Source organism: Actinosynnema sp. NPDC050801, from assembly GCF_040673975.1.
Lineage (GTDB): Bacteria > Actinomycetota > Actinomycetes > Mycobacteriales > Pseudonocardiaceae > Actinosynnema.
The window spans coordinates 1-57671 of the sequence record NZ_JBFAQZ010000004.1; the positions used below are offsets into that span (position 1 = coordinate 1).

Genomic DNA, 57671 nt, shown 5'->3' on the forward strand with positions numbered 1-57671 from the left:
CGCCGGGGAATGAGGCGCGAACGACCGACTTCCCGGCGATCACGCTTTTCGATCGTCGGGGAATGAGGCGCGAACGACCGACTTCCCGGCGACCTCGCCCGCGACGCCGGAGGCGGCGCAATCCAACGCGGAGCCCGCGGCGTGGGCGGGTGCGCAGGTGGTGCTGCTCGGCGTGCTGGAGGCCACGGTCGGGTTGGGTGCGCTCGGGTGGCTCGTGGGCATCGCCCACGCGGCGGTCGCGCAGGCGCTGCTCGGCGGCGCGGTGCGGCGGTCGGCGCGCGGTGTGCTCGGGCCGGCCGACCGGGTCACGTCGGCCAGGGGCCTGCTGGTCGGCGGCGTCACGGCGCTGGTGGCCGCCGGTGGCCACGAGACGGCGCTGCTCGTCGTGCTCGCCGCGGTCGCGCTGGCGCTGGACTTCGTGGACGGGCAGGTGGCCCGCCGCACGGGCACCACGTCGGCGATGGGCGCGCGGTTCGACATGGAGGTCGACGCGTTCCTGATCCTGGTGCTGAGCGTGCACGTCGCGTTCGCGCTGGGACCGTGGGTGTTGGTCGTGGGCGCGCTGCGGTACGCGTTCGTCGCGGCCTCCTGGGGTCTGGCCTGGCTGAGGGGCGCGTTGCCGCCCAGCCACGCCCGCAAGGTGGTGGCCGCCGTGCAGGGGATCGCACTGGTCGTCGCCGCGTCCGGCCTGCTGCCGCACCCCGGTGTCCTGGTAGGACTGGCGCTCGCCTCGCTCGGGTGGTCGTTCGGGCGTGACATCGCCTGGTTGTGGCGCAATGCTCCCGCATCGGTGGAAGGAGTCAGCCATGTCTGACGCAGCTCGAACGGACGTCGGTCGCGGTGTCGGGAACATCGCCCTGTGGGTGGTGCAGGTGCTGCTGGCCGCGTACTTCGTCTACAGCGGGGTGTCGCTGCTCGGCGACGACTTCGTCGGCAAGTTCGACAAGATCGGTTCCGGGCAGTGGCTGCGGTACGTCACCGGTGTGCTGGAGATCGCGGGAGCGCTCGGCCTGCTCGTGCCGCGGCTGTGCGGGCTCGCCGCGCTGGGCCTGGTGGGCGTGATGGCCGGCGCGGTCGCCACGGAGCTGGTCGTCCTGAACGACCCGGACGGCGCCGTGCTGCCCGCGGTGCTGCTCGCGCTGGCCGCCGTGGTGGCGTGGTTTCGGCGCGACACCGTCCGCACCCTGCTTCAGAGCTTCGGGAAGTAGCGCAGCACGGCCACGTCGCCGAGCTTGGTCACGTCCTCCAGGTGGAACCGCCGGGCGGGCCCTCCGGGGAACTCGGCCGGGTTGACGAACCGCGGCGCGTCGGCCTGGCCGATCAGCATCGGCGCCACGGCCATCCGGATCTCGTCGGCCAGCCCGGCGGACAGGAACGCGGTGTGGATCGTGCCGCCGCCCTCCACCATGAGCCGGTCCACGCCGCGTGCGCCGAGGTCGTCCAGCAGCGCGCCGAAGTCGACGGCCGGACCGAGGGACACCACCTCCGCGAGCCGGCCGACGACCGGCTCGGCGCGCCGCCGGCCGGAGTCCGTGGTGTAGACGAGCTTCCCGCCGCCGTGGTGCCAGAACGCCAGCGCCGGGTCGAGGTCGCCGCTGCCCGTCACGGCCACCTTCACCGGGTGCTCGGGACGGCCTTCGGCGACGCGGGCGGCACGGCGGTCCGCGCGGTTCACCAGCAGGCGCGGGTTGTCGCGGCGGATCGTCACCGCGCCGACCAGGATCGCGTCGGACTCCGCGCGCACCCGGTCGACGTGGTCGAAGTCCTCGGCGTTGGACAGCGGGAACCGTTGCGCGCCGCGGTCGTCGATGTGGCCGTCCACGCTGACGGCGACGCTGAGCAGGACGTACGGGCGAGTCACGAGCCCACCGTACCTACGGCTGAACCGCCGGTGGGCGTGCGTGCGTTCTACCCGACAGGGCGATCGGAAGGGACCGCATGACCGAGGACGTCGTGGACCGTCGCGGCAGCCAGGGCAGCCAGGGCAGCCAGGGCAGCCAGGGCAGCCGGGGCCGTCGGGGCACGGCTACCGCGCTGGCCGCCCTACTGGTGTTGTCGGCCTTGGCGATGCCCAGCGACTTCGACTCGTTGACGCCGGCCACGTTCCTGCGGCTGCCGGTGGAGGGGTTGCTCGGCGTGGTGCTGGTGCTCGTGCTGCCCGAACGCGCGGGGCGGGTGCTGGCGCCGCTCGGTGGCGCGGTGCTCGGCGTGCTGCTCGTGGTGAAGCTGCTGGACATCGGCTTCGACGCGGTGCTGCACCGGCCGTTCGACCTGGTGCTGGACTGGCCGTTGCTGGTGCCCGCGGTGGACTACGTGGACGTGACGGCGGGGCGGTTCGCGGCGGTGGCGGCGGTGGCGGCGGCCGTGCTGCTGGCCGGCGCGGTGGTGGTGCTGACGGCGCGCTCCGCGTTGCGGCTGAGCTGGGTGGTGGGTCGGCACCGGCAGTCCGTCACGCGCGCGGTGGCCGTCCTCGCGGTCGTGTGGATCACGTTGGCCGCGCCCGGCCTGCGGGTCGCGCCGAGCGGTCCGATCGCGTCGCACAGCACGGCGGAGTTCGTCTACGACCAGGCACGCCGGGTGCAGGCCGGGTTGCGCGACCGGGAGGACTTCCTGGCGGAGTCCGCCGTGGACGCGTTCGGTGGCGCGGCGGGCGAGCAGCTGCTGACCTCGTTGCGCGGCAAGGACGTGGTGGTGGCGTTCGTCGAGAGCTACGGGCGTTCGGCGGTGCAGCACCCCGACCTGGCGCCGCACGTCGGCGCGGTGCTCGACGTGGGCACGCGGCGGCTGGCCGACGCCGGGTACGGCGCCCGCAGCGCGTTCCTCACCTCGCCGACGGCGGGCGGGGGGAGCTGGCTGGCCCAGGCCACCCTGCTGTCCGGGCTGTGGATCGACAACCAGCAGCGCTACCGCACGTTGCTGGGCAGCGACCGGCTGACCCTGGGCGGTGCGTTCGGGCGCGCGGGCTGGCGTTCGGTCGGCGTGATGCCGGGCATCACCCAGACCTGGCCGGAGGGCGGGTTCTTCGGCTACGACCGGATCTACTCGTTCGACGACCTCGGCTACCGTGGGCCGCGCTTCGGCTACGCGACCACGCCCGACGAGTTCACCATGTCGAGGTTCCAGCAGTTCGAGCGCGACGCGGAGCACCCGCCCGTGATGGCGGTGATCCCGCTGCTGTCCAGCCACGCGCCGTGGTCGCCCGCGCCGACGACCATCGGCTGGGACCGCCTCGGTGACGGCTCCGTGTTCGGGTCGATGGCCTCGGGCGAGGCACCCGCGGAGGACATGTTCGGCCGCGACCCGGCGCTGGTGCGCGGCGACTACGCGCGGACCCTTGAGTACTCGCTGAACACCCTCGTGTCCTACGTGGAGACCTACGGCGACGACGACCTGGTGCTCGTGTTCCTCGGCGACCACCAGCCCGCGCCGTTCGTCACCGGACCCGACGCGGGCCGGGACGTGCCGATCACCGTCGTGGCCCGCGACCCGGCCGTGCTGGACCGGACCGCGGGCTGGGGCTGGACCGACGGCCTCAAGCCCGGGCCGCAGGCGCCGGTGCGGCCCATGGACACCTTCCGCGACCAGTTCCTGACCACGTTCAGGTGACCGCCGGTCGTCCGGACCGGTCATCGGGGCCCGTCACGCGAATGCGACGAATGCTCTACGGTCGGTGGCGCAGACGGATCACCTCATGGGGGAGTGCAATGAGATCCTTCCGACGCAGGCTGCTCACCGCCACCGCGTTGACGGCGGCGACGGCGCTGGTCGGCGCCGTGACAACGGTGTCGGCCGCGGGCGCGCAGACCGACGTGAGCGCTCGGCTGGCCGAATCGCTGCGGCAGGCCGTGGTGGCGCAGGACTTCAAGGACGTGCTCGACCTGACGCCACCGGAACTGGTCGCGGCGTCGAAGGCGGGCGCGCCGGAGAAGTACGACCCGCTGCCGCCCGGGGAGGCCGCCACCGCCGGGTTGGGCGCCGCCGCGGCCCGGCCGCTGCACCAGATGCCGAACATGGACCTCGCGGTGATCGAGCTCGACCGCTTCGGCCGACCGGTCGCGATGGCCGACGTGCTGCTCAGCCCGCAGTACCCGAACGGGGTCGTGGTGCCGCTGGACAAGCGGAAGCTGTCCACCGACCAGGTGCGCTACCGCTGGTGGGACGACACGGAGTGGGACGTCAACGGCGGCCGGGGCACGCGTGACGTGCTCGCCGGCCGGGAGGGCGCGCCCATCGACTTCTCCTCGCCGTACCCGGCGTCGGTGCTCAAGCTGATGGTGGGCTTCGGCGTGCTGCGGCTGGCCGACCAGGGCCGGGTGAACCTCGACGCGGTCTACGACTACCGGCCGGTGACCCAGCACCCGGTGTGCGGCGCCGCGTCCAGCCGGGTGATCCGGCTGCACTTCGACGACATGATCACCAAGTCGCAGAACGAGTCGACCTGCGCGTTGATCAAGATGATCCACGACCTCGGCGCGTGGGACGAGGTCAACCGCACGTTCGTCGAGCTCGGCATGCCGACGCTGATGGTCACCGGCACCAACCCGGAGAACGGCGGCCGGTGGATCGGGTCGAACATGAGCAGCATCGACACCGCGAAGCTGCTCCTGCTGGTCAACGGCGGCTCCGGCACGCTGTGGACGACCGACGCGGGCCGTGCGGTCACCCGCGACGTGCTCAGCCCGGCGGCCCGCCTCCAGTTCCTCAAGTCGCTGGGCGACCAGGGGCACAACGAGATGCTGTCGACCACGAACCACTGCGGGCGCGCGTACCCGGTGCAGGGCATCCCGCAGAAGACGCCGTCGCGGTGGATCAAGGCCGACGGCACGATGACGGTCGGCGCCGCCGTGTACGACAGCGACGTGCGGCCGTGCGACGCCGCCGCCGAGGTGGCGTTCGGCCACAAGACCGGCTGGGTCGACACGACCGGCAGCGACGCGGGCATCGTGAAATCCCTGCCGGGCAAGGAGAGGCGCAACTACATCGTGGTCGCGTTCTGCAACCTGGGCACCGACTACGTCGACACCTACCGGCCCGCCAACCGCCCCGGCGTCTTCCCGGTGCTCTACACCGAGAAGTACGCCAAGCTCGGCGCGGCCGTGGACCGGATCATGACCGACCTGGCGGTGGTCCCGCACGTGACCGCTCGACGCGGGTAGTCGTCGGATGTGCGACCACTCCGCAACGCCGCGGAGTGGTCGCACACCGACCGCGTCCGTGCGCGGCGGGTCAGCGCCGGGCCAGCCGGCTCGGGATCGGGGCCAACGGGTAGGTCTGCCAGAAGAACCGGTCGGCCGCGTGCTGGTCGGCGGCGAAGTTGATCGCCTCCACGATCCGCCGGCCGCGGATGCGGAACGCCAGGGCCCAGGTGATGTCCAGGCCCGCCGGCTTGGTGCTCCAGCCGCGGTGCAGGTCGACGACCCAGTCGCCGTCCGCGGCCAGGAACATCGGCTCGGCGCGGAAACCCGCCTTGCCCAGTTCGGTGAAGAACGCCAGCACCTCCTCGACACCGACCTTGGTGCCCGACAGCGGGTGGTGGCCGGGGATCGTCCAGCGGATGTCGTCGGCGAAGAACCGGCGCAGCTTGCCCAGGTCGCCCGACCCGTAGGCCGCGTAGTAGTCCTTGATCAGCTTGACGTTCGGGTGGTCCCGGTCGTCCGGGGCGGCGGTCGCGGTGCCGGCGCCGAGCAGCGAGCCCGCCGCCACCCCCACCGCGGTCATCCCGAAACCGCGCAGCAGCTCGGCCCGGGACACGCCTACAGGGTCTTCCGTCGTCATGCTCACTCCTGGTTGAGGGGTCACGAACTCCGTCGGCGTACGGGAATTCGTCGCCCCTCGACCGTATGGTCGCGCAGCGTGACAGGTCCAATACCTGCCGCGATTACCGATCCGCATAGGTATCGGGCATCAGCCACAAAACGCCCATCGGGGGCAGCGTGAGCACCGCCGACGCCGGTTGACCGTGGTACGGCACGTCCTCCGCGAGCACCTCGCCGAGGTTGCCCACGCCGGAGCCCCCGTAGTCGGTGCCGTCGGTGTTGAGGATCTCGCACCACCGGCCCGACGTCGGTAGTCCGATGCGGTACTCCGGCCGCGGGACGTCGGCGAAGTTCGCCACGCACGCCACCACGTCACCGCCGTCACCGCCGTCACCGCCGTCACCGTGCCGCAGGAACGCGAACACCAGGTCCGACAGGTGCACCCACGAGAACCCGTCCGGGTCGGTGTCCCGGCGGTGCAGGGCGGGCGTCGCCCGGTAGACCCGGTTCAGGTCCGCGACCAGCCGCCGCACGCCCGAGTGCACGGGCGAGTCCAGCAGGTGCCAGTCCAGCCCGAACTCCGACCACTCGTCCCGCTGCCCGAACTCGCCGCCCATGAACAGCAGCTGCTTGCCCGGGTGCGCCCACATGAACGCGAACAGCGACCGCAGCCCCGCCGCCTTGCCCCGGTCGTCGCCGGGCATCCGGCGCCACAGCGACCCCTTGCCGTGCACGACCTCGTCGTGCGACAGCGGCAGCACGAAGTTCTCGCTCCAGGCGTACGACAGCGAGAACGCGACCTCGTCCGACCGGCTGTCGCGATCCGCCGGGTCCTGCCCGAAGAACCGCAGGTCGTCGTGCATCCAACCCATGTTCCACTTGAACCCGAACCCCAACCCGCCGTGGTCGGTCGGCCGGGTCACGCCGGGCCAGGTGGTGGACTCCTCGGCGATCATCACGACGCCCGGGTGGTGCTTGTAGACGGTCGCGTTCAGCTCCTGGAGGAACCGCACCGCCTCCAGGTTCTCGCGTCCTCCGTGGACGTTGGGCTCCCACGTGCCCTCGGGCCGCGAGTAGTCCAGGTACAGCATGGACGCCACCGCGTCGACCCGCAGCCCGTCCACGTGGAACTCCTCCACCCAGTACAGGGCGTTGGCCACCAGGAAGTTCCGCACCTCGGGCCGGCCGAAGTCGAACACGTACGTGCCCCAGTCCGGGTGCTCGCCGCGGCGCGGGTCGGGGTGCTCGTACAGCGCGGTCCCGTCGAACCGCGCCAACGCCCACTCGTCCCGCGGGAAGTGCGCGGGCACCCAGTCCACGATCACGCCGATACCGCGCTGGTGGAGGACGTCCACGAAGTGCCGGAAGTCGTCGGGCGTGCCGAACCGGGAGGTGGGCGCGTAGTACGACGTCACCTGGTAGCCCCACGAGCCGCCGAACGGGTGCTCGGCCACCGGCATCAGCTCCACGTGCGTGAACCCCAGGCCGGTCACGTAGTCGGCCAGCTCCTCGGCCAGCTCGCGGTACCCGAGACCGGGCCTCCACGAGCCCAGGTGCACCTCGTACACGGAGACCGGTGCCCGCGACCAGTCCGTCGCCCCCCGTGCGGCCAGCCACGAGCCGTCACCCCACTCGTGGGCGGACGCGTGGACCACCGACTCCGGCAGCCGGGCCGCGAACGCCATCGGGTCGGCCTTCTCCCGCCACACCCCGTCCGCGCCCAGCACCCGGAACCGGTACCGCGCACCCGCCTCGACACCCGGCACGAACAGCTCCCAGACACCGGCGCCCAGCCGCCGCATCGGCAGCCCGAACACCTGCACGCCCGCGGCGTTCGGCGCCCACACCGCGAAGGCGGTGCCGGACACGCCGCCCAACGAACGGGGGTGCGCGCCCAGCACCTCCCACAGCCGTTCGTGCCGACCCTCGGCGATCAGGTGGAGGTCCAGCTCGCCGACGGTGGGCAGCCACCGGTACGGGTCGTCCACCAGCTCGATCCGGTCGGCGGACACCACCTCGAACCGGTAGTCCGCCAACCGCACCGGCACCACGCCGGAGAACAGGCCGTCGCGCAACCGCCCCAGCCCGAACCGCTCGCCGGCCGACGTCACCACCGTGACCGCGACCGCGTCGGGCCGCAGGGCGCGCACCACCGCACCGGCCGGCCGCGGGTGCGCGCCCAGCACCTGGTGCGGGTTCGGGTGCGTCCCGGCGAGCAACCGGTCCGCGGCCTCCGGGTCCGGTGCTCCGAGGTCCACGATGGACAGCTCCACGGTCATCGTCCGCCTCCGGGCGCTCCGGCCGCCTGCCCGAGGGATCGCTCCACCGCGCGCAGCGGGATGTCGACCCAGTCGGGCCGGTTGCGGGTCTCGTACACCGTCTCGTAGACGGCCTTCTCCAGCTCGAACGCGGTCAGCAGCGGCCCGACCGGGTCGAACCCGGCCACCTCCGCGTACCCGGAGGTGAACGCCTCGCGGTTGTGCGCGGTCCACAGCCGTGCCCGGCGGCGCAACTCCGGCGTGGGGTTGAACAGCCGCAGCTGGTGTTGGGCCGCGTAGTCCAGCGACCGGGACATGCCCGCGATGTCGCGCAACGGGGACTGCAACGCGACCCGCTCCGCGATCGGCGCGGCCGGCTCACCCTCGAAGTCGATGAGCAGCCAGGTCGACGGCGTGCGCAGCGCCTGCCCGAGGTGCAGGTCGCCGTGCACCCGCTGCACCGGCACCCCGCCGGGGATGTCGGCGACCGCGGTGAACGCGGCCCGGAGCCGGTCGGCGTGCGGCGCGAGCTGTGGCACCACGCCCAGCGCCGACTCCAGGTGCGCGAGCATCCCGTCGCTCAACGACCGGGCGCCCACCACGTCCGTGCCCAGCTCGCGCGCCAGGTCCGCGTGCACCGTCGCCACGGCGCCACCCAGCCGCCGCGCCTCGGCCGCGAAATCGGCGCCCGCGGACGCGGGTGGTGCGGTGGCGTCGGCGAACAGGTCCCGGACGCTGGTCATGGCCATCGCCCAGCCCTCGGCCGCGTTCGCCGCGAACGCCTGCAACATGCCGAACGTGGCCGGCGCGCCGTCCACCGCGCCCTCGACCGCGCCGAGCAGCGTGGCGATGTGCCGTGACCGGGCCCGGCGCAGGGCGCGGTGCGCCTCCAGGTCCGGGTTCAACCCCGCCGCGAGCCGCCGGTACAGCTTGAGGATGTACCGGTCGCCGTACACGATCGAGGTGTTCGACTGCTCGGCCCCGATCGGCCGGCCGACCAGCCCGCGCCGGCTCGACCCGGTGAACGACGGCTCCGGCGTGAACGTGACGTCGTCGCGTCGCGCCCGCTGCCCGATCAGGCGCAGCAGCAGGGAGTTCAGCTCGGCGTCACCGGTCGCGTCGTACACCACGCACCCGTCGAACCCGGCGAGCACGGCGGGCGCGAGCCGGTCCGGCAACGTCGTGCGCACGCCGATCGGCACCTGGTACCGCTCGGCCGGACCGCCGTCGGCGAACCGCACCGACGCCACGACCAGCAGCCCCAGCGGCCCGCCGGACGCGCGTTGGTCGACCAGTTCGGTGGCCTGCTCGACGTCGACGCGGTCGACCGGCCGGCCCTTGCCGCCGAACCAGCGCTGCCACGGCAGCCAGGCGGCCAGGGCGCGCTCCAGGCGGGGCCGCAGGTCTTCGGTCGGCGTTGCCGACGATCGGACTCCGGTCGGCGTTGCCGACGATCGGACTCCGGTCGGCGTGGCCGGTGGTCCGGCGGGTGGGGGTGGCGGTGCCGGCGGGCCGGCGGGAACCGGGACCGGGGTCATCGGGCTTCTCCCATGCGGTGGATGGCGAACCAGTAGAAACCGTGACCGGGCAGCGTGAGCCGGTACGGGTCGGACTCGATCGGCGCGAACACCACGCCGCCGGTGAGCTCCACCGGCAGGCTGCCCGCGAAGTCGGACAGGTCGAACTCGGCCTGCTGCGGGAACCGCGACAGGTTGTTCACGCACAGGACGGTGTCGTCACCGTGCACCCGCAGGTAGGCCAGCACGCTCGGGTTCGCGCAGGTCAGCTCGGTGAACGTGCCCAACCCGAACGACGGGTGCGCGCGCCGCACGGCCAGCATCCGCCGGGTCCAGTGCAGCAGCGACGACGTGGTGCCGAGCTGCGCCTCGACGTTGACGCCCTGGTAGCCGTACACCGGGTCGGCGATCGCCGGCAGGTAGAGCCGGCCCGGGTCGGACGACGAGAACCCGGCGTTGCGGTCCGGCGTCCACTGCATCGGCGTGCGCACGCCGTCGCGGTCGCCGAGCCAGATGTTGTCGCCCATGCCGATCTCGTCGCCGTAGTACAGCACCGGCGAGCCGGGCAGCGAGAGCAACAGCGCGGTGAACAGCTCCTGCTGGTTGCGGTCGTTCTCCAGCAGCGGTGCCAGCCGTCGCCGGATGCCGATGTTGGCCTTCATGCGCGGGTCTTTGGCGTACTCCGCGTACATGTAGTCGCGCTCTTCGTCGGTGACCATCTCCAGCGTCAACTCGTCGTGGTTGCGCAGGAAGATGCCCCACTGCGCACGCGAGGGGATGTCCGGGGTCTGCGCGAGGATCTCGGAGATCGGGATCCGCGACTCGCGTCGCACGGCCATGAAGATGCGGGGCATGAGCGGGAAGTGGAAGGCCATGTGGCACTCGTCGCCGCCGACGGCGGGGTCGCCGAAGTACTCGACCACGTCGGACGGCCACTGGTTGGCCTCGGCGAGCAGCACCCGGCCGGGGTACTCGTCGTCCACCACCTTGCGGCACAACTTCAGGAAGTCGTGCGTGCGCGGCAGGTTCTCGCCGTTCGTGCCCTCCTCCTCGAACAGGTACGGCACCGCGTCCAGCCGGAACCCGTCGATGCCCAGGTCCAGCCAGAACCGCAGGACGTCGAGCATCGCCTCCTGCACGGCGGGGTTCTCGTAGTTGAGGTCCGGCTGGTGGGAGAAGAACCGGTGCCAGTAGAACTGGCCGCGCACCGGGTCGTAGGTCCAGTTCGAGGACTCGGTGTCGACGAAGATGATCCGCGCGTCCGCGTAGCGCTGGTCGTCGTCGCTCCACACGTAGTAGTCGCCGTACGGGCCGTCCGGGTCCTCCCGTGAGGCCCTGAACCAGGGGTGGGCGTCGCTGGTGTGGTTCATCACCAGGTCGGTGATGATCCGGATGCCGCGGCGGTGCGCCTCGTCCAGCAGGTGCACGAAGTCCTCGACCGTGCCGAACTCCGGCAGCACCGCGCGGAAGTCGGAGATGTCGTAGCCGCCGTCGCGCAGAGGTGAGGCGTAGAACGGTGGCAGCCAGAGGCAGTCGACGCCGAGCCACTCCAGGTAGTCGAGCTTGGCCGCGAGACCTCGCAGGTCACCGGTGCCGTCGTCGTTGTCGTCGTTGAACGCGCGGACGAGGACTTCGTAGAAGACCGCCCGCTTGTACCACTCGTGGTCGACGGGCAGCGCGTGCGCCCGCTCGTGCCGCACCGTTCCCGGTCGGCCCAGGGGCTGGATCCCGGTCATACCCCACCCACCGACACGATGTGCGCGACCGCCCGCCGCGGGTCGAGCTGGACGTAGTTGGACCGGCCCCAGTCGAAGACCTCGCCGGTGACCTCGTCCCGGGCGGTGAACCGGGCGCCCTCGGGCAGGCCGAGCGCGGCCGGGTCGAGCGTGACCGTGCCGTCCTGCGGCCGGTCGGGGTCGAGGGTGACCACGCAGACGACCGCGCGCCCGCTGTCCGGGTCGGTCTTCGAGTACGCGATCAGGTTGTCGTTGTCGACCTCGTGGAACCGCAGCGTGCGCAGCTGCCGCAACGCCGGGTGCGCGCGCCGGATCCGGTTGAGCGTGGCCAGCCACGGCTGCAACGTGTCCCCGGAGTAGTCCCTGGGGCGCAGCTCGTACTTCTCCGAGTCCAGGTACTCCTCGCTGCCCTCGCGCACCGCCTGGTGCTCGAACAGCTCGTACCCCGAGTACACGCCCCACGACGGCGACAGCGTCGCGGCCAGCGCCGCCCGCAGCGCGAACATCGCCGGGCCGCCGTGCTGCAACGACTCGTGCAGGATGTCCGGGGTGTTCACGAACAGGTTCGGCGTGCCCTCGTCGGCGTGCTCGACCAGGTCGCGGCCGAACTCCTCCAGCTCCTCCTTGGCGGTGCGCCAGGTGAAGTAGGTGTAGTGCTGGGTGAAGCCGAGGCGGGACAGGCCGTGCAGGCGGGCCGGCCGGGTGAACGACTCGGACAGGAACAGCACGTCCGGATCGGTCTGCTTGACCTGCCGGATCAGCCAGTGCCAGAAGTCCGGCGGCTTGGTGTGCGGGTTGTCCACCCGGAAGATCCGCACCCCCTGCGCGATCCAGTGCCGCACCACCCGCAGCACCTCGGCGTACAGGCCCTGCGGCTCGTTGTCGAAGTTGAGCGGGTAGATGTCCTCGTAGCGCTTGGGCGGGTTCTCCGCGAACGCGATCGAGCCGTCCGGGCGGCTGGTGAACCACTCGGGGTGCTCGGTCACCCACGGGTGGTCCGGCGCGCACTGCAACGCCAGGTCCAGCGCCACCTCCAGGCCGTGGTCGTTCGCGCGGGAGACGAAGTGCCGGAAGTCCTCCAGCGTGCCCAGGTCCGGGTGCACGGCGTCGTGGCCGCCCGCGCGTGAGCCGATGGCCCAGGGGGAGCCCACGTCATCGGGCCCCGCGGTGGTGCTGTTGTTGCGGCCCTTGCGGTTGACCTCGCCGATCGGGTGGATCGGTGGCAGGTACAGCACGTCGAAGCCCATGTCGGCGATGCGCGGCAACTCGTGCTCCGCCGTGGCGAACGTGCCGTGCCGCGGGTTGCCGTCCGCGTCCACGCCACCGGTGGAGCGCGGGAACAGCTCGTACCAGGCCGAGAACCGGCCCTTCACCCGGTCCACCCAGATGTGATGGGTGTGGCCGCGGGTGACCAGTTCGCGCACCGGGTGGGCGTGCATGGTGCGCCGCACGGCGTCCGACAGCGCGAGCTCGACCCGTTGAGCCAGGCCGTGCTCCCGTTCCCGCAGGGCTTGCGCGGCGGCGCGCAGCACCGGCCGCTCGGCCCGGCGGCGCAACCGGCGGGCGGCCCGGTCCAGCAGCCGGGCACCCGCCTCCAGGTCGTTGGCCAGCTGCCCGGCGTCCTGCCCCGCGGCCAGCTTCGCCGTCACGGCGTGCCGCCACGTGGTCCACGGGTCGCTCCACGCGTCCACCCGGAACGTCCACATGCCCTCGCGGTCCGGGACGACCGCGGCGTGCCACCGGTCCAACCCCGCGTCGGCGGGCGCCATCCGGATCCCGGTGCCCTTCGGGTCGCCCGGACCGCGCCACACCACCGTCGCGGCGACCGCGTCGTGGCCCTCCCGCCACACCGTGGCGGAGATCGGCACGTGCTCGCCGACGACGGCCTTCGCCGGGTGGCGGCCCGAGCTGACCTCGGGGGTGACGTCGTCGACCACCAACCGCCCGTTCACTGCAGCCCTCCCTCCAGTCGTGGTGCTCACGCGAACAGCGCGTTCACGACTTCCGGCGCGAGCAGGTCGCGCGCCAGGTCGAGCGGGGTGCGGCCGAGGTGGTCGGCCAGGTCCGCGCGGGCCCCGGCGGCCAGCAGCACGCGGGCGGCGTCGGCGTTGCCGTGCCGGACCGCGATGTGCAGCGGCGTCTGGCCCGTGGTCGCGACCGGGGCGTCCACGATGGACCCGGCGCGCAGCAGGGCGGTCACCACCTCGGCGGAGCCGTGCTCGGCGGCCTTGTGCAGCGCGGTCTGCCCGGAGCGCTCGGTGACCAGCACGTCCGCGCCGCCGCCGAGCAGCGTGCGGACCATCGCGTCGTCACCGCGCACCGCGGCTGCCTGCAACGCGGTCAGCCCGGTCCGCTCGTCGTGCCGGTTGGGGTCGCCGCCGAAGGACAGCAGGTCGCGCACCCCGTCCACGTCGCCCGCGACGGCCGCCGCGTGCAGGCGCTGCTCCCGGTCCGCGTTGAACGCGTTGACCTCGGTGTTCGGGTCGAAGTAGACCTTCCAGTGGGTGATCTTCCCCTGGTCGGACAGCACCACCTTGTGCATGTCCTCGATCTCGAACAGCACCTTGGTGCGGGTGTGCCTGCCCTTGGTGTAGACGACGGCGCAGGCCGTGTCGCCGTCCACGAACAGGCCGCGCAGACCGTAGTCCAGCACCTCGGTCGTCTCGGCGCGGATGCGGAACGCCTCGGCGACCTCGTTGAGGCCGACGTGCGTGCCGAGGTATGGGATGACCGCGTTCCACTGGTCCTGCGGCAGTTCCAGCACCACGGACGGGGACAGGCCGGCCATGATCGCGGTCATGTCGCCGCGCCCGATGGCGCCGTACCACTCGTCGACGATCTTGCGGGTGTCGATCCGGCTGTTGTTCACGTGTGGATTTCCTTTCAGCGGTGGGAAATCTCCCTGCTTCCAGGCTGACAGCGATCCACAGCGGACACGAGGAACGGGCGGCGACTGCGGCAACATGCCGAAGAAGCGCGGAACCCCGCCGCACGCCCTCGTGGGGCGTGCGGCGGGGTTCGGTGTGGTTGCCGGCCTAGCTGTAGCGGCCGATGACGTCCTGGATGAGCCCGTCGCGCACCAGGAACTCGTAGTAGAAGACCTCCGAGCCGCCGCGGCCGGTGTCGAAGTCGTAGTCGACCCGGTAGCGGTCGCCGTTCCACCGCTCACCGGTGACCTCGTACCTGCCGCCCGGCTCGATGACCTCCGGGGTGAGGAAGCGGTCCATGATCTCCTGGCGGGACGGGTAGATCCGGCCCACGCTGTCGAACCGCGCGTCCTCCGCGAACGTGGCCGCGACACCCTCCGCGTCGCCCGCGTTCGCCGCCTCCGCGAACCGCTTCGCCACGTCCGGCGCGGCGGCGCGGTCGGCGTCCGAGAGCGGCACGGACTCCGTGCTCGTCACCGTGCCGGCGCCCGTCGCGGTGGTCGTCTGCCCGGCCTCGGCGGCGGGCTCCTCACTGCTGCACGCGGCCGCGGCGACGAGCGCCAACGCGGCCAGACCGATCCGTCGGTACATGTCGGTTCCTCACTTGGTTGGGCGTGGTCGGTAGGTCGGGGAGCCCTCCGGCCCGGAGGTGTGGGGAACCTCCGGGCCGGAAGGTCGGGTTGGGCGCACGTGGGCGGGGACCTCCGTGCGCCGCGCCCCGCGCCGCATCCACCGGGGGTGGGGGGAGGAGGCGCGGGACTCCCTCGCCGGATGGTCAGGTGCGTCGGTCACCCCGCATGAGCACGACGATGAACGCGATGCCGACGAGGATCACCGCGATCGCGGCGAGGTAGGCGGCGTGGTAGCCCGCCAGCACGTCCCGCGGCTCGCCGGTGGGGCTGACCGTGGCGGCGAGCGTGACCAGGGCGGCGACGCCGACGCTGCCGCCCAGCTGCTGCGCGGTGACGTTCAGGCCTCCCGCCACCCCGTGCTCGTGCTGCGGCACGCCGGTCAGCGACGCGGCGGTCAGGCCCGCGAACGCGACACCCTGGCCGACGCTCATGACGAGGACCGCGGGGAAGATGTGCAGCCAGTAGTTCCCGTCGAGCGGGGTCACCGCCCACAGCCCGACACCCGCCGCGATCAGCAGCAGACCGGTGATCAGCAGCGGGCGTTGGCCCACCTTCGCCATCACGCGGCCCGCGACGTTCGCGCTGAGGACCACCGTGATGCCCATGGGCAGGATGGCCAGGCCGGACTGGAGCGGCGTGTAGCCGAGCAGCCCCTGCAGGTAGAGCGGTGCGAAGAACAGCACGGCCAACACGGCGGTGAAGAAGACGACGGCCGCGACCGTGGCCGCCGAGACGGCCGGCAGCCGGAAGATGCCCAGCTGGAGCAGGGGGTTGTCCACCCGCTGCTCCCACCACACGAAGCCGGCCAGGAGCACGACGGACAGGGCGAGCGGGCCGATGGTCAGCGGGTCGGTCCAGCTGCTGTGGCTGGCCTGGCTCAGGCCGAGGACCGCGAGCAGCAGACCGCCGGTGACCGAGGTGGCGCCGACGACGTCGAGCTTCTCCGGCTTGCGCGTGCCCACCGGCAGCACGGACCTGACCGCGAGGAGCACGGCCAGCCCGATGATGACGTTGAACACGAAGACGGCCCGCCAGCTGAAGAAGTCGGTGAGCACGCCGCCGATCACGACGCCGGCGCTGAAGCTGGACGCGCCGACGCTGGTGTAGACGGCCAGCGCCTTGTTGCGGCGCGGGCCTTCCGGGAACAGCTCGGTGAGCAGGGCCAGGGACGCCGGGCCGGACAGCGCCGCGCCGACGCCCTGCAGCGCACGGGCGATCATGAGGATCTCGGCGGACGGCGCGATCGCGGCCACCACGGTCGCGACGGTGAAGAGGCCGACGCCGAGGGTGAACACGCGGCGTCGGCCGAGCACGTCGGCCGCGCGACCGCCGAACAGCAGGAATCCCGCGAACGTGACCGCGTAGGAGGTCATCGTCCACTGCAGACCGGTGCTCCCGATGCCGAGGTCGTGACCGATGACGGGTAGCGCGGCGTTGACCACGGCCACGCTGCTGGTGTCGAGCGCGAGTGCGGCGGCCAGGACGACGACCGCGAGCCAACCGGCCTGGGGCGCCGGTTGGGGTATGCCGGTGTCGACGGGGTCGACGTGGGTAGACATGCGTGTGCTCCAAAGTTCGTGTGCACGGTCGTGCCGTGCGTGATGTGAGGTCTGCTCGCTCAGCCGGCGCAGGAGCGCGGGGCGGGCAGCGGTGGTACCCGGTGCGGCGGTTCGATCGCCATGTCGCGGTTGTCCCACGGGCACCGGCACCCGCTCGGGGCCATGTCCCGGTTGTCCCGGGAGCCCTCGCCGTCGACGGCGATCACCGTGCCGCGCACGCCTGCCGGCGCGAACCGATGGGCTCTCGCTGCCGCGGTCCCGGCGGGGCGGCCGCCGTCGCGCAGGGAGAACGGGTGGGTTCGGCTGGGTGCGGGGCTGGTGCCCCGCGGCGGGCGTGCCGGCATGTCGGTGGTTCTCTCAGTTCCCGGTCGTTTCTTCGATGTCGGTCGCACGGCCGACCGCGCGCCACTGGTCGAGCTCGGCCCGAACGGTGGCGAGCCGGTCGCCGATGGCGTCCACGGCGTCGTTGCCGAGCACCAGCCGCAGCGGCGTCCGCTCGGCGTCCAGCGCTTCGCGGATCGCCTGCGCCGCCTTGGCCGGGTCACCCGGCTGGGTGCCGTCCATCTCGCGCACGAGCTTGCGGATCGGGTCCATCACGTCCGCGTACTCGGGGATCGGCGTGCCGATCCGCAGGGCGTTCCCCGCGAACGCCGTGCGGAAGGCGCCGGGCTCCGGGATCAGCACCTTGATCCCGAACGCGGCCACCTCGCCCGCCAACCCCTCGGACCAGCCCTCCAGCGCGTACTTCGCCGCGCAGTAGGCGGAGAACCCGGGCCACACGACCTGGCCGCCCATGCTGGACATCTGCACGATCGCCCCGGTCCGCCGGGCCCGCATGTGCGGCAGCACCGCCTTGGTCAACGCCACCGGCCCGTGCACGTGCACGTCCATCAACGCCCGCAGCTCGGCGTCGGGCGTCTCCTCCGCCGCGCCGATGAAGCCGTGCCCGGCGTTGTTCACCAGCACGTCGATGTGCCCGTGCCAGGTGATGGCGTCCTGGACCGCGTGCGCGATTTCCGCACGATCCGTGACGTCGAGCCGGAGCGGTGTCACCCGATCCGGTGCCAGCGCGGTGAGTGAAGCGAGTGATTCGACGTTGCGCGCCGTGGCGACGACGGTGTCGCCGTGCGCCAACGCGTTCTCCGCCAGCGCCCGGCCCAGACCCGAAGAGGTGCCGGTGATGAACCACACTCGCGCCGGCGCGGAGCCGGTGGCGGCGGGTACTCGGTTGTCGCTCATGGGTCCTCCTCTTCAGTGGTCCGGTGTTCGCCCTGCCCGTACAGAAGACACCGGGACTTCACGTCGAGTCCAAGACCCTTGCCCATACGCTCACGGCATAGATCGCTATCCGAGGGGGCTCCACCATGGACGTAGACACCCGCGTCCTGCGCTATTTCGTCGCGGTCGCCGAGCACCTGAGCTTCACCAGGGCGGCGGAACGGCTGTTCGTGTCCCAGCCCGCGCTGAGCAGGCAGATCCGCCAGCTCGAAGCCGACCTGAAGGTGCCGCTGTTCGAACGCACCAGCCGCGAGGTGCGCCTCACCAACGCCGGTGAGGCGCTGTTACCGGTGGCACGCGACCTGATCGCCGACTGGCAGACCGCCCAGCGCACCGCGCGCGGCATCGCGGCGGCGGAGTCGAGGGTGCTGCGCATCGGCTTCGAGGCCACCGGCGCCGGTCCGCTGACCACCAGGGCCCGCACCACGTTCGCCGCACGTCACCCGGACGTGACGATCGAGCCCAAGCGGTTCGACTGGGGTGGTGAGGCGGCGGCGCTGCGGGACGGCCTGGTCGACATCGCGTTCCTCTGGCTGCCCGCGGACACCACGGGTTTCCACACCGAGATCGTCGCCGTCGAGGAGCGCATGGTCGGGCTCGCGCGCAAGCACCGGCTCGCCGAGCGCGAGAGCGTCGGCATCATGGACCTGGCCGACGAGCCGGTGATGTGGACGCGCAAGGCGCCCAAGTACTGGGTGGACTGGTGGGCGGTCAACCCGCGCCCCGACGGCTCGGAACCGGTGTGGGGACCGGAGAACGACAACGTCGAGGAGATGCTGGAGCACGTCGCCGCCGGCGCGGCCATCTGCATCGGCCCGAGCTCGATGGCCGCCTACTACGCCCGCCCCGACCTGGTGTGGCGTCCGATCACCGACGTCGCCCCGCTGCGCATCGCGTTCGCCTGGCCGGCCACCAGCACCCACCCACTTGTCGCCGACTTCGCCGCCGTCGTCCGCGAGGTCTCCGACCTACCCCAACCACAACCCCAAACCCCGACCTCCACCGCCGACTGACCCAACCACCCACCCCAATACCGCTCCGACCTCCCACTACCCGACCACCTCCGCGAGGTCCCACCAACCGCTCTCAAACCCGCCACCAGCCACCTCCGCGAGGTCACGCCACCGCTCCCACTCCACACCCCACACCCCACACCCAGCCACTCTCCGCGAGGTCGCGTCGACCGTTCGCGACTCATTTCCCGGCGATCACGCTTTTCGATCGCCGGGAAATCAGGCGCGAACGGTCGACTTCCAGGCGACCTCGCCCGCCATCTGCGGAGCAGGGGCAATCCAACACAGCAATCAAATTCAGCTACTCCACCGCGTGCTCGCGCCCGCCGTCACGTCGAGCACGGTGCCGGAGACGTACTTGGCCCGCGGTGAGGCGAGGAACGCGATCGAGTCGGCCACGTCCTCCGGTTCGATCAGCCCCACCGGCTGCGTGTTGTACCCGCGCAGGGCCTTCTCCAGGTCTTCGACGGTGGTGCCGCCCGCCCACTTGTAGGTGGCCTCGTTGAGCACCATCGGCGTGCGCACACCGGTCGGCGCGACGCCGCTGACCCGCACACCCGCCGGCCCGACCTCCGTCGCGACACCCTTGACCAGGCCGATCACGCCCCACTTCGCGGCCTGGTAGTGGGCGAGCTGCGGCGCGCCGTGGCGGCCCTCGCTGGAGGACACCACGATGATCGACCCGCTCTTGCGCGCCACCAGGTGCGGGATGACCGCGCGCATGGTGTTCGCCACGCCGATGAGGTTGACGTCGATGACGTCGGCGAACTGCTGCGGTGACATGTCGGCCATCGGCGCGTAGGTGGTGATGCCCGCGTTGGCGACCGCGATGTCGAGCCGGCCGAACTCGCGCACCGCCTGCCTGGCCACGTCCTGCATGCGTGCGGCGTCCCGCACGTCCGCCTTCACCGCCACCGCGCGCCGCCCGACCGACCGCACCGCGCGCACGGTCTCGTTGAGCTCGTCCTCGCTGCCCAGCGGGTAGTCGAGCCGCATCGCGCGTGGTGCGGCGATGTCGAGCGCCACCACGTCCGCGCCCGCGCGGGCCAGCGCCAGGCACGTGGCCCGGCCGATGCCCCGCGCCGCGCCGGTGACCAGGGCGACCTGCCCGCGCAGTTCACCCGCGCGCTCGGCGCCCGGCTGCGCCTGCGCCACGTCCGCGCCGACCACGCCCGCGCCGGCCACCACCCCGGCCGCCGCGCCCGCGCCCGCCAACAGCGTCCGCCTGCTCACCGCGCCCCTGCCGTCGCCGTGCCCCCGGCCGGTACCCGGCCTGTCGATTCCCTGCCTGTCGATCCCGGGCTGCTCATCGGTCATGGGCTCGATCGTGGTGAGCCGGCCGGTGCGGTGTCCAAGACCCGCGACGATGCCGTTTGGTAATAGCCCTCGTGCACCCGGTCAAGTACGCACAATCGTCCGGCCCACCTTGTCGATCATGGACGCAGCCGGGTTGACTGGAAGTCGTTCCCGGGCACGTCGCCACCGAATCCCTTGTCCACCAAGGAGATCGGCCGTGCCCAGACAACCGGCAAGGAGAGAATCCATGAGTGACGCGGTGCGCACGCTGCTGCTCAACGCGGTCCGCCGCGACGACGTGCACGAGGTCCGGGGCCTGCTGCGCAACGGGGTCGACCTCAACTCGCGCGGCGCGGACGGCCTCACGCCGCTGATGATCGCCGCGGGCAAGGGGAACGCCGACCTGGTGCGGCTGCTCATCGACGCGGGCGCCGACGTCTACACCACCGACAGCGCCGCCGGCGGCACCGCGCTGCACAAGGCGGTGCAGGGCGGCGACCTGGAGACCGTGCGGGTGCTGGTGGAGGCGGGCGCGTTCGTGGACGCGGTCGCGACGTCCACCGGCCACACCCCGCTGCTGGACGCGTTCTGGTACAAGCGGCCGGACATCGTCGGCTACCTGCTCGACCGCAACGCGGGCCTGAACCTGTCCACGCACTACGGGTTCTCGATGCGCGACCACTTCGAGTACGCGATCAACGTCAACACGCTGGGCCGGGAGAAGCTGCTGGCCGCGGAGGCGTTGCTGAAGCGGCGCATCGAGGCCGACGAGCGCGCGGTCGAGCGGCAGAAGCTGATGGCGGCCACCGCCGCCGGGGACCTGATCGCGGTGCAGGTGCTGCTGGCCAACGGCGCCGAGGTCGACGCGCGCTTCCCGGTGCTCAACGGCTTCAACGACCTGCACACCCCGCTGCTGGTCGCGGCCCGCGACGGGCACACCGAGATCGTCCGCGCGCTCATCGCGGCGGGCGCCGACGTCAACGCCACCGAGCCGACGTTCGGCGCGGTGCCGCTGCACAAGGCCGTCTACAACGGACACGCCGACATCACGCAGATCCTGGTGGACAACCCCGTCGTGGACATCGACTTCCAGGGCTCCACCAACGGTTACACGCCGTTGCACGACGCGCTCTGGCACGGCTTCGAGGAGTGCTCGCGCATCCTCGTCCGCGCCGGCGCGCGGCTGGACCTGGTCGGGCACGACGGCAAGACGCCGTTGGAGATGGCGGTGGACGTCTTCGGCCCCGACCACGACCTCACCGACACCATCCGCAACGCATAGGGGGAACCATGCTGTTCTACTGCCAGATGAAGTGGAACCACGAGGGGCGCATCAGCCTCGACGAGCTGTGGGAGATCGAGGAGGAGGAGACCCGCCACGCCGAGGAGACGCTGAACTCAGGCTACTGCATCGGCCTGTGGAAGGTGGCGGGCCAGAAGCGGGTCATCGCCGTGGTGGACGCCGAGTCCGCCGAGGAGCTGGACCGCTCGGTGTTCCGCCTCCCGATGCGCGAGTACATCGAGTTCGAGGAGATCTGGCCGCTGCGCGACTACCTCGGCTTCGCGGAGGACGTGGCCAACCGCTTCCGCCCCACCGAGGCGGAGACCGGCCGATGATCCACCAGCTGATCTTCGCGTACCCCCGGCCCGGCATGGACGAGCAGGAGTTCCACCGCTACTGGGTGGAGGAGCACGCGGTCCGGTACGCGAGCCGCATCCCGCAGATCCGCCAGTACGCCGTGGACACCAGGGTGGAGCTCGCGCTGGACGAGCCCGAGCCGCTGTGGTCGGGCGTGGCCGAGATCTGGCTGGCCAACGAGGAGGAGCAGCTGGCGTCGTTGCAGACGCCGGAGTTCCTGGAGGGTGCCCGCCTGGACGAGCCCCGTTGGGCCGCGTTCTGGCGCACGCTCGTGCTCGACACCGACGCGCACGTGGTGGTCCCCGGGCCGCCGCAGCGCGCCGACGCGCCGGGTACCAAGCTCTTCGTGCTGGTCAAGCGCAGGGAGGGCATGCCCCTCACCGAGTTCCGCCAGTACAGCAGGGACGCGCACGCGCCGCTGATGGCCAAGGTGCCCGGCCTGCGCCGCTACTACCAGAACCACACCCGTGACGGCGCCTACGGCATCGGCGAGGCCACCTTGGACTGCGCCTACCAGCTGTGGTTCGACGACGCGCCGGCCCTGCGCAACGCCCTGCGCACGCCCGAGTTCCAGCGCGCCATGGCCGACCTCGCCACGTTCACCGAACCCCGGTACGTGCACACCCTGGCGGTCCGCGAGAACTGGATCCTCGGGCCGTCGGAAAACATCACCTAGGCAAGTCCCGGATATCGTCGGGCATTTCTTGTCCAACCACCGCAATCCCGGGTTGGATGAATATCGCAAGACCTCGCAAATACCTTCCTAAGGAGAACCATGACCAAGCGCGTGCTGGTCGTCCTTTCCGAGTACGGTTACTGGGGAGAGGAACTGGTCGGCCCGGTCGAGGCGTTCGACGCCGCCGGCTACCGCACCACCTTCCTCACCGCGAACGGCAAGCGGCCGCAGGCCCTGCCGCCGAGCCTGGACCCCGAGTACCTCGACCCGCCGCTGGGTCGCTCGGTCACCACGCCCGACATGGCGCGTCGTGCCCGTGAGCTGGACGCTTCGCCGCGGCTGGACAACCCGCTGAGCCTGGCCGACCTCATCCCCGAGCGGCCCTACTACAGCGCGGTGAACCACCTCCGCGAGGTGGAGGAGTACCACCGCAGGCTCGACGGCGCGGTCGCCGACCTGGTCGGCAGCTTCGACGCCCTGGTCCTCGTCGGCGGCTCCGGCCCGATCGTCGACATGGCGAACAACGAGCGCCTGCACGAATTGGTGCTCGGTTTCGTGAACGCCGACAAGCCCATTCTCGCGGAGTGCTACGGCGTCGCGGTGCTGGCTTTCGCGCGTGACCTGGAGACGCGCGAGAGCATCATCCAGAACAAGCACGTGACCGGTCACCCGAAGGAGTACGACTACAAGGACGGCACCGGTTTCATCGGCGTCGAGTTCAACATGGGCCCGCCGCCGTACCCGCTGGAGTACATCCTCCGGGACGCCACCGGCCCGGTCGGCCGCTTCCACGGCAACGTCGGCAAGGAGACCTCGGTCATCGTCGACTACCCGTTCATCACGGCCCGCTCCACGCCCGACTCGATCCTGGCGGGCGAGCTGCTGGTGCAGGCGCTGGAAAACGGTCTGCGCCGGTACGGCTGGTAGGGCACGGCCCGGACAGGAGAGGACACGGCATGAACGGCAGGCCAGGAAAGGTCGCCATCTTCGAGCAGTTCGCGGCCGACGGCATCGAGTACATGTTCGGCAACCCGGGGACCGTCGAGCAGGGGTTCCTGGACGCGGGTGGCGAGTTCGACGTCGAGTACCTGCTGGCGCTGCACGAGGGCGTCGCGGTGGGCATGGCGGACGGTTACGCGCGGGCCGCCCAGCGACCGGCCCTGGTCCAGCTGCACAGCGGGGTCGGGCTCGGCAACGGGATCGGGATGCTCTACCAGGCCAAGCGGGGCGGTTCGCCGCTCGTCGTGGTCGTCGGCGAGGCGGGCATCCGCTACGACGCGATGGACGGGCAGATGGCGGCCGACCTGGTCGCCATGGCGGAGCCGGTGACGAAGTACGCGACGCGGGTCGTCGACCCGTCGTCCACGCTGCGGGTGCTGCGCCGGGCGGTCAAGATCGCGATGACGCCGCCGCGCGGTCCCGTGCTGGTGGTGGTGCCGGCCGACGTGCTGGACGAGATCACCACCGAACCGGCGTTCCCGACCCCGATCCCGAGCACCCGGGTGCTCCCGGAGACCTCGCTGGTGGCGGAGGCCGCCACCACGCTGCTGGCCGGTGAACGCCGGTTGGTGCTGATGGGCGACGGCGTCGCCACCAGCGGGGCGCAGCGCGAGCTGACCGCGGTCGCCGAGGCGCTGGACGCGCAGGTGTGGGGGGTGAACTCCTCGGAGTTCAACTTCGACGCCACGCACCGGCTCTACGGCGGTCAGCTCGGCCACATGTTCGGCGCGGACAGCGCACGCGTGGTCGCCGAGGCCGATTCGGTGCTGATCGTCGGCACCTACGTGTTCCCCGAGGTCTTCCCGTCCTTGGAGAACCCGTTCAAGCCCGACGCGAAGATCGTCCACGTCGACCTCGACAGCTACGAGATCGCGAAGAACCACCCGGTGACGGTGGGCGTCGTGGCCGACCCGAAGCTCACCCTCGCCGCGCTGGGCAAGGAGCTCAACCGCCAGCGGCCGGTCACCGGCACGCCGCCGGAGGCGCCGCGCGGTCGTCCGGTCCACCCGGAGCCGTCGTTGCAGGAGGACACGGTGCTGGACCGGTTCGTGCGGCGGCTGGCCGGTCGCGCGCCGGAGGACCTGGTGGTGTTCGACGAGGCGCTGACCGCGTCGGGCCCGTTGGCCAAGCACCTGCCGCCGCGTCAGCCCGGCCGGTTCTTCCAGACCCGCGGCGGTTCGCTCGGCGTCGGCATCCCCGGCGCGCTGGGCATCAAGCTGGCCAGGCCGGAGCTGCCGGTGGTGGCGTTCACCGGCGACGGCGGCTCGATGTACACGTTCCAGGCGCTGTGGACGGCGGCCAAGTACGGCATCGGCGCGAAGTTCGTCATCTGCAACAACCGCCGCTACCACCTGCTCGACCTGAACATCGAGCAGTACTGGCGGGAGCAGGGGATCTCGCCGCACACCTACCCGGCGGCGTTCGACCTGTCCAAGCCGGACATCGGGTTCGTGCAGCTGGCCGAGGGCCTGGGCGTCCCGGCCCGCCGGGTGGAGAAGTTGTACGAGGTGGACACCGCCGTGGAGGCCATGTTGGCGCACGACGGCCCCTACCTCATCGACCTGGTCATCGACTGAAGCGGGAGGTGCGAGCAATGACAGGGGGAGCCGGTGACCAGATCACCGAGGCGGCCGTCCTCGACCTGGTGCGCGACTGGTTCGCCGCGCTCGACCGGCACGACGACGTCGAGGTGCTGCTGGACCTGTTGGCGCAGGCCGGTCTGGTGATGCACCTGCCGGAGGGCACGGTGCGCGGCCACGACGACTTCAGGTCCTGGTACGGCGAGAACACCAACACCTACTTCGACGAGGTGCGCGAGGTGCTCGACATGACGGTGACGGCCACGTCGCCGCTGCACGCCGAGGTCTCGCTCCGGGTGAACTGGCAGTCCCGGATGTGGGCGCCACCCGCGCCGAACAGCGCGTGGATCGGCCTCACCACCACGCAGACGTGGTCGGTCGTGCTGTGCGACGGCCGCCCGAAGATCCGCACCTGCACCGTCGGGGGCTCGACCCCCATGCCGGGATCCGCCGCACCGCGCGCGACCGAGTCCGCTCACGAGAGCGCCGCGGCGTAGCAGGCGTCGATCCCCGCCACCGGATCGCCGCGGGGACGAACCGGTGGCAGGTCGCCCGGCCCGGCGGGTCCGCGGACCCGCCGGGCCGGGCCGCCACCAACCCACACTTCTGGAGAGAAGGCAAGGACATGACCCAGACCACCACCGATGTCCCGGACACCACCGGCAGGCTCCAGGGCAGGCGCATCGGCATCCTGATGGAGAGCGACTACGTCGAGGCGGAGATCGCCTACTACCGGATGCGGTTCGCCGAGGAGGGCGCCGAGGTCGAGCTGCTGACCCGGTTGTGGGGCAACGACTCGCTCACCTTCACCGGGCACGAGCAGCGTGCGCCGATCGAGGTGACCGGCGACCTGGAGGCGCTGGACTACGACGAGCTGTCCCGGTTCTCCGCGCTCATCGTGCCCTCGGGCATGGTCGCGGACCGGTTGCGCTACACCGACAACGTGCAGCGGCCCGCGCCCGCGGTCGAGGTGATGCGGCGCGCGTTCCGGCTGCCGAACCTGATCAAGGCGTTCTCCTGCCACGGCCTGCTGCTGCTGTCGGCCGTGCCCGAGCTGGTCGCCGGCCGGCCGGTGACGTGCCACAACAACCTGGTCGGCGACGTGCGCAACATGGGCGCGGTCTACACCGGGCGCGACGTCGTGGTCGACGGCGACCTGGTCACGTCGCGCACCGTGGAGCAGTGCAACCTGCTGGCCCGCACCGTGATCGAGATGCTGGTCGCGAGGGGTAACGGTGGGCGCTGAGCAGGCGGCCGCGCTCCCGTACTCGTTCTCCGACACGACCGCGGGCCGGGTCGAGTCCTACCAGGCGGGCACGCTCCGGCTGCGCACGCTGGACGGCCGCCGGGTCGTGCTGCACCTGACCGACACCACGTCCGCCCAGGTCGTGCGCAACCTCGGCGAGCCGTACCGGGACGTCACCGGCTCGCTCGGCGCGCTGCTGGTGCCGGGCAGGCTCGTGTTCGCGCACGGCCCGGTCTACCCGGGAGGCCCGGACGGCCCGCGCTACCAGGCGACCCAGCTGTTCCTGGTCGGCGACGACACCGAGGACCACGTGTTCGAGCGGCCCGGCTGGTGGGTCGACCAGCTCCGCGAGCTGGCCCGGTTCTACCGGCGGGCGCAGTTCGGCGCGGGCGAGGTCGACTACGCCGACTACCGCACCGAGATCCGGCTGGGCGGCGACAAGGGCGGGCGGCACGTCCAGGAGACCGACACCGTCTCGCGCCTGGTCTACGGCATGGCGTCGGCGTACATGCTGACCGGCGACGAGGACTTCCTCACCGTCGCCGACCGCGGCTCGCGGTACCTGCGCGACCACATGCGGTTCGTGGACACCGACCAGGACGTCACCTACTGGTACCACGGCATCGACGTGGACGGCGGGCGCGAGCGCAAGCTGTTCACCTCGGAGTTCGACGACGACTACCACGCGATCCCCGCCTACGAGCAGATCTACGCCCTGGCGGGCCTGGTGCAGAACTACCGGCTCACCGGCGACCCGGCGCTCAAGGCCGACATCGACGGCACCATGCGGCTGTTCGAGCGGTTCTTCGCCGACCCGGCGCGCGGCGGCTACTACTCGCACATCGACCCGGTCGACCTGAGCCCGCACCACCCGTCGCTCGGCCCGAACCGGTCGCGGAAGAACTGGAACTCGGTGGGCGACCACGCGCCCGCGTACCTGTTCAACCTGTACCTGGCCACCGGCGACCAGCGGCACCTGGACATGTTGGAGCACACCTTCGACATGATCGTGTCGCACTTCCCCGACCGCGGCACCCCGTTCGTGCAGGAGCGCTTCCACGCCGACTGGACGCCGGACCGCTCGTGGGGCTGGCAGCAGGACCGGGCGGTGGTCGGGCACAACCTGAAGATCGCCTGGAACCTGACCCGGATGAACGCCGCCCGCGCCAAGTACGACTACGTGCGGATGGCCGACGCGCTGGCCCGCGCGATGCCCGCCGTCGGCCGCGACCCGCAGCGCGGCGGCTGGTACGACCTGGTGCAGCGGCAGCCGCCGCACGACTTCGTCTGGCACGACCGCAAGGCGTGGTGGCAGCAGGAGCAGGCGATCCTGGCCTACCTGGTGCTGGCCGGCCACCGCGGCGACCCGGAGTTCCTGGCCCACGGCCGGGAGGCGGCCGCGTTCTACAACGCGTTCTTCCTCGACCACGACGAGGGCGGCGTCTACTTCAACGTGCTCAACAACGGCATCCCGTACCTGATGGGCACCGAACGGCTCAAGGGCAGCCACTCCATGTCGATGTACCACTCGGCGGAGCTGTGCTACCTCGCGACCGTCTACAGCGGACTCCTGGTTCGCCGCGAGCCGCTCGACCTGTGGTTCAAGCCCCGGCCGGACGCCGACTTCCCGGACCGCCTGCTCCGCGTCGCACCGGACGTCCTGCCGGCCGGCCGCGTGCGGCTGGACCAGGTGTTCGTCGACGACCGGCCGTACGCCGACTTCGACGCCTCGGCGATGACGGTCCGCCTGCCGGACAGCACGTCGGCGCTGACCGTGCGTGCGCGCCTGGTACCGGTGGAGGACGCATGACGGCCGTCACCGCCGAACGCTGGGTGGACGGGTTCCGCGTCGCGCCCGCCCGGCCGTTGCCGCTCGGCTCGACCGTGACGCCGGAGGGCATCGCGTTCGCGGTCGGGTCCAGCACGGCGCGCCGGATGTCGTTGGTGCTGCTGGATCCGGAACGCGGTGACGTGCTGGCCGAGCTGCCGTTCCCGGAGGAGTACCGGGTCGGCGACGTGTGGACGATGACCGTCCTCGGCCTGGACCCGGAGCTGGTGCACTACGCGTACCGGACGGACGGCTCGGACGCGTTGCTGCTCGACCCGCACGCCCGGCAGCTGGCCGGGGGAGAGGTGTGGGGGCAGCGGCCCCGGTACCGGTCGCGGGCCGTGCCACCGGCCGGGTTCGACTGGGGCGACACCCGCCCGCCGCGCGTGCCGGTCGAGGACCTGGTGGTCTACGAGCTGCACGTGCGCGGCTACACCCGGCACGACTCGTCCGGGGTGACCGCGCCCGGCACGTTCGCCGGGCTGCGGGAGAAGATCCCGCACCTGCGCTCGCTCGGCGTGAACTGCGTGGAGCTGATGCCGGTCTTCGAGTTCGACGAGACCGACGTCGAGGGCGCGCCGGAGCGGCTGAACACGTGGGGCTACCACCCGGTGGGGTTCTTCGCGCCCAAGGCGTCCTACGGCACGCCGCACGAGTTCAAGGAGCTGGTGCGCGACCTGCACGCGGCGGGCATCGAGGTGGTGCTCGACGTGGTGTTCAACCACACCGGCGAGGGCGACCACCGCGGGCCGACGCAGTCGTTCCGCGGCCTGGACAACGCCACGTACTACCTGCTCACCCCGGACGGCGACTACTACAACTTCAGCGGCACCGGGAACACGCTGAACTGCAACCACCCCGTGGTGCGCGAGTTCATCCTGGAGAGCCTGCGGCACTGGGCCGTGGAGTACCGGGTGGACGGGTTCCGGTTCGACCTGGCGTCGATCCTGTCCCGCGGCACGGACGGCGCGCCGCTGCCGAACCCGCCGCTGCTGGAGGCGTTGGCGCACGACCCGGTGCTGGCCGACCGGAAGCTGATCGCCGAGGCGTGGGACGCGGGCGGCCTGTACCAGGTCGGCTCGTTCCCGTCCTACGGCCGGTGGATGGAGTGGAACGGGCGGTACCGCGACGCGCTGCGCCGGTTCCTCGTGGCCCGGCCCGGCAGCGCGGGCGAGTTGGCGGGCACGCTCATCGGCTCGCCCGACCTCTACGGAGGGCGCGGCACCCGCGCGTCGGTCAACTTCGTGACCTGCCACGACGGGTTCACGCTCGCCGACCTCGTGTCGTACGACCACAAGCACAACGAGGCCAACGGCGAGGACAACCGGGACGGCCACGACGCCAACGAGAGCTGGAACTGCGGTTGGGAGGGTCCCACCTCGGACCCGGACGTGCTGGCGCTGCGGGACCGGCAGACGCGCAACGCGCTCACGTTGCTGATGGTGAGCAACGGCGTGCCGATGCTGCTGGCGGGCGACGAGTTCGGGCGCACCCAGCGCGGCAACAACAACGCCTACTGCCAGGACAACGACATCACGTGGGTCGACTGGGAGCTGGCGGAGCGCAACCGGGACCTGGTGGCGTTCGTGCGGGAGCTGACCGCGTTCCGCGCCCGGCACCCCGTGCTGCGGCGTGCCGCGCACCCCGGCGGTGACCGGCCGGACGGGTGGCAGTACCCGCCGGTGAGCTGGCACGGCGCGCGGCCGTGGGAGCCGGACTGGTCGGCCGAGTCCCGGCTGGTGGCGATGTTGCTGCACGAGGAGGGCGTGGACACGGTGTTCGTGGCGGCGAACACCGACCTGGCCGCGGCGCCGGTCGTGCCGCCTCCCGCACCCGAGGGCACGGCGTGGCACGTGTTCACGGACACCGGCGGTGGCGCGGAGCGCGTCGGCGCCGAAGGCGGTGATCCCGTCCCGGCCGTGCCCGACCGGGACGTGCCCGACCGGGACGTGCCCGACCGGGACGTGCCCGACCGGGACGTGCCCGACCGGGACGGGACCGACCGGCCTGTGACCGGTGGGCTCGTGACCGACCGGCTCGTGGTCGGCGGCAAGTCCGTGGTCGTGCTGGAGGCGCGACCCGTGAGTGAGGGAGGACAGCGGTGAGCTTCGAGGCGTACCTGGGGTTCAACGGCCGCACCGGCACCGTCTACCTGACCGGTGAGCTGGACGCGGACACCGCGCCGGTGTTCCGGTCGCTGGTGGAGCAGGCGGCCGGGCGGCCGTTGGACCGGCTGGTGCTCGACCTGACCGGGTTGGCGGCCATGTCCTCGGCGGGGGTGCGCTGCCTGGCGTTCGCCCAGCAGCAGTTGCCGCCGTCGGCGGCGATCATCGTCGTGGGCGCGCGGCCGGAGGTGGTCGAGATCATCCGGTTGGCGGGGTTCGACCAGGCGGTCACCATCGCGGAACGAGCGGCTTGACCGAATTGGCCTGAGGGCCGCTTGGGAAATTGTTCACAAAGGCCTCCGGGCGCGCCGGCGGAACCCCACCCCCGCATGCCGGCGGTACCCCGACCGTTTACCGGGATCGGTAATACCGGCGCGTCCGGTGGTCTGAATCAATCCTGAAGTGAACCGACGAGGTCGATTCCTGGCGACGTGTCCTATTCAACGGACGTTGAGCTTGCCATGTCAACAAGGTTACGCTCCGTGTAGCGGCCGGTGACCGATTTGCACCCGGATGTACGAAGATGTGGTCCCCTGAGTGGGCGTACAGACTGATCACGCAGTGTGATCGGCGGGCCTCGGCGGGACAGTCGCCGATCCTGTCTTTTTCCTGTTGACGCGGGCGCCGATGTCGGATCCGCACGACCCTCACAATACCGCCCTATACGGAGGGTGATCATGGTCGAAGCGGTGCATAACTATTTGAGGATAGCGCTTGCGTTCGACCTCACGAGATCGTGCCGACTTGGGCGAGCAGTGCTTGCCGGGCGCGTTGGCCATATGGAGTATCGAATGAGTACGGTATGTGACAGTTTCGGGGGTCTACGGTGGTCGAAGACAGTCTTCGCACTGCTCTTTCGCTGGCCAAGAATGATGAGGTGACACACTTCGCGCAGGACAAGTTCAGCTCGCTACCCCGCTCTGACCAGCGGCGATGGGCTGAGGTTTATCTGCGCGGGCTGTTGCTTGGACACGGTCGCAAGTCGGTCCGCAGAATTGCCGAGGAGGTGCTTGAGTTACCGGTTTCGCAATCTTTGCAACAATTCATCAATCAGAGCCCGTGGGACTGGCGTGGGGTGCGGTCCCGGATTGCCGAGGAAGTCGACGAATTACTCCGGCCGAGGGCCTGGGTAATTGCCGACACGACTATTCCGAAACGTGGTGACCACTCGGTCGGCGTAGAACGCAGGTTCGTGCCGAGCGAAGGGCGGGCGATCAACTGCCAGATCGGCACCGGACTTTTCCTGGCTGGGGAGTTGGCGAGCATTCCGGTGGACTGGCGGATCCAGTTGACGCGGCGCTGGACGGACGACGAACGCCGGCGGGAGCGGGCCTACATCCCGCCCTCGGTGCGGGCGCAGGCGGAGTGGCAGTACGCGCTCGACATGGTCGAGGAGGTCGGCGAGTGGGGCATCTCCAGCGCACCGGTCGTGGGTGACCTGCGGCACACCGCGGGGGCGTGCCAGCTGATGACGCGGCTCGCCGAGATGGGGGCGGACTTCGTCTTCGAGGTGCCGGACGGGCTCGAAGTGGTTCCCGGGCCGCACCTCGCGGCCGTCCGCACGGGCTACGGCCCGCAACGCGGACCGAACCTGGTGCGGGCGCGGGACCTGTTGCGCGGTGCGGACATCACGCACCGGCAGGTCGTCACCTGGGCGGCGGGCGTCGACGGCAGGCACCGGGCCACGCAGGCCGTGTCGATGCCGGTGCGGCTGCCGTCCGCGCCGGGCCGCCGCGGTGGCCCGCCGCTGCAGCTCGTCGGCACGTCGCGGCAGGGTGGCCGGACGAGGCTCTGGCTGACCAACCGCACCGACGTCCGCGCGGCGGAGGTCATCTCGCAGGGAGCGATGGTCGAGCGCACCGCGGCCGACCTGCAGGAGTTGAGGGCCCACTTCGGGCTGCTCGACTTCGAGGGCCGGTCGTACCGCGGTTGGCACCACCACATGACGCTCGTGTCGGCGGCGTACACGTTCGCCAAGCGCAGCACCATGTCGGCCCAGCGGGTGCGCCAGCCGTCCTGAGCCACACCGACGCGCACGCCTCAACGGCGAGGCGTGCGCGTCGGCTCGGGTCCGGGCGCGGTCAGGTGCGCACCTCGCGCGTCCGCCACAGCACCAGCACGAAGTACGGCGTGCCGATCAACGCGATCACCAACCCGGCCGGGACCTGCGCGGGCGAGATCACCGTCCGGCCCACCGTGTCCGCCGCGCTCACCAGCACCGCGCCCACCGCCGCCGCGACCGGCAGCACGCGCGCGTGCCGCCCGCCGACCAGCGACCGGGCCAGGTGCGGCGCGACCAGCCCGACGAACGCCACGACGCCGATCGCCGACACGGCCGTGGCCGCCAGCACGCCCGCCGCCAGCAGGATCACCAGCCGCGACCGCTCCACCCGCATCCCCAGCACGCGCGGCGTGTCCTCGTCCAGGCTGTGCAGGTCGAGTTCGCGGTGCCGGGCCCACAGCAACGGCGTCAGCAGCACCAGCGCGAGCGCCGTCGGCGCCACCTGCTCCAGCGTCCGCCCGTAGGTCGAGCCGGACATCCAGGTCAACGCCTTCGCCGTGTTCCACGGGTCCGACGTCACGATCAGCAGCGTGATCAGCGCCATCCCGGCCGACCACATCGCGATGCCGATGACCACCAGCCGGTCCGAGTCCAACCCCGACCGCCACGCCAGCCCGTAGACCAGCGCGAACGCCACCACCGCACCCGCACCGGCGGCGCCGGCGATGTGCCACGCGCCGGCCAGCGGCACGGCCGTGATCAACGTGATCGCGCCCAGCCCCGCACCCGCCGTGATGCCCAGCAGGCCGGGCTCAGCCAACGGGTTGCGGCTCACCGACTGGATGCCGCACCCGGCCACCGCCAGCGCCGCACCCGCGGCCAGCGCCGCCAGCACCCGGGGCACCCGCTGGTCCACCACGAACGTCAACGCGGTGCCCGTGCGCCCCGCGAACCAGTTCGCCAGGTCGCCCAGCAGCACCAGCCGGTCACCGAGCATCAGCCCCGCGGTCGGCGCGGCGACCAGCAGCACGCCCAGCACCACGGACGTCACCACGAGCCGACGCGCCGACCCGGCCACGCCGACCCGCCCGGCCGGCGCCTGCCGCGGCGTCCCGCCGGACCGCCCCCGCCGTGCCAGCCAGATCAGCACGACCGCGCCCAGGATCGTCGTCATCACACCGGTCGGCACCCGCACCGCCGCGGCCGACCCCATGACGGCCCGCAGCAGCACGTCCGCACCGAGCACGATCACCACGCCGACCAGCCCGGAGACCGGCAGCAACGCGCGGTGCCGGCCCAGGCCGGGCACCAGCGGCGTCAGCAGCCGGGTGATCACCGGCGCGCTGAGCCCGACGAACCCGACCGGACCGGCGACCGTCACCGCGGCCGCCGTCAGCGCCACGGTCAGCAGCACCGCGCCCACGCGCGTCCGCCGCACCTTCAACCCCAGCACCGTCGCGTTGTCGTCGCCCAGCGCCAGGACGTCCAGCGACCGCCCCATGAAGAGCAGCGCCGCCACCGCGACCGCCACGACCGGCGCCATCCGCGCGGTCGCGTCCAGGTCGCTCACCGTCAGCGACCCGGAACCCCACGCGAACAGCCCCGTCGTCTCCTGCTCGTACATCAGGAGCAGCAGGATGGTCGCCGACTGGAGCGTCAACATGACCGCCGAGCCCACGAGCACCAGCCGAGGGCCGGCCGAACCACCGCCTGCCAGCCCCAGCACGACGACCGCCGCGGCGAGACCGCCGACGAACGCCACCGCGCCACCGGCCAGCGTGGGCACGCTCAGCCCGAACGCCGCGATCGCGACGACGGCCAGGTGCGAGCCCGCGTTGACGGCGAGCGTGTCCGGTGACGCCAACGGGTTGCGCGCCACCGACTGCATGCCCGCGCCGGCCACGCCGAGCGCGACACCGAGCAGCAACGCGGCCAGCAGGCGCGGCACGCGCGAACCCTCCAGCACGGCGAGGGTCTGCGCGTCCCCGTTGCCCACCAGGGCGTCGAGCACGTCGAGCACACCGGTCGACGCCGTGCCCTGGGTGAGGTGGACGGCGGAGAGCACGGCGATGAGCGCCACGATCCCCGCCGTCACGACGGCGGTGCGCATCAGGCGGTGATGGCCTTCACGAACTGCTCGGCGACCCGGATGACCGACTTCGGCCCGCCGAACGTCCAGGTGCCCGGCTCCAGCTTGAAGACCTTCTTCGAGGTCACGAACGGCAGCCGCTGCCACACCGGGTTCTGCGCGAGACCGGTGGTGAACACGTCGTCCTCGGACGCGCTGTAGAACAGCACGGTCTTCGGGTCGGTGAGCGCGGTCAGGCCCTCGACGTCGGTGGCGCCCAGGCCCCACTGCGCGTCGACCTCACCGGTCCAGGCGTTCTTCAGGCCGACCGCCTCGGCGGTGTCGGAGACCAGCGAGCCCTTGCCGAACGGGCGGATGTTGACCGTGCTGCCCTCCAGCCAGCCGTCGGCCATGATGAACGGCGTGCCGGCCGCACCCTTGGCCTCGACCGCCTTCTTGCCGTCGGCCAGCGCGGTGTCCATCCCGGACAGCAGCTCGTCGCCCTCGGCGGACTTGCCGACCGCCTTGGCGATGATCTTCACGTCCTCGCGCAGCCGGTCGAAGTTCCGGGAGGCGTCGCTGGACTTGGTGACGACCACCGGCACGTACTTCTCCAGCTGGCCGGCGAGCGTGGTGTCGCGGCCCTCGGCCATGATCACCAGGTCGGGGTCGAGCGCGACGATCGAGTCGACGCTGGGCTCGTTGCGCTTGCCGACGTCCTTCACGTCCGCGCCGAGCGGCGCGACCGAGTCCCAGGTCTTGTAGCCCGCGGCGTCCGCGACACCCACCGGCATGACGCCCAGCGAGGCGAGGATCTCGGTCTCGCCCCACTCCAGCGCGACGACCTTCTCGGCGGGCGAGTCGAGCTTGACCTCCTTGCCGCGGGCGTCGGTCAGGGTGACCGGACCTCCGGCGGACTCGGTCGGCGCGGACGTGGGCGTCTCGGTCGTGCCGCACGCCGACAGCAGCACGGCCGCCGTGACGAGGGCAGGGGCGAGCAAGCGCATCGCTGGTACCTCTCAGGGTGAAGGGGGAAGGACTCAGACCGGTCGGGGCGTGTGCCTGCCGAGGGGGCGGCAGTGGATCGCGCCGGTCACGGGGTCGTCGGCGACGTGCACCGTGACGCCGTAGGCGTGGGTGAGGTGCTCGCCGGTCAGGACGTCGCGGACCCCGCCGGCCGCGACGACACGACCCTCGGACAGCAGCACGACCTCGTCCGCGACGATCGCCGCGTGGTCGAGGTCGTGGAGCACGACGCCGACCGCCACGTCGTGGTCGTCGGCCAGGTCGCGCACCACGTCGAGGACCTCGACCTGGTAGCGCAGGTCGAGGTGGTTGGTGGGCTCGTCCAGCAGCAGCACGGAGGTCTGCTGCGCCAGGCACGACGCGAGCCAGACGCGCTGCAACTCGCCACCGGACAACTCGTCCACGCCCCGGCCGGCCATCGGTGTGACACCCGTCAGCGCCATGGCGCGCTCGACGGCCGCGCTCCCCTCCAGGTCCACGCCGCGCCACCCGGTCCGGTACGGGTACCGGCCGTAGGAGACCACGTCGCGCACCGACACCCCCGACGGCGTGGGCCGCTGCTGGGTGAGCAGGGTGACGTTGCGGGCGAACTCCTTGCCGGACAGCGGGGAGTGCCCCCAGACCGACCGCTCGCCCATCCGCACCTGCCCCTCGCGCGGCCGGTGCAGCCGCGCCAGGGACCTGAGGACGGTCGACTTGCCGGACCCGTTGGGCCCGACGAGCGCCGTCACGGTGCCCGCGCGCAGTCCCAGCGAGACACCGTGCACCACCGCGCGGTCGTGGTGCGCGAGGACCAGTTCCTCCCCGGCGAGCAGCGCGTCTCCCTTAGACATGAGGGGAGCCTAACCTAATCCCCTGACTCACCCATATGGGCGTGATCTACTGCACTTATCGGACGATTCGGTAACGCGGAGCAAGCAGGTTCAGCCCTCGAAGTGCCGCTTCGTGTCGGCGACCAACGAGTTGAACACCACCGCGTTGACCCGGCTGTGCGCCTTGACCGCGGGCTCGTAGGCGAACGTCCAAGTGAGCCGGCAGCCGTCGTCCGTCCGCTCCACCAGGTAGTCCTCCCCGAACCGGCGGAACACCGGCAGGTTCGCCCGGTCCACCAGGAACGACTGCCGCCGCCCCTCCTCCCAGCGGATGAAGTGCTCGCGCAGCCGCAGCACGCCCAGCACGGCCGCGGTCCTCGTGGTGCCGACCCCGAACGGGCGCGGGGACGTGTACTCCACGGACGACAGCAGGCGGCACCACCACAGCGGGTTCGAGGCGGTCAGGCCGCGCCACACACGTTCGGGTGACACCGGTAGCTCCAGCACGTGGCGGTGGAGCTGCGGTGCCGAGTCGAAGAAGTCCAGGTCGAACGGCTCCAGGCTGGGCACGTGGTCCAGTGTGCAGCCTCCGCGCCGGTTCCACCGCTCGCCGGGACCGGTCGCGGCGGACCCCCGCACCGGCGCAGCCGCCATCCGGACAACCACCCAAAGCAGCACACCGTTGAGCCGGTCGGTTGGACCTGGCGCTCGAACGTGTGGATCACCCGCGGCAGGTCTTGGCCGTCGCACCCCCGCACTGGTTGCGTACACCAGGTCCGTGTCATGACGAGAGGTACGAGCCGATGGCGCAGCCGTTCCAGTTGCCGGACTTCTACATGCCCTACCCGGCACGGCTGAACCCCAACCTGGAACGCGCGCGGACGCACACCAAGGCCTGGGCGTACGGGATGGACATGATCGACGTGCCGCAGCACGGCACCGTCATCTGGACCGAGCACGACCTCGACTCGCACGACTACGCCCTGCTCTGCGCCTACACCCACCCGGACGCCTCGCCCGACGACCTGGACCTCGTCACCGACTGGTACGTGTGGGTCTTCTACTTCGACGACCACTTCGTCGAGCTGTACAAGCGCAACCCGGACGTGGCGGGCGCGAAGGCCTACCTGGACCGGCTGCCGCTGTTCATGCCGGTCGAGGGCCCGATCACGGACGAGCCGACGAACCCGGTCGAGAAGGGCCTGGCCGACCTGTGGACGCGCACCGTCGGGTCGCACTCGCCCGACTGGCGCCGCCGGTTCGCCGACAACACCAAGCACCTGCTGGACGAGTCCATGTGGGAGCTGCTCAACATCTCCGAGGGCAGGCTGTCCAACCCGATCGAGTACATCGAGATGCGCCGCAAGGTGGGCGGCGCGCCGTGGTCGGCGAACCTGGTCGAGCACGTCACCGGCCTGGAGGTGCCCGCCCGGATCGCCCTCACCCGCCCGATGAGCGTCCTGCGCGACACGTTCGCCGACGCCGTGCACCTGCGCAACGACCTGTTCTCCTACGAGCGCGAGGTGCTCGACGAGGGCGAGCTGAGCAACGGCGTGCTGGTGCTGGAGAAGTTCCTCGACATCGGCACCCAGGAGGCCGCCGAGGCGGTCAACGACCTGCTCACCTCCCGCCTGCACCAGTTCGAGCACACCGCCGTCACCGAGGTGCCGCCGCTGCTGGACGAGCACCTCGTGGACCCGGCGGGCCGGCTGGCCGTGCTGGCGTACGTGAAGGGCCTCCAGGACTGGCAGTCCGGCGGCCACGAGTGGCACGCCCGCTCCAGCCGCTACATGAACGAGGGCGCGGTCACCGCGAGCCCGGTGCTGGGCGGCCCGACGGGCATGGGCACCAGCGCCGCCCGCGCGTTCATCGCCACCGCGCCGCAACGCCTGCGCAGCTACAGCCACGTGCCGTTCGAGGAGGTGCCGTCGCGGCCGGAGCCGGCCCTCGACATGCCGTTCGAGCTGCGCCTGAGCCCGCACTGGGCCGACGCGCGGGAGAAGAGCGTCGCCTGGGCGCGCGACGTGGGCATCTTCGACGACGTGCCGAACGTGTGGACCGAGAGCAGGCTGCGCGACATCGACCTCGCGCTGTGCTCGGCGGGCATCGCGCCGGACGCCACGGCGGAGGAGCTGGAGATCAACGCCCTGTGGCTGACCTGGGGCACCTACGGCGACGACTACTACCCGGTCGTGTTCGGTCGGACGTCGGACCTGACCGCCGCGAAGGCCGCCACCGACCGGCTCAAGCAGATGATGCCCCTCGAAGGGGCGTCACCCACACCGGTGACACCGCTGGAACGTGGCCTCGCCGACGTCTGGCAGCGCACCGCCGCCCCGATGCCGCACGACAACCGGGCGCAGCTGCGGCGCGCGGTGGAGCTGATGCTCGACAGCTGGGTGTGGGAGCTGAAGAACCAGCACGAGAACCGCGTCCCCGACCCGGTCGACTACGTGGAGATGCGGCGCCGCACGTTCGGCTCGGACCTGACCATGAGCCTGACCCGGTTGGGCCACGGCCGGATGGTGCCCGACGAGATCTACCGGACCCGCACCATCCGCAACATCGAGAACTCGGCGTCGGACTACGCCACCATCCTCAACGACCTCTTCTCGTACCGGAAGGAGATCCAGTTCGAGGGCGAGGTGCACAACATGGTGCTCGTGGTGCGCAACTTCCTCGACGTCGACCTGGAACGGGCGTGGGACGTCGCGACCGACCTGGCGAACGCGCGGTTGAAGCAGTTCCAGCACTCGGTGGCGGTCGAGCTGCCGTCGTTGTACGAGGAGTTCCGGCTCGGCCGGGAGGCGCGCAAGGCGCTCGACGCCTACGTCGGCGAGTTGCGCGACTGGCTGTCCGGCATCCTCAACTGGCACCAGAAGGTGGTCCGCTACCACGACGCCGACCTGGCCAAGCACTTCGGCGGGCGCGAGGTCGCCGTCACGCCGCACGTGCTGCGCGGGCCGACGGGGCTGGGCACGGCGTCGACCCGCCTCCTGGTGAACAAAGGGTGACGCTCGACTGAGGTGAACCCGGCGACACCCCTCGCCGCCCGCACCCCACACGCCCGCCGACCGCACCTTGCACACCCGCCGACCGCACGCCCGCACCTTGCACACCCGCACCCCGCACGCCTGCGGCCGCACGGCGACGCGGAGGACGGCCGACCCCCAGCCGGCCGTCCTCGTGATCAGGGGACAGCGGAGTTCGGAGGAGGCGGCGGACACCGCGGCGTCCCAACCGGCAGGGGAGCACCGGTCGGGACGTCGACCCCTCGTACCGGTGGAGGTGTGGGGCAGCTCCACCGGGTCTTTCACCTGTCCGCGGTCATGGGGACACCCTGCTGGGGCGACCGTGAGCGAACCTAGGATGAACCTTGAACCGGCTGTTCGAGGGGGCTCCAGCGTGTACTTCGAACTGCTCGGCGGTGTCCGGGCGCGCGTCGGCGGTGCCGACCTCGACATCGGGCACACCCGTCGGCGCAGCGTGCTGGCGGCGTTGCTGCTGGAAGCCGGGCGGCCGGTGCCCGCGCAACGGCTGGTCGACCGCGTCTGGGGTGGTCAGCCGCCGTTGCGCGCGAAGGAGACGCTGTACGGGTACGTCTCCAAGCTGCGTTCCGCCGGGATCGACATCCAGCGCCGGCCGGGCGGCTACCTGCTGGACGCCGACCGGGTCGACCTGGTCGAGTTCCGGGCCCTGGTCAAGCGGGCCCGCGCCGAACCGGACGAGCGTGCCGCCGAGCTGTACGACCAGGCCCTGCGGCGGTGGCGCGGCGAGGCGTTGGACGGGCTCGACTCGCCATGGTTCACGCAGGTCAGGGACGCGTTGCACGCCGAACGCGCGGCCGTCGAGCTGGACCGCAACGACGTGGCCATCCGGCTCGGCGACCACGCCGCCCTGCTGCCCGCCCTGCGCGACGCCACCCGCACCGACCCGCTGGACGAACGCCTCGCCGGCCAGCTCATGCTCGCCCTGCACCACAGCGGCCGGTCGTCGGAGGCGTTGCAGCACTACGACGCGGTGCGCCGCACGCTCGCCGACGAGCTGGGCACCGACCCCGGCAAGCCGCTGCAAGAGCTCTACCTGCGCATCCTCGGTCAGCAGGAGGACAAGCCCCGCGCGTCCGCGACCGTCCCGCGCCAGCTGCCCGCGCCCCAGCGGTGGTTCACCGGCCGGGAGAAGGAGATCGCCGACCTGGCCGAACCGTCGTCCACCGTCGTCATCACGGCGATCGGCGGTGCCGGCGGCATCGGGAAGACGGCCCTGGCCCTGCACTGGGCCCACCAGCACGCGGACGACTTCCCGGACGGCCAGCTCTACGTCAACCTGCGCGGTTTCGACCCCGTCGGCGACCCCGTCACGCCCCAGCACGCCCTGCGCGGCTTCCTCGAAGCCCTCGGCGTCGACGACCCGCCCGCCGGCCTCGACGCCCAGGCCGCCCTCTACCGCAGCCTGGTCGCCGGCAAGCGGGTGCTCGTCGTGCTGGACAACGCCCGCGACACCGCCCAGGTCACCCCGCTGCTGCCCGGCGGTGCGCACTGCACCGTCCTGATCACCAGCCGGCTCCAGCTGCTCGGCCTGCTCACGGCCCACGGCGCGCGCTCGGTGACGTTGGACGTCCTGGACGAGCACGAGTCCCACGCGTTCCTCACCTCCCGCCTGGGCGCGGAACGGGTCGAGGCCGAGCCGGACGTCACCCGCGAGCTGCTGGCGCTGTGCGGCGGCCTGCCGCTGGCGCTGAGCATCATCGCCGCCCGTGCCGTGACCCAGCCGGACCTGCCGCTGTCGGCGTTGACCGAGGAGCTGAAGGACCAGCGCCTCGACGCGCTGGACGACCTCAGCGCCGACCTGCGCACGGTGTTCGCCTGCTCGTTAGGAGTGCTCAGCCCGGAGGCGAGGGAGCTGTTCGGCCTCCTCGGCCTGACCTCCGCCCCCGACCTCGGGCTGAAGGCCGTCACCGCCCTCACCGGCCGTGCCGACACCCGCAGACTGCTGCGCGAGCTCGAAGCCGCCCACCTCGTCCAGCAACACCGGGTGGGCCGCTACCGCATGCACGACCTCGTCCGCCTCTACGCCGCCGAGGTCGCGCCCGCGCACGCCGACGCGCACCTCAAGGCCTTCATCGGCTACTTCGCCGCCACCGCGCACCGCGGCGACATGCTGATCGAACCGCACCGCCCGCCGATCCCGGCCCCGGACGGCGACCCGGCGCCGCTGGCCGACGTCACCGCCGCGATGGACTGGTTCGACGCCGAGTACGAGTCGCTGTTGGCCGCCCAACGGCTGGCCGCCGAGCACGGCCGGCACGCGGTCGCCTGGCACCTGGCGTGGGCGCTGACGAACTACCACCTGCGCCGGGGGCACGCGGCCGAGGACATCGTGGTCTGGGGGGCCGCGCTGGACGCCGCCGACGCCCTCCAGGACCGGTTCAAGCAGGTGACCGCGCACAGGTTCCTCGGCATGGCGTTGACCGACGTGGGCCGCTACGACGAGGGCGACCACCACCTGCGGCGGGCGTTGGAGCTGGTGGAGGACGACTACGGCAAGGCCGCCGCGCACCGCGCCATGGCGTGGGCGATGGAACGCCGAGGCGACGTCGCCGGCGCCCTGGAACACGCCCGGGCCCAGCTGGAGCGGTTCCGCGCGCTCGACATCCCGGTCCGCATCGCCGAGGCGCTCAACGACGTCGGCTACCGGATGGCGCGGCTCGGCGACTACGCCGACGCGGAGGCGCACTGCCGGGAAGCGTTGGCGCTCAACGAGGAGCTCGGCCACGTCGAGGGCGAAGCGGCCACTTCGGACAGCCTCGGCTACATCGCCCACCACCACGGCCGCGACGCCGACGCGGTGGAGCACTACCGGCACGCCCTCAAGCTCTACCGGCAACTGGACAACTCCTACGAGGAGGCCAGCGTCCTGCGCCACTTCGGCGACGTCCTCGCCGCCGTCGGCCGCCACGACGAAGCCCGCGACGCCCGCCAACGAGCCCTCACCCTGTTCCGCGCCCAGGGCCGCGTCGAGGACGCCGACGACGTCCTCTCACTGCTCGCCTGACCCCGCAAGGTCGCCGCCGAGGCCCTGGCCTGCTCGCCTGACCCCGCGAGGTCGCGTCGGTCGTTCGCGTCCTCACTTCCCGGCGATCACGCTCTTCGATCGTCGGGAAATCAGGGCGCGAACGACCGACTTCCCGGCGACCTCGCCCGCCGTCTGCGGAGCAGCGGCAATCCAACACAGTCATGTGACGGATTCCGGCCGGCCCTCTCGCTCCTAGCGTCGACACCGACACAACCGAGGGGGAGGAACACCCGTGATCAAGGTAGCGATCATCGTCGGCAGTACCCGGAAGGGCCGGTTCGCGCCGGTCGTGGCGAACTGGTTCGCCGACCGCGCCAAGCAGCGCGACGACCTGAGCGTGGACGTGCTCGACCTCGACGACCTGGACCTGCCCGACCGGCTGCACGCCTTCGGCGAGGAGCCGGCCCCGGAGGTCGCGCTCGTCTCACCGCGCCTCCGCGACGCCGACGCGTTCGTCGTCATCACGCCCGAGTACAACCACAGCTTCCCGGCCCCGTTGAAGAGCGCCATCGACTGGCACTTCACCGAGTGGCAGGCCAAGCCGGTCGGGTTCGTCTCCTACGGCGGCGTCGGCGGCGGGTTGCGGGCGGTCGAGCAGTTGCGGCAGGTCTTCGCCGAGTTGCACGCGGTCACCGTGCGGGACACGGTCAGCTTCCACGGCGCGTGGTCGCGGTTCGACGAGGAGGGCGACCCGGTCGAGGTCGACGAGGTGGACAAGGCCGCGACGACCCTGCTCGACCAACTGGTCTGGTGGGGCATGGCGCTCAAGGAGGCCCGCGCCAAGCGGCCTTACGGGGCCTGACGTGCGCGCCGTCCGCCTGCACGCGTTCGGCTCCGCAGACCGGTTGCGCGATGCCGAGGTCGAGGACCCGGAGCCGGGGCCCGGCCAGGTGCGGATCGCGGTGCGCGCGGCGGGCGTGCACCTGGTGGACGCGGTGATCCGGCGCGGCCGCGCGGGGTGGGTGCCGTTGCCGGACCTGCCGATCACGCCGGGCAGCGAGGTCGCGGGCGTGGTCGACGCGGTCGGCGCCGAGGTGGACCCGCGGTGGCTGGGGGAGCGGGTGGTCACGCAGCTGGGCCTGGCCCGCGGGGGGTACGCCGAGCTGGCGGTGCGGGAGGTCGGCGCGCTGCACGTCGTCCCGGACGGGCTCGGCTTCCCGGCCGCGGTGGCGATGATCTGCACCGGCAGCACCGCGTTGGGCGTGCTGGACGCGGCGGCGCCGGCGCCGGACGACGTGGTGGTCGTGACGGCGGCGGCCGGTGGTGTCGGCACGATGCTGGTGCAGGGGGCGTCGCGGGCGGGGGCGTTGGTGGTGGGGTTGGCCGGGTGCGAGGCGAAGCGGCGGGCGGTGTCGCGGGCGGGTGCGGCGATCGCCGTCGACTACCGGCGGGACGGGTGGCAGGAGGACGTGGTGGCCCGGCTCGGTGGACGGGAGGTGACGGTGGTGCTGGACGGCGTCGGCGGCGTGCTGGGACGGGGTGCGGTGGACCTGCTCGCGCCGGGCGGTCGGCTGGTGATGTTCGGGACGTCGTCCGGTGAGCTGGTGAGCCTGTCCTCGGCTGACCTGTTCGAGCGCTGCCTGACCGCGACGGTCGCCGTCGGGCCGCACGTGGCGAAGCGCTCGGGCGGGCTGCGGGCGTTGGAGGCGCGGGCGCTGGCGGAGGCGGCCGCGCGCCGGCTGACGCCGTTCGTGCAGGAGTTCCCGCTGTCCGAGGCGGCGCGGGCGCACGAGGCGATGGAGAGCAGGCACACGATCGGCAAGGTCGTCCTGGTCCCGGACGCCGGCTAGGGTCGTGACCATGCTGCACGGGCGGTCCGCCGAACTCACCGTGGTCGACCGGCTCCTGACCGACGCCCGCGCCGGGCGCAGCGGCGTGCTCGTGGTGCGCGGCGAGGCGGGCATCGGCAAGTCGGCACTACTGGCCCACGCCGCCCACACGGCCGCCCACACCGCCACCAGCGACACCGCCGCCGCCCATACCGCCACCAACGGCACCGCCACCGGCGACAGCGCCGCCCGAACCGCCACCGGCCGGGACGACGGCGGGTTCCTCGTCCTGCGCGGCACGGCGGTCGAGTCCGAGTCCGTGGTGCCGTTCGCCGGGCTGAACCTGCTCCTGGGCCCCGTCGTGGACCGCGTCGACGCCCTGCCGCCCAACCAGGCCGGCGCCCTGCCGCCCAACCAGGCCGGCGCCCTGCGCGCCGCCCTCGGCCTCGCCCCGCCCGACGGCGGCGACCACTACCTGGTCGGCCTGGCCGTGCTCACCCTCCTGGCCGACCTCGCCGAGCACGGTCCGGTCCTCTGCCTGGTGGACGACGCGCACTGGCTGGACCAAGCCTCCGCGCACGCCCTCGTCTTCGCCGCACGCCGCCTGCAGGCCGAGGGCATCGCGATGATCTTCGCCGCCCGCGACCTGCACGCGCCGCCGTTCCCCGCGCCCGGCCTGTCCGAGCTGCGGCTGACCGGCCTCGCCCCCGAGCACGCGGCCGCGCTCCTGGACGAGCACGCCGCCGACCTGCCGCGCTACGTCCGCGACCAGATCGCCCACGAGGCCCGCGGCAACCCGTTGGCGCTGCTCGAACTGCCCGCCGCGCAACGCGAGGGCCACCTGCCCGCCGCCCACGCCTACCGCGTCGCCGCCCTGCCCACCCACAGCCGCATCCAGCAGACGTTCGCCGACCGCATCGGCACCCTGCCCGAGCGCACCCGCACCCTCCTGCTGGTCGCCGCCGCCGACGACACCGGCGACCCGGGCGTCGTGTTCAAGGCCGCCGGCCTGCTCGGCGCGTCCCTGGACGACCTCGAAGTCGCCGAGCAACGCCAACTCCTGCGCTCGGACGAGGGCAGGCTGACGTTCCGCCACCCCCTCATCCGCGCCGCCGCCTACCAGAGCGCACCGCTCAAGCACCGCATCACCGTCCACGCGGCGCTCGCCGAAGTGGTGGACGACGCCCACCGCAGCGCGTGGCACCTGGCCGCCGCCACCACCGCGCCCGACGAGGACGTCGCACAAGCCCTGGCCCGCACCGCCGAGGACGCCCGCGGCCGGGGCGGTTACATCGCCGTCGCGTCGGCCTACCACCGCGCCGCCGAGCTGACCCCGGACCCCGTCGCGCGCGGCCACCGGCTGGCGGCGGCGGCCGGCGCGGCCGGTGCGGCGGGCCAGTTCGACCGCGCGGTAGTGCTCGCCGACCAGGCGTGGGACCTGGTGACCGACGAGGTCGACGGCGCCAGGGTGGCGCGCATCCAGGCCAGGCTGGCCAGCGAGCAGGGACACCCGGCGCAGGCCGCGACGCAACTGGCCCGCGCCGCCACGTGCGCCGCGCACACCGATCCCGAGCTGGCGGGGGAGTTGCTGTTCAACGCCGCCAACAACGCGTGGGCGGGCCGCGACCTCGACGCGCTCGCGGAGATCGCGGCACGCGTGCAGGACCTGCCCGGCGCCGAGGACACGCGAGCCGTCGCCACGGCCGCCTTCGGCCTGGACGGCGCGGACGTGCCCGGCGGGATGGCGGCGCTGCGCCGGCTGCTCGACTCGCCGTACGTGGGCGGACCCGGCAACGCCGTCAGCGCGTGGTGGCACCTGGTCCTCGGTGACGACCGGGCCGCGTACGAGTGGGCGTCCGGACTCGAACACGAGTCCCGCGCCCAGGGCGCCCTCGGCGTGCTGCCGCGGGCGCTGGCCTACCGGGCACGCGGGCTCCTGCACCTCGGGCGGCACCGCGACGCGCGCGCCACCGCCGAGGAGGGGTTGCGGATCGCGGCGGACATCGGCCAGGCGTTCAGCGTCGGTTTCCTGTCGAGCGTGCTCGCCGAGCTGGCCGCCATCACCGGTGACGCGGACCGGTGCGAGGAGCTGGTGGCGACGTTGACCGACGACCAGCCGAAGTCCGTGCGCGCCGCGTGCGCGTTGGCGTTGCTGGACCTCGGCCAGGGCAGGCACGAGGCCGTGCTGGACCGGCTGGCGGACGTCGCCGCCGGCGCGCACCGGCTCTACGCCATCGCGAGCCTGCCCGACCTGGTGGAGGCCGCCGTCCGGCTGGGCAGGCACGCCTTCGCCGAGGACGCCGCCACCTGGTACGACGAGTGGGCGTCGAGCACCGGCCAGCCGTGGGCGCGAGCGGTCGCCGCACGCTGCCGGGCCCTGCTCACCGACGACGAGCAGTGGTTCACCACCGCCGTCGAACTGCACCGCGCGAACGAGACCCGGGCGAACGAGACCCGCCCGTTCGAACGCGCCCGCACCGAGCTGCTGTACGGGGAGTGGTTGCGCCGGGCCCGCCGCAAGGCCGACGCCCGCACGCACCTGCGGTCGGCGTTGGAGAGCTTCGAACGGCTCGACGCGACGCCGTGGGCCGCCCGTGCCCGCACCGAACTGCGTGCCACCGGCGAGAGCCGGGCCGTGCCGGGACCGGACCCGCTCAGCGCCCTCACGCCGCAGGAACTGCAGGTCGTGCGCCTGGCCGCGACCGGGCTGAGCAACCGGGACATCGGCGCGCAGCTGTTCCTGAGCCCGCGCACGGTCGGCTACCACCTCTACAAGGCCTACCCGAAGCTCGGCGTCGCGTCGCGGGTGGAACTCGGCAAGCTCGACCTCGCGTAGCCGGCGCCACCCCCTTCGTCCTACCCGGGCCTCTTCGCCAACTGGTCTAGACCCATTGACATCTCCTCTCGGGCGTACGCACGCTTGACGGCAGCCGGCCGCCGCCCGCCTTGAGGAGGACCCACGGTGAAACTCCAAGCGAGGACGGCGCGAGCGCTCGCCGTCCTGGTGACGGTGCTCGGCGCGACCGTCGTCTGGAACGTCGGCACGGACACCACCACGGCCTCGGCCGCCGAACCCCTGCAGAGCCTCGTCCCCGTACCGGTCTCGGTGCAGCCCGCCGCCGGCGTCACGCACCCGATCACCGCCGCCACGAAGATCTACACCACGGCCGCCGCGCACGCCGTCGGCGAGCACCTCGCCGGTCTGCTCCGCCCGTCGACCGGGTTCGCCCTGCCCGTCACCGACACCACCGGCACGCCGACCGACGGCATCTCGCTGCTCATCGGCGGCGCGCCCGCGTCCGTCGGTGACCAGGGCTACCACCTGGTGGTCACGGCGGCGTCCGTGCAGCTGCGCGCCAACACCCCGGCGGGCCTGTTCGCGGGCGTGCAGACGGTGCGGCAGCTCCTGCCCGCCAAGGTCGAGAGCAGGACCGCGCAACCCGGCCCGTGGACCTTGCCCGGGGCGACCATCACCGACCACCCGCGGTTCGCGTACCGCGGCGCGATGCTCGACGTGGCCCGCCACTTCCACCCGGTCGCGACGGTCAAGCGGTACCTCGACCAGCTCGCCCTCTACAAAGTCAACTACTTCCACCTGCACCTGACCGACGACCAGGGCTGGCGCATCGTCGTCGACAGCTGGCCGCGGCTGGCCACGCACGGCGGCAGCACGCAGGTCGGCGGCGGACCCGGCGGGTACTACACCAAGGCGCAGTACCAGGAGATCGTCGCCTACGCGGCGGCCCGGCACATCACCGTCGTGCCCGAGGTCGACCTGCCCGGCCACACCAACGCGGCGCTGTCCTCGTACGCCGAGCTGAACTGCAACGGCGTCGCGCCCGCGTTGCGCACGGACATCGCGGTCGGCTACTCGTCGTTGTGCGTGTCCAAGGACATCACTTACACGTTCGTGGAGGACGTGATCCGGGAGATCGCCGCGTTGACGCCCGGGCCGTACTTCCACATCGGCGGCGACGAGGCGAACGCGACCACCGACCAGGAGTACCAGACGTTCATGAACCGCGTGCTGCCGCTGGTCGGCAAGTACGGCAAGAAGGCCATGGGCTGGCACGAGTTCGTCAAGACCACCGCGGACACCTCGGCGGTCGCCCAGTACTGGGGCACGACCACGTCCAACGCCGTCGTCCAGAACGCCGCCGCGCGCGGCCAGAAGATCGTGATGTCGCCCGCGAACAAGGCGTACCTGGACATGAAGTACAACTCCAGCACGCCGCTCGGCCTGAGCTGGGCCGGTTTCATCGAGGCCCAGGACGCCTACAACTGGAACCCCGGCACGCACGTGAGCGGTGTGCCGGAGTCGGCGGTCAGCGGCGTCGAAGCTCCACTGTGGACGGAAACGGTCGTGACCCCCGCACACGTCGACTACCTGGCGTTCCCCCGCCTGCCCACGATCGCCGAACTGGCCTGGTCACCCTGGTCGACCCACAACTGGGACGCGTTCCGCCTCCGCCTCGGCGCCCAGGCCCCGCGCTGGACCGCCATGGGCCTCGACTTCTACCGCTCACCCCAGGTCCCCTGGGGCAACGGGACCACCACCACCACGACCCAACCATCCGGCACGTGGGCCCCGAACCGCGCCTACACGGCAGGCGCCCAGGTCACCTACAACGGCGTCACCTACCAGTGCCGCCAGTCCCACACCTCCCAGCCCGGCTGGGAACCCCCGAACGTCCCGGCCCTCTGGCAACGCCTCTAGCCCTGCACCTCGGTCCCGAACGTTCACCTCACGCGTCCTGAACGTAGGACACGCCTGTCCCGAACGTAGGACACGCGCGACGCCAACGTACGACTCTCGTGCGTGTCCTACCTCCAGAACGCGCGTGTCCTACGTTCAGAACGCGCGTGTCCTACGTTCGGAACGCGCGTGTCCTACGTTCAGGTACCCCGAGTTCAACGCTCAGGACACGACGCGGGCGGCTGAGACCGGGCGTTGCGCCATCGTGTAGGTCCCCGCGGACGACGTGTTCACGCTCCACCGGTACCGGCTGAACTCGCCGGTCGCGTCGGACGCGTAGAACATCATGTGCCCGTACCCGGCGCCGTCGGTCTCGGCGGTGGCGTTGAAGATCCGGTTGTCCGGGAACCGGAAGTAGTTGCCCACTCCGTACACGCCGTGCGGCACGGCGGTGCAGTCCACGACCTCCACCGCGTACTGCGTCTCGCCGGCGAAGTTCAGGGTGGGGTGCGGCGCGGTGTAGACGCCCTTCACCGAACGCACCATCACCACGTGACCGGTGTTGGTGTCCTGCTCGTTGCGGTAGTCGATGGCGATCAGGTCGCCCGGCCGGAGGTCGGTCACCCGGCTGACGCGCTCGAAGTGCGGTACCACCCGCTCCGCGAACGCCGCCCGGTAGTCCCGCGCGAACGGGCTGGCCACCCCGAAGTGGGCGCTGAAGAAACCCGAAGTCGCCCACCGGTACGTGCGCTTCAGCACGGCGGTCAGGAACGACGCGCACTGGCTCCGGTTGACCCACCCCGACGCGTCACCGGGTGAGCCCCACCGGACCACGTTCGGCTGGTCCGGTTCCTTGTAGGTGTTGTTCACCAGCGGGCACGTGGGCAACGACAGGTAGCCGACCAGCTGCTCGGCCTCCAGCAGGTGCGGTGTGGACGTCTGGTGTGGACGCGGCAGCGCGCGGGCCGACGCGGCGGTCGCCCCGAAGGTCGCGGTCGCACCCGCGGCGACGGCGGTTCCCCCGGAGAACGATCTGCGCGACAGGTCCATCGGGCGAATCCCCCTTCGATACGGGCCCGCACACCGTAGTCGAAGGGGGTGGTCCGCACGCGGTGGTTCGGCAGGCCGTGCTTCAGCGCGCGTAGAACAGCAGCACGGTGGTCAGCACGGTGCAGAGGGCGAGCATCGCGGCGATCCCGGTCATGGCCGCGCCCGCCGACAACATGATCCGGGTGAGCATGCCGAGAACCCGGCGCAGGAGCTTCGCCAGGGCTAGGACCAGCGCCATCGCGCCGACCATGAGCAGCACCACGAGCGGCGTCCACTCGGCGGTCTCGGAAGATTGAGCGAGTGCGGTGAGCATGTTCATGATGACCCCCGGATGGCTTCCTGGGTGAACTTCACCTAGTCTCACTGAAGTTGACTGAACCTCAGTAACTTGAGCGTAAGTCCAGCTGTACTTGAGTGACAAGGCCCTTATGGGGGTATCGAGGCGTGACTTTTCTCCGCAATCGTGTATGTTTCGCTCTTCAGCTGATACGCTGAAGTTCACTGAAGGGCGCGCGGAACGTGGTCGTTGCGGAGGACTCCCACTCGCTGGCACACCGCCTTCGGGCGTTGCGCGAAGAGCAGTGGCCTGACGTGACGATCACGCAGAGTGATCTTGCCTACGCGTTCAGTGCCGAGAAGCCGGCCAGCGTGCCGCTGCTGTCCTCCTGGGAGAGCCGCGGGAACCCGAAGACGCCGCCGGTGCCCCGCCTCGCCGCCTACGCCACGTTCTTCGCCACCCGGCGCTCCGTCGCGGCCCGCCCCTACCGCCTGATCCCGGTGGACGAGCTGACCCCCGACGAGCTGCGCCGCCGCGACGAGCTGCTGCGCGAGCTGACCGACCTGCGCGCCGCCATGCGGCGCGAGAACGCCACGACCGCGATCGAGGACGTCGCCGACCGAGGTTTCTGGTACTTCGACGACCGGCACGTCATCACCATCGTGGTCGCCCAGCTCCCGGCCGACATGCGGGCGAAGATGCCCTACTGCGACCCCACGCAACCGGACTACGTCGAGCTCTACACCTACGCCGACCTCGACGCCCTGATCGAGCTGCACGGCCACATCCGCGCGCTCAACCCCCGCAGCCAGGTCAACTTCCGGATAGCGTCCGACCTGGTGCCCGACGACTACACCACGCACCTCGTGCTGCTCGGCGGCGTCGACTGGAACCTCGTCACCCGCGAGCTGCTCGACCGGGTCGACCTCCCCGTCACGCAGGTCGCCCGCCACGACGAGTCCGAAGCGGGCGGTTTCGTGGTCCGCTCGACCACGGGCGAGGAACGCCTCTACGCGCCCAAGCTGGGCAAGCAGGACGGCCACGAGGTCCTCCTGGAGGACGTCGCGCACTTCTTCCGCGGCACGAACCCGTTCAACCACAAGCGAACGGTGACGATCTGCAACGGCCAGTACGGCAGGGGAACCCTCGGTGTCGTGCGCGCCCTCACCGACGGCAGGTTCCGCGACCGCAACGCGGCCTACCTCGACCAGCGGTTCCCCGGCCTGACCTCCTACAGCGTCCTCACCAGGGTGATGGTCGTGAACGGCCAGGTGGTCACACCGGACTGGAACCTGCCGGAATACCGACTCTTCGAATGGCCGGAGGGCCAGAGTTGAACGCCGCAGCCACCGCGCTCGCCGCACCCGGGCGCACCGGTGCGCACCGCCCCCGGTCGGCGAACCACCACGGTTCCCACCGGCACCTGCTCACCAGGGACGCCGTCGCCGATCCGGCGCGGGTTGACGCGATCATCGTGCCGACCGCGCGGCCGACCGCCTACCTGGAGAACGTCGTCGCGCTCGCCAAGCACCACCGGTGCACCTTGGTGACGTTGTGCAGCCGCCGTTCCTCCGCGGACGCCGCCACCGCGCTCGCCGAACGCGCCGGCGTGGAGATCGTCGCCACCGACATCGCCGAAGCGCCCCTGGACCTCCTGCCCCCGTTCCGGACCACGGCGATGCTGCGCGGCGGCCGGTTCGACCGCCGCACCGACACCAGCCTGAAGCGCAACCTGGGCCTGCTGCTGGCCGCCGTGGCCGGGTGGGAGCGGGTCGTCTACGTCGACGACGACGTCGTGATCCCGCGGCCCGACGACCTCGGTGACGCGGTGGGCCTGCTCGACCGGTTCACCGGCGTCGGCCTGACCGTGGGCGGCTACCCGGACAACTCGGTGGTGTGCCACGCCTACCGCGAGGCGGGCGGCGACCAGGACACGTTCATCGGCACGGGGGCGCTCGCGATCGGCCGGGAGTCGTTCACGTCGTTCTTCCCCAACATCTACAACGAGGACTGGTTCTTCCTGCTGGACGACACCGGGCTGTCGCCGTCGGCGGTGACGGGGCTGGCCGTGCAGCAGCCGTACGACCCGTACCGGGACACCATGCGCGCCCGCACCGAGGAACTCGGCGACTGCCTCGCCGAAGGGCTGTTCGGCCTGCTCGACACCGGGCACGGCCTGACCGACGCCACGGCGGGGTACTGGCGGTGGTTCCTCGGCCAGCGCAGGCGGTTCATCGAGGAGGTCATCACGATGGTCGCCGACACCCGGCCGGACGGCGCGGACAAGCTGAGGATGATCGCCGCCCTGAAGGCCGCCGGCGGTCGCAACCGGCTCATCGAGCCGCAGCTGTGCGTCGACTACCTGACGGCGTGGCGCGCGGACCGCCTGGTGTGGCGCGACCACGTCGAAACCACCCGCCGCCGCCACGGCGGCCAACCCGTGCCGAAGCTGCTCGCCGACCTGGGCCTGCTGCACCGCTACCGCCCGGGCGCCTGACCACCGGCCTCCCATGTGGCGGAACGCTCAGTTCACGGTCCGGTGACGGCGATTAGGCTCGCCTGCTGGAAACGCGGACGAGAACGGGCGACGGCGCCGGCCGTGAGCCGGACGGAGGCAGGGCATGACGAGCACCGATGGTCGGCGGAAGTGGCTGACCGTCGCCGAGGAGCTGGCCGCGGCGTTGCGGGTCGACGCGGCGGAGCGGGACCGGCGCGGTGCGGAGCCCGTGGCCGAGGTCGAGGCGTTGCGGCGGTCCGGGTTGTTGGCGATCGACGACTGGGCCACCCAGCAGGCCGTGACCAGGGTCGTCGGCGCGGCGGACGCCAACGTCGGCCACCTGCTCGGCTACCACTACCTGCAAGTCTGGCGCAGCGGCCTGTTCGACAACCCCGCGTTCGACGCCGGCGGCAACCCGGGCCTCTTCTGGGCCGGGGTCAGCAACCCCCTGGACGCCGCGCTGGAGCTGCGGCCCGTCGACGGCGGGTTCGAGGTCACGGGGCGCAAGACGTTCGCCACGGGCGCGTCGGTGGCCGACCGGCTCGTGGTCAGCGCCACCCGCACCGACACCGGCGAGAAGGTGACGTTCACGCTGGACGCGAAGGCCGCCGGCATCACCTACGCCGGTGACTGGGACAACATCGGCCAACGCCTCACCGCCAGCGGCGGTGTCGCGTTCGACCGCGTGCACGTGCCGTCCGACCAGGTCCTCGGCTCGCACGACGAGGACAGCCCGCGCCTGTCGCTGGCCGCCCTCGGCTTCCAGCTCGTGCTCGCCCAGCTGTACGTGGCGATGGCCGAGGGCGCCCTCGCCGAAGCCGCCCGGTACACCCGCACGACCACCCGACCGTGGTTCCTCAGCGGTGTCGACGAGGCCACCGCCGACCCGTACGTCCTGGCCGCGTACGGCGAGCTGGTGTCCGAGGTGCGCGCCGCCGGCTGCCTCGCCGACCACGCCTCCGACCAGCTGGACCGGGCCTCGCGGCGGGGCGCCGACCTGACCCGGGACGAACGCGCCGAGACCGCCGCCGCGATCTCGGCGGCCAAGGTCGTCGCCACCAAGGTCGCCAACCAGACCACCAGCCGGGTGTTCGAGCTGTGCGGCGCCCGCGCCACCGCCGCCGGCTACGCCTTCGACCGGTTCTGGCGCAACGCCCGCACCCTCACCCTGCACGACCCCGTGTCGTACAAGGCGCGCGAGGTCGGCGCGTACTTCCTCACCGGGGAGCACGCACCGTTCACCGGGTACAGCTGATGGAGCCGCTGCTCGCGCGCAGCGTCCGCCTCGAAGACGACGGCGTGCACGTCCTCGACCGCCGCAACTTCCCGTTCGAGCGCACGTGGGTGCGCTGCGGCACGGTCGCCGAGGTGGCCAAGGCGATCCAGGACATGGTCACCCAGTCCTCCGGCCCGTACTTCGCCGCGCTGTGGGGCATGGTGCTGGCCGCCCGCGAGGCCCGCGGCCTGCCGCGCGACCAGGCCCGCGCCCACCTGGACCAGGCCGGGCAGCTGCTCATCGCCACCCGTCGCACCAACAACCACCTGCGCAAGGCGGTCGCCGCGGTGCTCGCGGGCGTGGACGGGCACGAGGACGTCGAAGCCGGTGCCCTCGAAGGCGCGCGGGCGGGGGACCGGCGCTACCGCGAACGCAGCCGCAAGCTCGGCACGCACACCGCCGAGCTGCTGCCCGACGAGGGTGCGGTGCTCACGCACTGCTGGGCCGACCTCTACCTGACCGAGACCGTCACCGCTGCCCAGGGCATGGGCAAGCGTTTGCGGTTCATCTGCACGGAGACCCGCCCGTACCTCCAGGGAGCGCGCCTGACCGCGGAGACCCTGGGGGAGATGGGCGTGGACACGACCCTCATCACCGACGGCATGGGCGCGGCCGTCATGTCGACCGGCGACGTCGACGTGCTGCTGACCGCCGCCGACCGCGTCACCATGGACGGGCACGTGGTCAACAAGGTCGGCACGCTCGGCCTGGCCGTCGCGGCACGGGCGTTCGACGTGCCGTTCCTGGCCATGGTGCAGGCGCCCGATCGGCTCGCCCCCACCGCCGCCGACGTGCCGATCGAGTACCGGCCCGGTGACGAGGTGCTGCACACGCTGGGCCGCCGCACGGCCACCGACCGGGCGCGCGGCCTCTACCCGGCGTTCGACGTGACGCCGCCGCGGTTCGTGACCTCGGTGGTGACCGACCGCGGTGCGTACGCTCCGCACGGTTTGGCCGACTACTACGTTGGGGACGTTGATGACTGAATGGGTCGTGCTGGACATCGAGGGCACGCTCAGCGCCACCGACCAGGTCCTGGTCACGCTGTACGACTACGCCCGGCCGCGGCTCGGGCCGTGGATCGACGAGCACGCCGACGACCCGACCGTGGTCGACGCCGTCGCGCGGATCCGTGAGCTGTCCGGTGTGGACGGCGGCACGGACGAGCTGGTGCGCGTGCTGCACGGCTGGATGGACGCCGACCAGAAGGTCACGCCGCTCAAGACGTTGCAGGGCCTGATCTGGCAGCGCGGTTACGCCGAGGGCGACCTGGTCGCCGAGTTCTTCCCGGACGTCGTGCCCGCCCTGCGCCGGTGGCACGACGCGGGCACCAAGCTGGCCGTGTTCTCCTCGGGCTCGGTGGCCGGTCAGGTCGCGTTCTTCGCGCACACCGCGGACGGCGACCTCACGTCGTTGTTCGAGTACCACTTCGACACCGTGAACGCGGGCCCGAAGCGCGAGGCCTCGTCGTACCTGAAGATCGCCTCCGTGCTCGGCTCGACCGACATCACGTTCTACTCCGACGTCCCCGCCGAGCTGGACGCCGCCGCCGAGGCGGGCTGGGAGACGGTCGGCGTGCGGCGGCCCGGCGAGCCTTACGGCGACGCCGACTTCGGTCCACACCGGACCTCGGAGACCCTGTGACCACCGGCTCCGGGACCACCGGCTCTGGGACCACCGGCTCTGGGACCACCGGCTCTGGGACCACCGGCTCGGGGTTCACCGGCGCGGGGACGCCCGGCGAGGCGTTGGCCGCCGAGTGCGCCCGCTACACCGCGATGGGCTGGATGCGCGGCACCTCGGGCAACTTGTCCGTGGTCGTGGACCGCGACCCGCTGCGGCTCGCGGTCACCGTCAGCGGCAAGGACAAGGGCGAGCTCACACCCGACGACGTGGTCGTGGTCGACGCCGAGGGCCGCACGGACGACCCGGTGCGCGTGCCGTCGGCCGAGGCGGGCCTGCACGGGCGGATCGCGGCGGTGTCCGGCGCGGGCGCGGTGGTCCACGTGCACGCCCTCGCGCCCGTGATCGCGGCCGAGCACTGGCCCGATGGCGTGGAGCTGCGCGACCTGGAGATGCTCAAGGGCTTCGGCCGACAGGCCCACGACGACCTGGTCGTCGTCCCGGTCGTGCCGAACAGCCAGGACATGCGGGTGCTGGGCGACGCGTTCGAGGCCGGGTACCGCGCGGACGTGCCGGCCTTGATAGTGGCCCGGCACGGGGTGTACGTGTGGGGTGACGACCTCCACCAGGCCCGGCACCGGCTGGAGTGCCTGGAGTGGCTGTTGCGCTTCACCACCGAAACCCACAGGAGGTGGGCACGATGACGTTGCTGACCGTGTGGTCGGACACCGACCCGGAGACCGCGCTGGTGCGCACCGCCGAGCCCGCCGAGATCGCGGTGGAGCTCAAGCAGCTCGGCGTCCGCTACGAGCAGTGGCCGGTCGTACCGGGCGTGACCAGGGAGAACGCCCTGGAGGTGTACGCCGACCGGGTCGCCCGGGTGACCGAGACCGAGGGGTACGTCCTGGTCGACGCGATGGAGATGACGCCGTCGGACGACCCGGAGTGGCTGGCGTCGGCCGGGCAGGCGCGGCTGAGGTTCCTCGCCGAGCACACCCACGACGACGACGAGGACCGGTTCTTCGCCCGCGGCGCCGGGGTGTTCTACCTGCACGTCGCGGACCGCGTGTACGCGGTGCTGTGCGAGGCGGGCGACCTGCTGAGCGTGCCCGCGAACACCACGCACTGGTTCGACATGGGTACCCGGCCGGACTACGTGTCGATCCGGTTCTTCCACGACGACGACGGCTGGGTCGGCAACTTCACCGGCAGCGAGATCGCCCGGGGGTTCCCGACGTTCGACACGCTCATGGCGGGTCACCGAGCGAGCTGAGCTCGGCCGCGAGGTTCGCACGCGCGCGTTCCTGCCACCGTTCGCGCGCGTGGGGCGTGACGTACAGCGGGTCGCGCTCGGCGAGGCGGCGCAGGACGTCCGCCCGACCCACCCGCCACGCGTCGTCCGGCACGTGGGCGTACTCGGCGCGCACGGCGGTCCGGTAGCGCTCGTAGGTGGCGGCGTCGGCGCCCAGGATGGCCAGGTCGGCGTCCAGGAGCAGGCACGTCAGCGGGTCGTCCGAGGTGTGGTCCGCGGTGGCCAGCACGAGGGCGGCCACCGCGTCGGCCTCGGGCAGGCCGGCGAGCCGTTCGCGGGCCCACTCGGCGCTGCGGCGCTCGTCCTCGCCCGGCTCGCCGTCGTAGACGACGTCGTGCGCCAAGGCGGCGAGGACCAGCACGGCGCGCTCACGTGCCGTGCGGCCGGCGGCTTCGGCGAGCGCGGTCACGTCCCGGACGACGGCCAGCACGTGGTCGGCGTTGTGGTAGCCGCGGTGCGGTTCGGCGTACCGGTCGGTGAGGTCGCCGGGCCCGTGCGCGCCGCCCAGCACCCGCACCGCCCCGTGCCACCGGACTTCCAGCTCGACCATGCCCGGATGCTCCCACCCCGTTCCCCAACGGGTGAGATTCACGTATTCCAGGCGAGTGCCGCATAACGAATCGGTATCGGCGTGCATCATGCGAACGGCTCAAGGCGATAGAGCAACGACGGAGCAGCCTGATCCGCCGATCAGCACATCGAGCCGTGTGGAGACCCCCATGCGCACGTCAAGTCCTAACCTGTTCGGAGCAGCGTCGCTGCTCGCCGTGATCGCCGCCGCCGCCCTCGCCGCAGGCGCGTCCGCCCAGCCGGACGACCCCCAGCCCGGCGACCCCCGCGCGACCGCCGTCACCGGGAACATCGACATCGAGCAGCCCGGCGACGCCTGCGACGTCGTGGGCCTCCCCGGCACCGAGGCGCTCCTGCCGCCCGGGACCTACACCTCGGACGGCACCTACATCACCATCACCGCGTACCCGCCCAACTCGGTGATCACCGGCGTCGTGGTGAAGGGCGGCCCCGCCTACAACATCTACCCGGCCGCCAACCTGGGCCCGCTGCCGTGGCAGGACCTGCACGCAC

Annotated in this window: 48 protein-coding genes (1 of these 48 running past the window's edge); 30 read left to right on the forward strand and 18 right to left on the reverse strand. The window is 71.8% G+C overall.

The genetic code is table 11. The features are described 5' to 3' along the window. The first annotated feature begins 157 nt into the window (after window positions 1–157). Both AB0K14_RS10400 and AB0K14_RS10405 read left to right on the forward strand, forming a co-directional pair. Window positions 158–814, forward strand: a complete 657-nt coding sequence (locus tag AB0K14_RS10400; protein WP_360466455.1) for a CDP-alcohol phosphatidyltransferase family protein — start codon at window positions 158–160, stop codon at window positions 812–814. Continuing rightward, entirely contained in the window at window positions 807–1208 is a 402-nt protein-coding gene (locus AB0K14_RS10405) for a DoxX family protein (protein ID WP_360466433.1), read from the forward strand. The genes AB0K14_RS10400 and AB0K14_RS10405 overlap by 8 nt, the downstream gene beginning before the upstream one ends. Here the strand turns inward: AB0K14_RS10405 and AB0K14_RS10410 are convergent. Next, the gene (locus AB0K14_RS10410) at window positions 1190–1861 is read right to left on the reverse strand and encodes a dihydrofolate reductase family protein (protein ID WP_360466436.1); all 672 of its coding nucleotides are present in this window, start codon (window positions 1859–1861) and stop codon (window positions 1190–1192) included. The genes AB0K14_RS10405 and AB0K14_RS10410 overlap by 19 nt on opposite strands. 77 nt (window positions 1862–1938) lie before the next feature. Here AB0K14_RS10410 and AB0K14_RS10415 point away from each other — a divergent pair, with 77 nt between their 5' ends. Both AB0K14_RS10415 and AB0K14_RS10420 read left to right on the forward strand, forming a co-directional pair. Continuing rightward, on the forward strand, window positions 1939–3606 hold the full coding sequence (locus tag AB0K14_RS10415) for a sulfatase-like hydrolase/transferase (protein ID WP_360466439.1): 1668 nt from the start codon (window positions 1939–1941) through the stop codon (window positions 3604–3606). Between the two features lie 98 nt (window positions 3607–3704). Continuing rightward, window positions 3705–5156 (forward strand): serine hydrolase, encoded by a 1452-nt coding sequence (locus AB0K14_RS10420; RefSeq protein WP_360466441.1) that lies wholly within the window; start codon window positions 3705–3707, stop codon window positions 5154–5156. A gap of 70 nt (window positions 5157–5226) precedes the next feature. Here the strand turns inward: AB0K14_RS10420 and AB0K14_RS10425 are convergent, their stop codons facing one another. From AB0K14_RS10425 to AB0K14_RS10465, 9 genes are all read right to left on the reverse strand, one after another. Next, window positions 5227–5775: a nuclear transport factor 2 family protein gene (locus tag AB0K14_RS10425; RefSeq protein WP_360466444.1), complete on the reverse strand. Its 549-nt coding sequence runs from the start codon at window positions 5773–5775 to the stop codon at window positions 5227–5229. A 103-nt stretch (window positions 5776–5878) separates the two neighbouring features. Next, complete coding sequence (gene glgB / locus AB0K14_RS10430) at window positions 5879–8035, reverse strand: 1,4-alpha-glucan branching protein GlgB (protein ID WP_360466446.1); 2157 nt, start codon at window positions 8033–8035, stop codon at window positions 5879–5881. Further along, window positions 8032–9552 (reverse strand): aminoglycoside phosphotransferase, encoded by a 1521-nt coding sequence (locus tag AB0K14_RS10435; protein WP_360466449.1) that lies wholly within the window; start codon window positions 9550–9552, stop codon window positions 8032–8034. The genes glgB and AB0K14_RS10435 overlap by 4 nt, the downstream gene beginning before the upstream one ends. Then, window positions 9549–11267, reverse strand: coding sequence for a maltose alpha-D-glucosyltransferase (gene treS / locus AB0K14_RS10440; protein ID WP_364337856.1), 1719 nt, complete (start codon window positions 11265–11267; stop codon window positions 9549–9551). Before treS ends, AB0K14_RS10435 begins: the two co-directional genes overlap by 4 nt. Further along, window positions 11264–13219, reverse strand: coding sequence for a maltotransferase domain-containing protein (locus tag AB0K14_RS10445; RefSeq protein ID WP_360466122.1), 1956 nt, complete (start codon window positions 13217–13219; stop codon window positions 11264–11266). The genes treS and AB0K14_RS10445 overlap by 4 nt, the downstream gene beginning before the upstream one ends. A 26-nt stretch (window positions 13220–13245) precedes the next feature. Next, window positions 13246–14136, reverse strand: coding sequence for an ankyrin repeat domain-containing protein (locus AB0K14_RS10450; RefSeq protein ID WP_360466125.1), 891 nt, complete (start codon window positions 14134–14136; stop codon window positions 13246–13248). A 166-nt stretch (window positions 14137–14302) separates the two neighbouring features. Next, entirely contained in the window at window positions 14303–14785 is a 483-nt protein-coding gene (locus AB0K14_RS10455; protein WP_360466128.1) for a nuclear transport factor 2 family protein, read from the reverse strand. Window positions 14786–14969: 184 nt separating this feature from the next. After that, window positions 14970–16385: an MFS transporter gene (locus tag AB0K14_RS10460; RefSeq protein WP_360466131.1), complete on the reverse strand. Its 1416-nt coding sequence runs from the start codon at window positions 16383–16385 to the stop codon at window positions 14970–14972. 357 nt (window positions 16386–16742) lie between these two features. Next, window positions 16743–17624, reverse strand: a complete 882-nt coding sequence (locus tag AB0K14_RS10465; protein ID WP_360466134.1) for an oxidoreductase — start codon at window positions 17622–17624, stop codon at window positions 16743–16745. Window positions 17625–17749: 125 nt separating this feature from the next. Between AB0K14_RS10465 and AB0K14_RS10470 the strand changes: the two genes are divergently transcribed. After that, window positions 17750–18676, forward strand: a complete 927-nt coding sequence (locus AB0K14_RS10470) for a LysR family transcriptional regulator (protein ID WP_360466137.1) — start codon at window positions 17750–17752, stop codon at window positions 18674–18676. Window positions 18677–18973: 297 nt separating this feature from the next. On the opposite strand, the gene AB0K14_RS10475 is transcribed toward AB0K14_RS10470, so the two are convergent. Next, window positions 18974–19993, reverse strand: coding sequence for a mycofactocin-coupled SDR family oxidoreductase (locus AB0K14_RS10475; RefSeq protein WP_360466140.1), 1020 nt, complete (start codon window positions 19991–19993; stop codon window positions 18974–18976). 226 nt (window positions 19994–20219) lie between these two features. Between AB0K14_RS10475 and AB0K14_RS10480 the strand changes: the two genes are divergently transcribed. The 11 genes from AB0K14_RS10480 to AB0K14_RS10530 all read left to right on the forward strand — a co-directional run bounded on the left by AB0K14_RS10480 (window position 20220) and on the right by AB0K14_RS10530 (window position 32125). Continuing rightward, entirely contained in the window at window positions 20220–21254 is a 1035-nt protein-coding gene (locus AB0K14_RS10480) for an ankyrin repeat domain-containing protein (protein ID WP_360466142.1), read from the forward strand. A gap of 8 nt (window positions 21255–21262) precedes the next feature. Further along, window positions 21263–21589 (forward strand): muconolactone Delta-isomerase family protein, encoded by a 327-nt coding sequence (locus AB0K14_RS10485; RefSeq protein ID WP_360466145.1) that lies wholly within the window; start codon window positions 21263–21265, stop codon window positions 21587–21589. Beyond that, the gene (locus AB0K14_RS10490; protein WP_360466148.1) at window positions 21586–22287 is read left to right on the forward strand and encodes an EthD family reductase; all 702 of its coding nucleotides are present in this window, start codon (window positions 21586–21588) and stop codon (window positions 22285–22287) included. The genes AB0K14_RS10485 and AB0K14_RS10490 overlap by 4 nt, the downstream gene beginning before the upstream one ends. Before the next feature lie 99 nt (window positions 22288–22386). Beyond that, on the forward strand, window positions 22387–23214 hold the full coding sequence (locus tag AB0K14_RS10495) for a type 1 glutamine amidotransferase domain-containing protein (protein ID WP_360466150.1): 828 nt from the start codon (window positions 22387–22389) through the stop codon (window positions 23212–23214). A gap of 29 nt (window positions 23215–23243) precedes the next feature. After that, the gene (locus tag AB0K14_RS10500; protein ID WP_360466153.1) at window positions 23244–24863 is read left to right on the forward strand and encodes a thiamine pyrophosphate-binding protein; all 1620 of its coding nucleotides are present in this window, start codon (window positions 23244–23246) and stop codon (window positions 24861–24863) included. Between the two features lie 17 nt (window positions 24864–24880). Then, a complete protein-coding gene (locus tag AB0K14_RS10505) occupies window positions 24881–25363 on the forward strand; it encodes a nuclear transport factor 2 family protein (RefSeq protein WP_360466156.1) in 483 nt (160 codons plus the stop codon). 128 nt (window positions 25364–25491) lie between these two features. Continuing rightward, a complete protein-coding gene (locus AB0K14_RS10510; protein ID WP_360466008.1) occupies window positions 25492–26112 on the forward strand; it encodes a DJ-1/PfpI family protein in 621 nt (206 codons plus the stop codon). Beyond that, window positions 26102–27922: an AGE family epimerase/isomerase gene (locus tag AB0K14_RS10515; RefSeq protein WP_360466005.1), complete on the forward strand. Its 1821-nt coding sequence runs from the start codon at window positions 26102–26104 to the stop codon at window positions 27920–27922. The genes AB0K14_RS10510 and AB0K14_RS10515 overlap by 11 nt, the downstream gene beginning before the upstream one ends. After that, complete coding sequence (locus AB0K14_RS10520) at window positions 27919–30045, forward strand: alpha-amylase family glycosyl hydrolase (RefSeq protein WP_360466003.1); 2127 nt, start codon at window positions 27919–27921, stop codon at window positions 30043–30045. The genes AB0K14_RS10515 and AB0K14_RS10520 overlap by 4 nt, the downstream gene beginning before the upstream one ends. Next, window positions 30042–30359, forward strand: coding sequence for an STAS domain-containing protein (locus AB0K14_RS10525; protein WP_360466000.1), 318 nt, complete (start codon window positions 30042–30044; stop codon window positions 30357–30359). Before AB0K14_RS10520 ends, AB0K14_RS10525 begins: the two co-directional genes overlap by 4 nt. Window positions 30360–30982: 623 nt before the next feature. Then, window positions 30983–32125, forward strand: a complete 1143-nt coding sequence (locus tag AB0K14_RS10530; RefSeq protein WP_364337982.1) for an IS701 family transposase — start codon at window positions 30983–30985, stop codon at window positions 32123–32125. 61 nt (window positions 32126–32186) lie between these two features. Here AB0K14_RS10530 and AB0K14_RS10535 read toward each other — a convergent pair whose 3' ends face one another. The 4 genes from AB0K14_RS10535 to AB0K14_RS10550 form a co-directional block, all read right to left on the reverse strand. Further along, window positions 32187–34217 carry an iron ABC transporter permease gene (locus tag AB0K14_RS10535; protein WP_360465994.1) on the reverse strand — a complete coding sequence of 677 codons (2031 nt, stop codon included), beginning with the start codon at window positions 34215–34217 and terminating at the stop codon, window positions 32187–32189. After that, a complete protein-coding gene (locus AB0K14_RS10540) occupies window positions 34217–35182 on the reverse strand; it encodes an ABC transporter substrate-binding protein (protein ID WP_360465991.1) in 966 nt (321 codons plus the stop codon). The genes AB0K14_RS10535 and AB0K14_RS10540 overlap by 1 nt, the downstream gene beginning before the upstream one ends. Window positions 35183–35215: 33 nt before the next feature. Then, a complete protein-coding gene (locus AB0K14_RS10545; protein WP_360465988.1) occupies window positions 35216–36034 on the reverse strand; it encodes an ABC transporter ATP-binding protein in 819 nt (272 codons plus the stop codon). 90 nt (window positions 36035–36124) lie between these two features. Further along, on the reverse strand, window positions 36125–36583 hold the full coding sequence (locus AB0K14_RS10550; RefSeq protein ID WP_360465985.1) for an SRPBCC family protein: 459 nt from the start codon (window positions 36581–36583) through the stop codon (window positions 36125–36127). Window positions 36584–36816: 233 nt separating this feature from the next. On the opposite strand from AB0K14_RS10550, the gene AB0K14_RS10555 reads away from it, so the two are divergent. The 6 genes from AB0K14_RS10555 (at window position 36817) to AB0K14_RS10580 (ending at window position 48574) form a co-directional block, all read left to right on the forward strand. After that, a complete protein-coding gene (locus AB0K14_RS10555) occupies window positions 36817–39027 on the forward strand; it encodes a germacradienol/geosmin synthase (protein ID WP_360465982.1) in 2211 nt (736 codons plus the stop codon). A 391-nt stretch (window positions 39028–39418) separates the two neighbouring features. Then, the gene (locus AB0K14_RS10560; protein WP_360465980.1) at window positions 39419–42067 is read left to right on the forward strand and encodes a BTAD domain-containing putative transcriptional regulator; all 2649 of its coding nucleotides are present in this window, start codon (window positions 39419–39421) and stop codon (window positions 42065–42067) included. A 253-nt stretch (window positions 42068–42320) separates the two neighbouring features. Then, window positions 42321–42890: an NAD(P)H-dependent oxidoreductase gene (locus tag AB0K14_RS10565; RefSeq protein WP_360451806.1), complete on the forward strand. Its 570-nt coding sequence runs from the start codon at window positions 42321–42323 to the stop codon at window positions 42888–42890. 1 nt (window position 42891) lies between these two features. Beyond that, a complete protein-coding gene (locus AB0K14_RS10570; protein ID WP_360451808.1) occupies window positions 42892–43878 on the forward strand; it encodes a zinc-binding dehydrogenase in 987 nt (328 codons plus the stop codon). 10 nt (window positions 43879–43888) lie between these two features. Continuing rightward, entirely contained in the window at window positions 43889–46693 is a 2805-nt protein-coding gene (locus tag AB0K14_RS10575; RefSeq protein WP_360451810.1) for an AAA family ATPase, read from the forward strand. A gap of 168 nt (window positions 46694–46861) precedes the next feature. Beyond that, window positions 46862–48574, forward strand: a complete 1713-nt coding sequence (locus tag AB0K14_RS10580) for a family 20 glycosylhydrolase (RefSeq protein ID WP_360452145.1) — start codon at window positions 46862–46864, stop codon at window positions 48572–48574. Window positions 48575–48775: 201 nt separating this feature from the next. On the opposite strand, the gene AB0K14_RS10585 is transcribed toward AB0K14_RS10580, so the two are convergent. Both AB0K14_RS10585 and AB0K14_RS10590 read right to left on the reverse strand, forming a co-directional pair. Then, a complete protein-coding gene (locus tag AB0K14_RS10585) occupies window positions 48776–49603 on the reverse strand; it encodes a hypothetical protein (protein ID WP_360451812.1) in 828 nt (275 codons plus the stop codon). A gap of 82 nt (window positions 49604–49685) precedes the next feature. Then, the gene (locus AB0K14_RS10590) at window positions 49686–49916 is read right to left on the reverse strand and encodes a hypothetical protein (protein WP_360451814.1); all 231 of its coding nucleotides are present in this window, start codon (window positions 49914–49916) and stop codon (window positions 49686–49688) included. 278 nt (window positions 49917–50194) lie between these two features. Between AB0K14_RS10590 and AB0K14_RS10595 the strand changes: the two genes are divergently transcribed. The 7 genes from AB0K14_RS10595 (at window position 50195) to AB0K14_RS10625 (ending at window position 56549) form a co-directional block, all read left to right on the forward strand. Further along, window positions 50195–51217 carry an XRE family transcriptional regulator gene (locus tag AB0K14_RS10595; RefSeq protein WP_360451816.1) on the forward strand — a complete coding sequence of 341 codons (1023 nt, stop codon included), beginning with the start codon at window positions 50195–50197 and terminating at the stop codon, window positions 51215–51217. Beyond that, window positions 51214–52377, forward strand: coding sequence for a hypothetical protein (locus AB0K14_RS10600; protein WP_360451818.1), 1164 nt, complete (start codon window positions 51214–51216; stop codon window positions 52375–52377). Before AB0K14_RS10595 ends, AB0K14_RS10600 begins: the two co-directional genes overlap by 4 nt. 124 nt (window positions 52378–52501) lie before the next feature. After that, window positions 52502–53632, forward strand: coding sequence for an acyl-CoA dehydrogenase family protein (locus AB0K14_RS10605; protein ID WP_360451820.1), 1131 nt, complete (start codon window positions 52502–52504; stop codon window positions 53630–53632). Then, complete coding sequence (locus AB0K14_RS10610) at window positions 53632–54639, forward strand: s-methyl-5-thioribose-1-phosphate isomerase (RefSeq protein ID WP_360451822.1); 1008 nt, start codon at window positions 53632–53634, stop codon at window positions 54637–54639. Before AB0K14_RS10605 ends, AB0K14_RS10610 begins: the two co-directional genes overlap by 1 nt. Then, a complete protein-coding gene (gene mtnC / locus AB0K14_RS10615; RefSeq protein WP_360451824.1) occupies window positions 54632–55297 on the forward strand; it encodes an acireductone synthase in 666 nt (221 codons plus the stop codon). The genes AB0K14_RS10610 and mtnC overlap by 8 nt, the downstream gene beginning before the upstream one ends. 104 nt (window positions 55298–55401) lie before the next feature. Then, window positions 55402–55980, forward strand: coding sequence for a methylthioribulose 1-phosphate dehydratase (gene mtnB / locus AB0K14_RS10620; protein ID WP_360452147.1), 579 nt, complete (start codon window positions 55402–55404; stop codon window positions 55978–55980). Next, window positions 55977–56549 (forward strand): cupin, encoded by a 573-nt coding sequence (locus AB0K14_RS10625; protein ID WP_360451826.1) that lies wholly within the window; start codon window positions 55977–55979, stop codon window positions 56547–56549. The genes mtnB and AB0K14_RS10625 overlap by 4 nt, the downstream gene beginning before the upstream one ends. On the opposite strand, the gene AB0K14_RS10630 is transcribed toward AB0K14_RS10625, so the two are convergent. Beyond that, window positions 56524–57138 carry an HD domain-containing protein gene (locus AB0K14_RS10630; RefSeq protein ID WP_360451828.1) on the reverse strand — a complete coding sequence of 205 codons (615 nt, stop codon included), beginning with the start codon at window positions 57136–57138 and terminating at the stop codon, window positions 56524–56526. The two genes, AB0K14_RS10625 and AB0K14_RS10630, sit on opposite strands and share 26 nt — an antisense overlap. Window positions 57139–57307: 169 nt before the next feature. On the opposite strand from AB0K14_RS10630, the gene AB0K14_RS10635 reads away from it, so the two are divergent. After that, on the forward strand, window positions 57308–57671 hold the 5' end (the start) of the coding sequence (locus tag AB0K14_RS10635) for a hypothetical protein (RefSeq protein ID WP_360451830.1). 413 nt of this gene lie beyond the right edge of the window; only the first 364 of its 777 coding nucleotides appear in the window; its start codon is at window positions 57308–57310; its stop codon lies beyond the right edge, outside the window.

Coding starts and splice junctions, on each gene's coding strand:
- AB0K14_RS10405 (WP_360466433.1), top strand. CDS start 807: ATGTCTGACGCAGCTCGAACGGACGTCGGTCGCGGTGTCGGGAACATC.
- AB0K14_RS10415 (WP_360466439.1), top strand. CDS start 1,939: ATGACCGAGGACGTCGTGGACCGTCGCGGCAGCCAGGGCAGCCAGGGC.
- AB0K14_RS10420 (WP_360466441.1), top strand. CDS start 3,705: ATGAGATCCTTCCGACGCAGGCTGCTCACCGCCACCGCGTTGACGGCG.
- AB0K14_RS10425 (WP_360466444.1), bottom strand. CDS start 5,775: ATGACGACGGAAGACCCTGTAGGCGTGTCCCGGGCCGAGCTGCTGCGC.
- glgB (WP_360466446.1), bottom strand. CDS start 8,035: ATGACCGTGGAGCTGTCCATCGTGGACCTCGGAGCACCGGACCCGGAG.
- AB0K14_RS10435 (WP_360466449.1), bottom strand. CDS start 9,552: ATGACCCCGGTCCCGGTTCCCGCCGGCCCGCCGGCACCGCCACCCCCA.
- treS (WP_364337856.1), bottom strand. CDS start 11,267: ATGACCGGGATCCAGCCCCTGGGCCGACCGGGAACGGTGCGGCACGAG.
- AB0K14_RS10455 (WP_360466128.1), bottom strand. CDS start 14,785: ATGTACCGACGGATCGGTCTGGCCGCGTTGGCGCTCGTCGCCGCGGCC.
- AB0K14_RS10460 (WP_360466131.1), bottom strand. CDS start 16,385: ATGTCTACCCACGTCGACCCCGTCGACACCGGCATACCCCAACCGGCG.
- AB0K14_RS10465 (WP_360466134.1), bottom strand. CDS start 17,624: ATGAGCGACAACCGAGTACCCGCCGCCACCGGCTCCGCGCCGGCGCGA.
- AB0K14_RS10470 (WP_360466137.1), top strand. CDS start 17,750: ATGGACGTAGACACCCGCGTCCTGCGCTATTTCGTCGCGGTCGCCGAG.
- AB0K14_RS10475 (WP_360466140.1), bottom strand. CDS start 19,993: ATGACCGATGAGCAGCCCGGGATCGACAGGCAGGGAATCGACAGGCCG.
- AB0K14_RS10480 (WP_360466142.1), top strand. CDS start 20,220: ATGAGTGACGCGGTGCGCACGCTGCTGCTCAACGCGGTCCGCCGCGAC.
- AB0K14_RS10485 (WP_360466145.1), top strand. CDS start 21,263: ATGCTGTTCTACTGCCAGATGAAGTGGAACCACGAGGGGCGCATCAGC.
- AB0K14_RS10490 (WP_360466148.1), top strand. CDS start 21,586: ATGATCCACCAGCTGATCTTCGCGTACCCCCGGCCCGGCATGGACGAG.
- AB0K14_RS10495 (WP_360466150.1), top strand. CDS start 22,387: ATGACCAAGCGCGTGCTGGTCGTCCTTTCCGAGTACGGTTACTGGGGA.
- AB0K14_RS10500 (WP_360466153.1), top strand. CDS start 23,244: ATGAACGGCAGGCCAGGAAAGGTCGCCATCTTCGAGCAGTTCGCGGCC.
- AB0K14_RS10505 (WP_360466156.1), top strand. CDS start 24,881: ATGACAGGGGGAGCCGGTGACCAGATCACCGAGGCGGCCGTCCTCGAC.
- AB0K14_RS10510 (WP_360466008.1), top strand. CDS start 25,492: ATGACCCAGACCACCACCGATGTCCCGGACACCACCGGCAGGCTCCAG.
- AB0K14_RS10520 (WP_360466003.1), top strand. CDS start 27,919: ATGACGGCCGTCACCGCCGAACGCTGGGTGGACGGGTTCCGCGTCGCG.
- AB0K14_RS10535 (WP_360465994.1), bottom strand. CDS start 34,217: ATGCGCACCGCCGTCGTGACGGCGGGGATCGTGGCGCTCATCGCCGTG.
- AB0K14_RS10540 (WP_360465991.1), bottom strand. CDS start 35,182: ATGCGCTTGCTCGCCCCTGCCCTCGTCACGGCGGCCGTGCTGCTGTCG.
- AB0K14_RS10545 (WP_360465988.1), bottom strand. CDS start 36,034: ATGTCTAAGGGAGACGCGCTGCTCGCCGGGGAGGAACTGGTCCTCGCG.
- AB0K14_RS10555 (WP_360465982.1), top strand. CDS start 36,817: ATGGCGCAGCCGTTCCAGTTGCCGGACTTCTACATGCCCTACCCGGCA.
- AB0K14_RS10575 (WP_360451810.1), top strand. CDS start 43,889: ATGCTGCACGGGCGGTCCGCCGAACTCACCGTGGTCGACCGGCTCCTG.
- AB0K14_RS10585 (WP_360451812.1), bottom strand. CDS start 49,603: ATGGACCTGTCGCGCAGATCGTTCTCCGGGGGAACCGCCGTCGCCGCG.
- AB0K14_RS10590 (WP_360451814.1), bottom strand. CDS start 49,916: ATGCTCACCGCACTCGCTCAATCTTCCGAGACCGCCGAGTGGACGCCG.
- AB0K14_RS10605 (WP_360451820.1), top strand. CDS start 52,502: ATGACGAGCACCGATGGTCGGCGGAAGTGGCTGACCGTCGCCGAGGAG.
- AB0K14_RS10610 (WP_360451822.1), top strand. CDS start 53,632: ATGGAGCCGCTGCTCGCGCGCAGCGTCCGCCTCGAAGACGACGGCGTG.
- mtnC (WP_360451824.1), top strand. CDS start 54,632: ATGACTGAATGGGTCGTGCTGGACATCGAGGGCACGCTCAGCGCCACC.
- AB0K14_RS10625 (WP_360451826.1), top strand. CDS start 55,977: ATGACGTTGCTGACCGTGTGGTCGGACACCGACCCGGAGACCGCGCTG.
- AB0K14_RS10630 (WP_360451828.1), bottom strand. CDS start 57,138: ATGGTCGAGCTGGAAGTCCGGTGGCACGGGGCGGTGCGGGTGCTGGGC.